50 protein-coding genes, 1 tRNA gene, 1 other RNA gene and 2 pseudogenes (2 of these 54 running past the window's edge) are annotated in these 55636 nt (G+C 71.2%); 34 read left to right on the top strand and 20 right to left on the bottom strand.

Going from position 1 to position 55636, the window contains the following annotated elements; translation table 11 throughout:
* On the bottom strand, positions 1–930 hold the 5' portion of the coding sequence (locus AAHG09_RS04815) for a DNA topoisomerase IB (RefSeq protein ID WP_342105736.1). It extends 300 nt beyond the left edge of the window; 930 of the gene's 1230 nt are visible here — the first part of the coding sequence; its start codon is at positions 928–930; its stop codon lies beyond the left edge, outside the window.
* A 171-nt stretch (positions 931–1101) separates the two neighbouring features.
* Here AAHG09_RS04815 and AAHG09_RS04810 point away from each other — a divergent pair, with 171 nt between their 5' ends.
* The 4 genes and pseudogenes from AAHG09_RS04810 to AAHG09_RS04795 all read left to right on the top strand — a co-directional run bounded on the left by AAHG09_RS04810 (position 1102) and on the right by AAHG09_RS04795 (position 4430).
* Positions 1102–2226, top strand: coding sequence for a glycosyltransferase family 4 protein (locus tag AAHG09_RS04810; protein ID WP_342105735.1), 1125 nt, complete (start codon positions 1102–1104; stop codon positions 2224–2226).
* A gap of 2 nt (positions 2227–2228) precedes the next feature.
* Positions 2229–2889: pseudogene (locus AAHG09_RS04805) on the top strand (class I SAM-dependent methyltransferase).
* A 196-nt stretch (positions 2890–3085) separates the two neighbouring features.
* Positions 3086–3580: pseudogene (locus tag AAHG09_RS04800) on the top strand (NAD(P)H-dependent oxidoreductase); the annotation flags it as partial.
* A gap of 232 nt (positions 3581–3812) precedes the next feature.
* On the top strand, positions 3813–4430 hold the full coding sequence (locus AAHG09_RS04795) for a cytochrome b (RefSeq protein WP_342105732.1): 618 nt from the start codon (positions 3813–3815) through the stop codon (positions 4428–4430).
* Here the strand turns inward: AAHG09_RS04795 and AAHG09_RS04790 are convergent, their stop codons facing one another.
* Both AAHG09_RS04790 and AAHG09_RS04785 read right to left on the bottom strand, forming a co-directional pair.
* Positions 4431–5330 (bottom strand): AprI/Inh family metalloprotease inhibitor, encoded by a 900-nt coding sequence (locus AAHG09_RS04790; RefSeq protein WP_342105731.1) that lies wholly within the window; start codon positions 5328–5330, stop codon positions 4431–4433.
* A complete protein-coding gene (locus AAHG09_RS04785) occupies positions 5327–6292 on the bottom strand; it encodes a 2-hydroxyacid dehydrogenase (protein WP_342105728.1) in 966 nt (321 codons plus the stop codon). Before AAHG09_RS04785 ends, AAHG09_RS04790 begins: the two co-directional genes overlap by 4 nt.
* A gap of 239 nt (positions 6293–6531) precedes the next feature.
* On the opposite strand from AAHG09_RS04785, the gene leuC reads away from it, so the two are divergent.
* The gene (leuC, locus tag AAHG09_RS04780; RefSeq protein WP_342105727.1) at positions 6532–7944 is read left to right on the top strand and encodes a 3-isopropylmalate dehydratase large subunit; all 1413 of its coding nucleotides are present in this window, start codon (positions 6532–6534) and stop codon (positions 7942–7944) included.
* 67 nt (positions 7945–8011) lie between these two features.
* Positions 8012–8096: transfer RNA gene (locus tag AAHG09_RS04775), tRNA-Leu, on the top strand.
* Positions 8097–8222: 126 nt separating this feature from the next.
* Here the strand turns inward: AAHG09_RS04775 and AAHG09_RS04770 are convergent.
* The 3 genes from AAHG09_RS04770 to ssrA form a co-directional block, all read right to left on the bottom strand.
* A complete protein-coding gene (locus AAHG09_RS04770; RefSeq protein WP_342105726.1) occupies positions 8223–8345 on the bottom strand; it encodes a hypothetical protein in 123 nt (40 codons plus the stop codon).
* Between the two features lie 84 nt (positions 8346–8429).
* The gene (locus AAHG09_RS04765) at positions 8430–10739 is read right to left on the bottom strand and encodes a carbohydrate-binding domain-containing protein (protein ID WP_342105725.1); all 2310 of its coding nucleotides are present in this window, start codon (positions 10737–10739) and stop codon (positions 8430–8432) included.
* Positions 10740–11160: 421 nt separating this feature from the next.
* Positions 11161–11534, bottom strand: a transfer-messenger RNA (tmRNA) gene (gene ssrA, locus AAHG09_RS04760).
* A gap of 705 nt (positions 11535–12239) precedes the next feature.
* Here ssrA and AAHG09_RS04755 point away from each other — a divergent pair.
* The 10 genes from AAHG09_RS04755 to AAHG09_RS04710 all read left to right on the top strand — a co-directional run bounded on the left by AAHG09_RS04755 (position 12240) and on the right by AAHG09_RS04710 (position 23867).
* Positions 12240–13394 (top strand): transporter substrate-binding domain-containing protein, encoded by a 1155-nt coding sequence (locus AAHG09_RS04755; RefSeq protein WP_342105724.1) that lies wholly within the window; start codon positions 12240–12242, stop codon positions 13392–13394.
* Positions 13391–14017, top strand: coding sequence for an ANTAR domain-containing response regulator (locus tag AAHG09_RS04750; protein WP_342105723.1), 627 nt, complete (start codon positions 13391–13393; stop codon positions 14015–14017). The genes AAHG09_RS04755 and AAHG09_RS04750 overlap by 4 nt, the downstream gene beginning before the upstream one ends.
* 174 nt (positions 14018–14191) lie before the next feature.
* The gene (locus AAHG09_RS04745) at positions 14192–15037 is read left to right on the top strand and encodes a nitrilase family protein (RefSeq protein ID WP_342105722.1); all 846 of its coding nucleotides are present in this window, start codon (positions 14192–14194) and stop codon (positions 15035–15037) included.
* 140 nt (positions 15038–15177) lie between these two features.
* A complete protein-coding gene (locus AAHG09_RS04740; RefSeq protein WP_342105721.1) occupies positions 15178–16332 on the top strand; it encodes a substrate-binding protein in 1155 nt (384 codons plus the stop codon).
* Between the two features lie 362 nt (positions 16333–16694).
* On the top strand, positions 16695–17528 hold the full coding sequence (locus AAHG09_RS04735; RefSeq protein WP_342105720.1) for a branched-chain amino acid ABC transporter permease: 834 nt from the start codon (positions 16695–16697) through the stop codon (positions 17526–17528).
* A complete protein-coding gene (locus tag AAHG09_RS04730; protein WP_342105718.1) occupies positions 17521–19326 on the top strand; it encodes a branched-chain amino acid ABC transporter ATP-binding protein/permease in 1806 nt (601 codons plus the stop codon). The genes AAHG09_RS04735 and AAHG09_RS04730 overlap by 8 nt, the downstream gene beginning before the upstream one ends.
* Positions 19319–20050, top strand: a complete 732-nt coding sequence (locus AAHG09_RS04725; RefSeq protein ID WP_342105717.1) for an ABC transporter ATP-binding protein — start codon at positions 19319–19321, stop codon at positions 20048–20050. The genes AAHG09_RS04730 and AAHG09_RS04725 overlap by 8 nt, the downstream gene beginning before the upstream one ends.
* A 3-nt stretch (positions 20051–20053) precedes the next feature.
* A complete protein-coding gene (locus AAHG09_RS04720) occupies positions 20054–20977 on the top strand; it encodes a DUF1028 domain-containing protein (RefSeq protein ID WP_342105716.1) in 924 nt (307 codons plus the stop codon).
* Positions 20970–22382, top strand: coding sequence for an amidase (locus AAHG09_RS04715; RefSeq protein WP_342105715.1), 1413 nt, complete (start codon positions 20970–20972; stop codon positions 22380–22382). Before AAHG09_RS04720 ends, AAHG09_RS04715 begins: the two co-directional genes overlap by 8 nt.
* 168 nt (positions 22383–22550) lie before the next feature.
* On the top strand, positions 22551–23867 hold the full coding sequence (locus AAHG09_RS04710) for a carotenoid oxygenase family protein (protein WP_342105714.1): 1317 nt from the start codon (positions 22551–22553) through the stop codon (positions 23865–23867).
* Between the two features lie 13 nt (positions 23868–23880).
* Here AAHG09_RS04710 and AAHG09_RS04705 read toward each other — a convergent pair whose 3' ends face one another.
* The 6 genes from AAHG09_RS04705 to AAHG09_RS04680 form a co-directional block, all read right to left on the bottom strand.
* The gene (locus AAHG09_RS04705; protein WP_342105713.1) at positions 23881–26034 is read right to left on the bottom strand and encodes a hypothetical protein; all 2154 of its coding nucleotides are present in this window, start codon (positions 26032–26034) and stop codon (positions 23881–23883) included.
* On the bottom strand, positions 26031–26771 hold the full coding sequence (locus AAHG09_RS04700) for a class I SAM-dependent methyltransferase (protein ID WP_342105712.1): 741 nt from the start codon (positions 26769–26771) through the stop codon (positions 26031–26033). The genes AAHG09_RS04705 and AAHG09_RS04700 overlap by 4 nt, the downstream gene beginning before the upstream one ends.
* The gene (locus AAHG09_RS04695) at positions 26744–27841 is read right to left on the bottom strand and encodes a glycosyltransferase family 2 protein (RefSeq protein ID WP_342105711.1); all 1098 of its coding nucleotides are present in this window, start codon (positions 27839–27841) and stop codon (positions 26744–26746) included. Before AAHG09_RS04695 ends, AAHG09_RS04700 begins: the two co-directional genes overlap by 28 nt.
* Before the next feature lie 145 nt (positions 27842–27986).
* A complete protein-coding gene (locus tag AAHG09_RS04690; protein ID WP_342105710.1) occupies positions 27987–28301 on the bottom strand; it encodes a hypothetical protein in 315 nt (104 codons plus the stop codon).
* Between the two features lie 109 nt (positions 28302–28410).
* Positions 28411–28602: a DUF1508 domain-containing protein gene (locus AAHG09_RS04685; protein ID WP_342105709.1), complete on the bottom strand. Its 192-nt coding sequence runs from the start codon at positions 28600–28602 to the stop codon at positions 28411–28413.
* A 53-nt stretch (positions 28603–28655) separates the two neighbouring features.
* Positions 28656–29168 carry a DUF892 family protein gene (locus AAHG09_RS04680; RefSeq protein WP_342105708.1) on the bottom strand — a complete coding sequence of 171 codons (513 nt, stop codon included), beginning with the start codon at positions 29166–29168 and terminating at the stop codon, positions 28656–28658.
* Positions 29169–29398: 230 nt separating this feature from the next.
* Between AAHG09_RS04680 and AAHG09_RS04675 the strand changes: the two genes are divergently transcribed.
* From AAHG09_RS04675 to AAHG09_RS04665, 3 genes are read left to right on the top strand one after another with little or no spacing between them, the layout of a single operon-like run.
* Positions 29399–29698, top strand: a complete 300-nt coding sequence (locus tag AAHG09_RS04675) for a hypothetical protein (protein ID WP_342105707.1) — start codon at positions 29399–29401, stop codon at positions 29696–29698.
* A 36-nt stretch (positions 29699–29734) separates the two neighbouring features.
* On the top strand, positions 29735–30829 hold the full coding sequence (locus tag AAHG09_RS04670) for a phosphoesterase (protein WP_342105706.1): 1095 nt from the start codon (positions 29735–29737) through the stop codon (positions 30827–30829).
* Positions 30826–31515, top strand: coding sequence for an SDR family NAD(P)-dependent oxidoreductase (locus tag AAHG09_RS04665; protein WP_342105704.1), 690 nt, complete (start codon positions 30826–30828; stop codon positions 31513–31515). The genes AAHG09_RS04670 and AAHG09_RS04665 overlap by 4 nt, the downstream gene beginning before the upstream one ends.
* 16 nt (positions 31516–31531) lie before the next feature.
* Here the strand turns inward: AAHG09_RS04665 and AAHG09_RS04660 are convergent, their stop codons facing one another.
* Together AAHG09_RS04660 and AAHG09_RS04655 are read right to left on the bottom strand one after the other, a co-directional pair.
* A complete protein-coding gene (locus AAHG09_RS04660; RefSeq protein ID WP_342105703.1) occupies positions 31532–32608 on the bottom strand; it encodes a tartrate dehydrogenase in 1077 nt (358 codons plus the stop codon).
* Between the two features lie 23 nt (positions 32609–32631).
* Complete coding sequence (locus tag AAHG09_RS04655) at positions 32632–33930, bottom strand: MFS transporter (protein ID WP_342105702.1); 1299 nt, start codon at positions 33928–33930, stop codon at positions 32632–32634.
* 153 nt (positions 33931–34083) lie between these two features.
* On the opposite strand from AAHG09_RS04655, the gene AAHG09_RS04650 reads away from it, so the two are divergent.
* Positions 34084–34806 (top strand): GntR family transcriptional regulator, encoded by a 723-nt coding sequence (locus AAHG09_RS04650; protein ID WP_342105701.1) that lies wholly within the window; start codon positions 34084–34086, stop codon positions 34804–34806.
* 88 nt (positions 34807–34894) lie between these two features.
* On the opposite strand, the gene AAHG09_RS04645 is transcribed toward AAHG09_RS04650, so the two are convergent.
* Positions 34895–35104, bottom strand: a complete 210-nt coding sequence (locus tag AAHG09_RS04645) for a hypothetical protein (protein WP_342105700.1) — start codon at positions 35102–35104, stop codon at positions 34895–34897.
* Between the two features lie 432 nt (positions 35105–35536).
* On the opposite strand from AAHG09_RS04645, the gene AAHG09_RS04640 reads away from it, so the two are divergent.
* Both AAHG09_RS04640 and AAHG09_RS04635 read left to right on the top strand, forming a co-directional pair.
* Complete coding sequence (locus AAHG09_RS04640; RefSeq protein WP_342105699.1) at positions 35537–35761, top strand: hypothetical protein; 225 nt, start codon at positions 35537–35539, stop codon at positions 35759–35761.
* 196 nt (positions 35762–35957) lie between these two features.
* On the top strand, positions 35958–36131 hold the full coding sequence (locus tag AAHG09_RS04635; RefSeq protein WP_342105697.1) for a hypothetical protein: 174 nt from the start codon (positions 35958–35960) through the stop codon (positions 36129–36131).
* 31 nt (positions 36132–36162) lie between these two features.
* On the opposite strand, the gene AAHG09_RS04630 is transcribed toward AAHG09_RS04635, so the two are convergent.
* Together AAHG09_RS04630 and murI are read right to left on the bottom strand one after the other, a co-directional pair.
* Entirely contained in the window at positions 36163–36861 is a 699-nt protein-coding gene (locus AAHG09_RS04630) for a cache domain-containing protein (protein WP_342105695.1), read from the bottom strand.
* 125 nt (positions 36862–36986) lie between these two features.
* A complete protein-coding gene (murI, locus tag AAHG09_RS04625; protein WP_342105693.1) occupies positions 36987–37862 on the bottom strand; it encodes a glutamate racemase in 876 nt (291 codons plus the stop codon).
* Positions 37863–38124: 262 nt separating this feature from the next.
* Between murI and egtB the strand changes: the two genes are divergently transcribed.
* The 3 genes from egtB to AAHG09_RS04610 are packed head-to-tail and all read left to right on the top strand — an operon-like array spanning position 38125 to position 41435.
* Positions 38125–39393: an ergothioneine biosynthesis protein EgtB gene (gene egtB, locus AAHG09_RS04620; protein ID WP_342105691.1), complete on the top strand. Its 1269-nt coding sequence runs from the start codon at positions 38125–38127 to the stop codon at positions 39391–39393.
* Between the two features lie 18 nt (positions 39394–39411).
* On the top strand, positions 39412–40371 hold the full coding sequence (gene egtD / locus AAHG09_RS04615) for an L-histidine N(alpha)-methyltransferase (protein ID WP_342105690.1): 960 nt from the start codon (positions 39412–39414) through the stop codon (positions 40369–40371).
* A gap of 23 nt (positions 40372–40394) precedes the next feature.
* Positions 40395–41435, top strand: coding sequence for an adenylate/guanylate cyclase domain-containing protein (locus AAHG09_RS04610; protein WP_342105689.1), 1041 nt, complete (start codon positions 40395–40397; stop codon positions 41433–41435).
* A 287-nt stretch (positions 41436–41722) separates the two neighbouring features.
* On the opposite strand, the gene AAHG09_RS04605 is transcribed toward AAHG09_RS04610, so the two are convergent.
* The gene (locus AAHG09_RS04605; protein WP_342105688.1) at positions 41723–41938 is read right to left on the bottom strand and encodes a hypothetical protein; all 216 of its coding nucleotides are present in this window, start codon (positions 41936–41938) and stop codon (positions 41723–41725) included.
* Between the two features lie 415 nt (positions 41939–42353).
* Between AAHG09_RS04605 and AAHG09_RS04600 the strand changes: the two genes are divergently transcribed.
* From AAHG09_RS04600 to AAHG09_RS04590, 3 genes are read left to right on the top strand one after another with little or no spacing between them, the layout of a single operon-like run.
* Positions 42354–43487, top strand: a complete 1134-nt coding sequence (locus AAHG09_RS04600; protein WP_342105687.1) for a S1C family serine protease — start codon at positions 42354–42356, stop codon at positions 43485–43487.
* A complete protein-coding gene (locus AAHG09_RS04595) occupies positions 43484–43732 on the top strand; it encodes a hypothetical protein (protein ID WP_342105686.1) in 249 nt (82 codons plus the stop codon). Before AAHG09_RS04600 ends, AAHG09_RS04595 begins: the two co-directional genes overlap by 4 nt.
* A gap of 2 nt (positions 43733–43734) precedes the next feature.
* On the top strand, positions 43735–44544 hold the full coding sequence (locus tag AAHG09_RS04590; protein ID WP_342105684.1) for a DnaJ domain-containing protein: 810 nt from the start codon (positions 43735–43737) through the stop codon (positions 44542–44544).
* Positions 44545–44627: 83 nt separating this feature from the next.
* Here AAHG09_RS04590 and AAHG09_RS04585 read toward each other — a convergent pair whose 3' ends face one another.
* Entirely contained in the window at positions 44628–46130 is a 1503-nt protein-coding gene (locus AAHG09_RS04585) for a D-alanyl-D-alanine carboxypeptidase (RefSeq protein ID WP_342105683.1), read from the bottom strand.
* A gap of 282 nt (positions 46131–46412) precedes the next feature.
* Here AAHG09_RS04585 and AAHG09_RS04580 point away from each other — a divergent pair, with 282 nt between their 5' ends.
* From AAHG09_RS04580 to AAHG09_RS04560, 5 genes are all read left to right on the top strand, one after another.
* Entirely contained in the window at positions 46413–46745 is a 333-nt protein-coding gene (locus AAHG09_RS04580; protein ID WP_342105681.1) for a phasin family protein, read from the top strand.
* 226 nt (positions 46746–46971) lie between these two features.
* Complete coding sequence (gene clpS, locus AAHG09_RS04575; protein WP_342105680.1) at positions 46972–47325, top strand: ATP-dependent Clp protease adapter ClpS; 354 nt, start codon at positions 46972–46974, stop codon at positions 47323–47325.
* A 38-nt stretch (positions 47326–47363) separates the two neighbouring features.
* Positions 47364–49847: an ATP-dependent Clp protease ATP-binding subunit ClpA gene (gene clpA, locus AAHG09_RS04570; RefSeq protein ID WP_342105679.1), complete on the top strand. Its 2484-nt coding sequence runs from the start codon at positions 47364–47366 to the stop codon at positions 49845–49847.
* 91 nt (positions 49848–49938) lie between these two features.
* Positions 49939–50223: a hypothetical protein gene (locus tag AAHG09_RS04565; protein WP_342105678.1), complete on the top strand. Its 285-nt coding sequence runs from the start codon at positions 49939–49941 to the stop codon at positions 50221–50223.
* 48 nt (positions 50224–50271) lie between these two features.
* Complete coding sequence (locus tag AAHG09_RS04560) at positions 50272–51570, top strand: flavin monoamine oxidase family protein (protein ID WP_342105677.1); 1299 nt, start codon at positions 50272–50274, stop codon at positions 51568–51570.
* Positions 51571–51764: 194 nt separating this feature from the next.
* Here AAHG09_RS04560 and AAHG09_RS04555 read toward each other — a convergent pair whose 3' ends face one another.
* Entirely contained in the window at positions 51765–55202 is a 3438-nt protein-coding gene (locus AAHG09_RS04555; protein ID WP_342105676.1) for an SbcC/MukB-like Walker B domain-containing protein, read from the bottom strand.
* Positions 55203–55377: 175 nt separating this feature from the next.
* Between AAHG09_RS04555 and AAHG09_RS04550 the strand changes: the two genes are divergently transcribed.
* Positions 55378–55636: the 5' portion of a methyl-accepting chemotaxis protein gene (locus AAHG09_RS04550; RefSeq protein WP_342105675.1), read on the top strand. The gene runs 1418 nt beyond the window's last position; the window shows 259 of its 1677 coding nt (coding positions 1–259); the start codon lies at positions 55378–55380; the stop codon falls past the right edge of the window.

Genomic DNA, 55636 nt, shown 5'->3' with positions numbered 1-55636 from the left:
CGGATGGATGTAGCACTTGCGGCAGATAGTCGGCGTGTTGCCCAGCCGCACCGCCACGCTCTCGATCGCCGACCGGACGTTGCGCTTGGCGGCCGCGTCGCTGTCGAAACTCTCGAATTCGCGCAGGGCCAGCGCGGCCAGCACCGTGCCGGCCCAGGTCCGGAAATCCTTGGCGGTGAAGTCCTCGCCCGTGATCTCGCGCAGGTAGGCGTTCACGTCCGAAGAGGTGACGTCGCGCTGCGTACCGTCCGCGTCGAGATACTGGAACAGCTCCTGCCCGGGCAGGTCCTGGCACGCCTTCACGATCCGGGCGACGCGGCGGTCCTTCAGGGCGACATCCCAGGTCTTGCCGCTCTTGCCCTTGAAGCGGAACGACAGGGCCGAGCCCGCGATCCGGACATGCGGGTCGCGCAGGGTGGTGAGCCCGTAGCTCTTGTTGGTCCGCGCATAATCGTCGTTGCCGACGCGGATCAGGGTCGTCTCCAGCAGGTGGACGACGGTGGCCAGCACCTTGTCGCGGGGGAGGCCCGGCCGCTTCATGTCGGCATCGACCCGCTGGCGGATACGCGGCAGGGCGTCCGCGAAGGCCATGATCCGCGAGAACTTGTTGGCCTCGCGGGCCTGCCGGAAATCCGGATGGTAGCGGTACTGCTTGCGCCCCTTGGCGTCCCGGCCAGTCGCCTGGATGTGGCCGTTGCGGCGGGGACAGATCCACACATCCGTGTAGGCCGGGGGGATGGCGAGCGATTTGATCCGGGCCAGCGCCGCCTTGTCGCGGAGCGGCGCCCCCTTCGCGTCGAGGTAGCGGAAGCCGGTGCCGCTGCGCTTGCGGGTCAGGCCTGGCCGGCTGTCATCGACGTAAGCAAGCCCGGCCTCCTCCGCGGCTTCGCGCAGGGTGCCGCCGCCCGCGTCCGTCTCGCCAGCCGCCATCGTGTGGTCCCCCCGCATACGCTGCCGGCTGCCCGGCCGGCGAGAAGGCTCCCATCAACCGGCCGCGGTCGAGGGCTGTTCCGTGTCTGCGCATCCGCCGCAGGCCGACCGGCCGCGCCGTGCTAGAGGGCTGCGATGACGCGCGCCGCCCCTCACCCTCCGTCCGCCCCGATGCGCAGCCTCGTCTTCGTGGTGACCGAAGACTGGTTCTTCGCCTCGCACTTCCTGCCGATGGCGCGGGCCGCGATCGCCATGGGCCTGTCGGTGACCGTCGTCACGCGGGTCCGGGCGCACCGCGCCGCCATCGAGGCGACCGGTGCCCGGGTCGTCCCCTTGGAGGCGGAGCGGTCGAGCCTGAACCCGATGGCGGCGGGCTATGCGGCCGGGCAGCTCGCCGGAATCCTCAAGGCGCTCCGGGCCGACATCGTGCATTGCATCGCGCTGCGCGGGATCCTGGTCGGCGGCACCGCCGCCGCGATGGCAGGCATCCCGGCGCGGGTCTACGCCCTGACCGGCCTCGGCCTCATGGGGGCCCGCAGCGACCGGCTCGGATACGCGGCGCGGCTCGCCCTCCGGGGTCTGGTCTGCGGCCCGCTCGCCTCGTCGCGCACCCGCTTCCTGTTCGAGAACCCGGATGACGCCCGGGCGCTGGGCCTCGATCCCCTGGACCAGGCAGTCACGGTGATCGGGGGCGCCGGGGTGGACCCGGCCGCATACCGGCCGCAGCCCCTGCCGCCGATGCCGCCCCTGCGGATCGCCCTGGTCGCCCGCATGCTGTGGTCGAAGGGGATCGACGTCGCCGTGGAGGCCGTCCGCCTCGCCCGCACGCAGAGGGCACCGGTCGAGCTCGATCTCTACGGCGCGCCGGACCCGTCGAACCGGCGCGCGATCGCCGAGGCGACCCTGCGGGACTGGAGCCGCGACGGCGTCGCGTGGCACGGGCCCACCACCGATGTGGCCGCCGTCTGGGCCTCCCATCACGTCGCGTGCCTGCCGTCCCGGGGCGGGGAGGGGCTGCCGCGCACCCTGCTGGAGGCCGCGGCCTGCGGCCGGGCGCTGGTCGCCTCGGATGTCCCCGGCTGCCGCAGCCTCGTGCGCGACGGCGTCGAGGGCCTCCTCGTCCCGGCCGACGACGCGCCGGCCCTGGCACAGGCCTTGGTTCGGTTGAGCCGCGACCCCGCCCTCGTGGCCGGCCTCGGCACGGCGGCGCGGGCGCGGATCGAGGCGGGGGGCTTCACCGAGGCTGCCGTCACCGAGGCCGTCTGCGCCCTCTGGCGCGACCTGCTGGAAGGTTGAGGATGCGCCCGCCCGACGATCCCGAAGGCTTCATCCGCGCCAACACTCGCCTGCTGCCGGTCCCCCACGCCCCCGAGATCCGGCTCCATGTGGCCGACGAGGCGACCGCCCTGTGGGAGAAGACCGAGGAGGAGCTGCAGGCGATCGGCCTGCCGCCGCCGTTCTGGGCCTTCGCCTGGGCGGGCGGTCAGGCGCTCGCCCGCTACCTCCTCGACAACCCGGCGCTTGCGGCCGGTGCCCGGGCCATCGACTTCGCGTCGGGCTCCGGCCTCGTGGCGATCGCCGCGGCGCGGGCCGGCGCCCGGCACGTCACCGCCAGCGACCTCGACCCCTTCGCCATGGCGGCGATCCGCCTGAACGCCGTCGCCAACGGCGTTGCGGACGTGATCGAGCCGGTCTCCGACAACCTCCTCGGGACAACACCCGCGGTCGATCTCGTCCTGGCGGCCGACGTGTTCTACGAGCGCGACCTCGCCGAGGCGGTGACGGCGTGGCTCGTCGAATTGCAGGCGCGCGGCACCCAGGTCCTGATCGGCGATCCCGGCCGCACCTAACCTGCCGCGCGACCGCCTCGACTGCCTCGCGACCTACGCAGTTCCGGTCTCGCGCGCGCTGGAAGATGCCGAGATCAAGCGCAGCCACGTCTGGCGGTTGCGGCCATGAGCGTCGGCATGATCATCCGTCCCGAACGATTCACCCAAGTGCGACCCGCCAGCGCGCCGAGGGTTCTTCCGGGACCGAAATGCGCTACCCTCGCCTTGGCCTACGCGGCGTGTCGGGCAGGCGCCAGATCGTTCGACGTTCCGATCCCGGGCGTCCCGCCGCGGAAGGGTATCCGATGAATAAGCCGTTGAGCGCCATGCCGCATCCCGCCCGCGTCGTCGCCTTCTCGGGAAGCGCCAAGCGCCCGTCCCGGACCCGCATCCTGGTCGAGGCGCTCGGGGCCGAACTCGGTCGCCTGCGCCGGATCGACCTGACGGTCTACGACCTGATCGATGCCGGCCCGGGTCTCGGCGCGACACAGCGCGACGACCTGTCGGCGTCGGCCGCGCAGCTCATCGAGGCGATCGAGGGGGCGGATGCCCTGATCGTCGGAACGCCCGTGTATCAAGGGGGTTACGCCGGGCTGTTCAAGCACGTGTTCGACTTCGTGGATCCGGCCCGGATGGCCGGGATGCCGGTGGCGATCACCGCCACGGGGGGCGGGTTGCGCCACGCCCTGGTGGTCGAGCACAGCCTGCGGCCCCTGTTTGGCTTCTTCGCCGCGCATGTGGCGCCGACCTCGGTCTATGCCGGCTCCGACGACATGGCCGATGGCCGGATCCTGGACCGGACAGTGGCGGCCCGCCGCGCCGACGATGTCCACGGAGGCCCCTCTCCCCGCCCGCGGGGAGAGGGGGGCGTCGGGCTCTTGAGACCCGTTGGCGCTTCACAATGCGCGCGCAGGGATCGCACCAGACATCTGATTCGCGCCGCGTCGCGTTCGGGGACTCCGAACCGTCCTTCAGAGCGATGCGGTAGCGCACTCCCCGGCGTCGCAGCCGGCCCTAAGTGCTGAAACGGATCACGCTCACGCGCGAGGGATCATGTCAGGTTCTCCGATCACGGTCGGCAAGGCCGCGCCGACGCCGCTGCCCGCCACCTACGTCACGGCCTCCGGGCTCCCGCGCTACAACCCCGTCGCGCAGGCCCTGCACTGGCTGACGGCCGCCCTCGTCTTCGCCGTTCTGCCGCTCGCCTGGGTGGCGATCAGCCTGCCGCCCGCGCCCGCCAAAAGCAACATGTTCGTCCTGCACAAGTCGGTGGGCCTGACGATCCTGGCGATCGTGGTCCTGCGGATCGTCTGGCGCATGGTCCGCCCGGCGCCGCCGGATCCCCAGGCGCCGCGGCTCCTGACGCTGATCGGTCGCGTCAACCACGTCCTGCTCTACGCGATCTTCCTGATCATGCCGATCAGCGGCTACCTGCTGAGCGCCTTCTCGGGCCGCGACACGCCGTATTTCTGGCTGTTCACGATTCCCGGCCTGACCAAGGACGAGGGTCCGCAGAGAATCGCCGAATCGATCCACGTCGTCGGGCAATGGTTCGTCTACGCCCTGGTGCTCCTGCACATCGCCGGCACCGCGTGGCACCTGATCATCCGCCGCGACGGCCTGCTGGAACGGATGCTGCCGGTCCAGGATGGCCGGAACGGGATCCGGTAGCTACTCCACGCGGCGCAGCATGAAGGTCGTGCCGACCTCCGGGTCGCGCCGCCAGCGCCCGTCGCCACTCGGTACGAGGTCGATGCTGTGGCCGCGCTTGGCCGTGAGGGTCATCCGGCCGTTCGCGTAGCGCCAGCGGACCGGATCGAACACCTCCAGGCCGCCATCGTGGCAGCCGGGGACGATGTGGACAGCGCCGCCGGCCCTGTCCAGCGTCAGCCGGCAGGTGTCGCGCTCCTGGAACCGGTCGAGGGCGTAGATCCCCGGCGCGGGGCCCGGCGCCGCGTTCGTGGCGGGGGCCACGGTCGCCGCGGGCTGCATCTCGGCCGGAACGGCGGGCGCCGTCTCAAGTGCGGGAGGGGCGGGTGCCGTCGCACCGGCGGGCGCCACCTCGGTGCCGGCCGCACTCTCCGGACGCATGCCCGCCGTATCGAGCGGGACGAGGCTGTAGTGCTCGCCGGACTCGAGCTTGGCGACGAGGCTGCGCTGGTCGGGGCGCCGGGCAAAGTCGAGGATCGGACGGACGTTCTTGTCGACCAAGCGCACACCGCCGTCGACGAACAGCCATCCGGCGATCCCGTTCATGATCGGCAGGGCGCGCCGGCAGCCCGCGGGGAAGCGCAGGCGCCGCCCGGCCTCGCCGCTGTCGAGGGCGAGCGTCATGACGCACCGCCGGTTGGTCCCGTCCCGCGACAGGTCCCAGGTGCCCGGAACCTGACCGAATTTTTCGGGCAGGCTCGGCAGGGTCAGGGGCAGGGCAGGAGACCGGGCCGGGGAGGCGGCCGGCGTCTCTGAAACCGCGGGCGCCGGCTCGGACGGCGCCTCCAGGGTTTCTTGAGCCACGGCCGGCCACACAGGAAGGGCGAGGAGCACGAGCAGGGCGGCCGAGACCGGCTTCACGATTTCGGGCTCCAGGGCGTCTCGGCGACGGGCGTCAGCGGACCCCGTCCCTCGAACCAGGACACGACGTTGTCGACGACGAGCTGCGCCATCGCGGCGCGGGTGTGCTCCGAGGCCGAGCCGACATGCGGCAGCAGCACCGTGTTGTCGAGGGCAGCGAGGTCTTCGGGCACGTGCGGCTCGTTCTCGAATACGTCGAGGCCCGCCCCCAGGATCGTGCCGGCCTTCAGCGCCGCGGTGAGCGCCGCCTCGTCGACGAGGGTGCCCCGCGCCACATTGATCAGGATGCCCTCCGGCCCCAGCGCCTCCAGCACGGCGGCGTCGATCAGCCCGCGGGTCTCGGGGCCGCCGGGGGCGACCACGATCAGGATGTGGACCGCCTTGGCCATCCCGATCAGGCTGTCGTGATAGGTGTAGGGCACATCCGCCTGCCGGTGGCGGCCGTGATAGTCGATCGCGACCCCGAAGCTCTCGAGCCGCCGGGCGATCGCCCGCCCGATCCGGCCGAGCCCGAGGATGCCGACGCGCCGCCCGCGCAGGGAGGCGGTGAGCGGGAAGGGGGCCTTCGGCCAGTGGCCGGCGCGCAGGTAGCGGTCGGCCTGCGGGAGCCGCCGCAGGGTGGCGAGGGTGAGGCCGATCGCGAGGTCGGCGACCTCGTCGGTCAGCACGTCCGGCGTGTTGGTGACGACGATGCCACGCGCCCGCGCCGCGCCGGCGTCGACCGCGTCGTAGCCGACCCCGAAATTGGCGATGAGTTCGAGCTTCGGCAGCCGGTCCATCAGGGCCGCGTCGACCCCGCCGCCGACCACCAGACCCCGGATCCGCGGACCGACCTCGGCGAGCAGCGCGTCGGGATCCGCGGCCTCCGCGAGCCTGTGGACGACGTGCCGCCCCTCGAAGGCTGCCTCAACCAGCGGATGCATCTTCTTCAGGAACAGGATCTCGGCCGGCGCATCAGGCATCGTTCACTCCCACCTTCGGCCGTACAGCGTGCGGCCGGCTCCCCCGTCCGGCATAGGGCCTCAGCGGGGTGCAACGCCAGCGGGATAGGGCCTCCGCCGTGACATCCATCCCCCGGCGCCGGGCGGCGATTTGACCGGGGCGAGGCCCGCCCCTTTCGCAAATCGTGCGCGATGCCTACTAAGGACACCGCACCATCGCGAGAGTTCTGCACCGCTCCATCTTTCGAAGACGAAGACCGATGACCAGCCCGCGCACCCTCTACGACAAGATTTGGGACGACCACGTCGTCGATGTCCAGCCGGACGGCTCCAGCCTCCTCTACATCGACCGGCACCTCGTACACGAGGTGACGAGCCCGCAGGCGTTCGAGGGCCTTCGCGTGGCCGGCCGCAAGGTGCGCCACCCGGAGAAGACGCTGGCGGTGGTCGACCACAACGTCCAGACCTCCGACCGCAGCCAGGGCATCGACGACCCCGAGAGCCGGACCCAGCTCGAGGCGCTGGCTGAGAACGTGCGCGACTTCGGCATCGAATTCTACGATGCCCTCGACCGGCGCCAGGGCATCGTCCACATCATCGGGCCGGAGCAGGGCTTCACGCTGCCGGGCCAGACCATCGTGTGCGGCGATTCCCACACCTCGACCCACGGCGCCTTCGGGGCGCTGGCGCACGGGATCGGCACCTCGGAGGTCGAGCACGTGCTCGCCACCCAGACGCTGGTGCAGCGCAAGGCGAAGAACATGCGCGTGACCGTCGACAACACCCTGCCGCCGGGCGTGACCGCCAAGGACATCATCCTGGCGATCATCGGCGAGATCGGCACGGCGGGCGGCACCGGCCACGTGATCGAGTATGCCGGCGAGGCGATCCGCGCCCTCTCGATGGAGGGCCGGATGACGATCTGCAACATGTCGATCGAGGGCGGCGCCCGGGCCGGCATGGTCGCCCCCGACGCCACGACCTTCGCGTATGTCCAGGGCCGGCCGAAGGCCCCGAAGGGCGCGGCCTTCGAGTCGGCACAGCGCTACTGGGAGAGCCTCGTCACGGACGAGGGCGCCTTCTTCGACCGCGAGGTGCGCCTCGACGCCGCCAACCTGCCGCCGATCGTCAGCTGGGGCACCAGCCCCGAGGACGTGATCTCCGTCCAGGGCCGCATCCCGGACCCGTCCGAGATCGCCGACGAGAACAAGCGGCAGTCCAAGGAGAAGGCGCTCGCCTATATGGGCCTGACGCCGGGTACCCGGATCACCGACATCACCCTCGACCGGATCTTCATCGGCTCCTGCACCAACGGGCGCATCGAGGATCTGCGCGAGGTCGCGCGGGTGGTGGGCGACCGCAAGGTACACGCGGGCGTCTCGGCGATGATCGTACCGGGCTCTGGGCTGGTGAAGGCGCAGGCCGAGGCCGAGGGCCTCGATAAGATCCTGAAGGCGGCGGGCTTCGACTGGCGGGAGCCGGGCTGCTCCATGTGCCTGGGCATGAACCCGGACAAGCTGCGGCCGGGCGAGCGCTGCGCCTCGACCTCGAACCGCAATTTCGAGGGCCGCCAGGGTCCGCGCGGGCGCACGCATCTGGTCTCGCCCGCGATGGCGGCGGCTGCGGCCGTGGCCGGACGGTTCGTCGACATCCGGGAATGGCCGCGAGGCTGAAATCGTGATTGACGGCGGCGGCCCGGTTGCCTAAACGGAGCCGTCGCCGGCCAATAGCCGACGACATGCCCAGGTGGCGGAATTGGTAGACGCGCTGGTTTCAGGTACCAGTCTCGCGAGAGGTGAAGGTTCGAGTCCTTTCCTGGGCACCATCCGCAAGTTTTAAGCCCGCCAAGATGTTGGCGGGCTTTATCTTTTCTAAGCTTCCGAATTCCCTTTGCGACCGATGCGAAATTTCTCCGCGCCGCGCGGGCCATCCGGGCCCTAATCGCAGCCCGCTATGGTGGAAGGTCCGGCCCGATCGGGCCCTGGGTCACCAGTTCGAAGCAAGCCGCCGCGATGATCCGGTCGACCTTCGCATCGCTGCGGGTGGTCTCGGGATCGGAGAGTTCGCGCGTCATGCCGGGTGGGGCGCCCCGGATCTCATCCTCCGCCGCCGCCGATCCGCCCCCGGAGGCGAGTCCGGGAGCGCCCCACACCGCGCCTCACGTCAAGTGAAATCCATTGTTGTCGTGATGCGCCTGGAGGGAGAAGACCAGGCTCGCATCGGCCGACGTGTGACCGGCCGCATCGGTCTCGTAAACGGTGACCGTGTGCGAACCGTCGGCCGTGCCGTTGGTGGCCAAGACAGGAGCCGTCGTGGTGAAGGCGCCGTTGTCGAGCTTGTAGTGCAGCGTGTCGCCGCTCGCGGACGGCGCATAGGTGATCTGACCGTCGGTGGAGACGTGGGTCCCGCCCGCCCCGGTGTCGTGCGTCAGCGCGACGGTCGGGGCCGCCGGCACGGCAGCCGCCGTGGTGGCGACCGTGGCGGCTCCGGACACATCCGAGCCCGTGCCGGTTCCCGGGATGGTGAAATGCAGCGATCCGGTGTTGGGAAGGGTCAGGCTGCTGTTGGCGACGGTCTTGCCGTCGTAGCTGGCGCCGTCGACGTACAGGTTGCGATCGGCGCTCGCTGAACCCCCGTAGAAATCGTTGAGGAAAGTGACGTTGACCGTGTGATCGCCCGGACCAAAGTCACCCTTCACCGTCAACGTGTCGGACTGCCCCGCGGCGTGTGAGGCATGCGCTGTCTGGACGCCGCCGACTTGGTTGCCGTCCACCGAGACCATGTACTGCGCGTCACCGAGATAGGCGTCCTGGCTGATCTTCAGCAGCAGCTGGTGCGCCCCCGAGCCGACCGTCGTGGTGCTCGACGGATCGGCAGCCGGTGCCGTGCCGCCCGCTCCAGCCGAAGGGCTCGCGTCGCCGGTGCCGGTGGTGTCCGACGGCGCGGTGGTGGCGATGGTGACGCCGCCGTTCTGCAGGAGGACGGCCGGATTGGCCTCCGAGGCCCCGAAGCTGTGCCCATCCAGGCTGACGGAGCCGACGTAAAGGTTGCGGTCGTGGCCCTCGGTGAACTGCCCGCTGCCGTCATACGCATCGTTGACGAAGCGCACCTCGACCGCATGCGGGCTGCTCGGGCTGAAGTCGCCCTTCAGCGTGACGTCCTGCCACTGATTTTGGCCGTGCACGGCCGAGACGGTCTGCGTGCCGCCCACCTGCTTGCCGTCCACATAGACCTGGAATTGCGGATCGCCCTGGTAATGGTCGCCCGAGACATGAACCACCAGGGTGTTGCTGCCCGAGCCCGTGTCAGCACTTGGCGTGCCCCCGGCGGCGGGTGCGGTGCTCGACGGATCGGCAGCCGGTGCCGTGCCGCCCGCTCCAGCCGAAGGGCTCGCGTCGCCGGTGCCGGTGGTGTCCGACGGAGCGGTGGTGGCGATGGTGACGCCGCCGTTCTGCAGGAGGACGGCCGGGTTGGCTTCCGAGGCCCCGAAGCTGTGCCCATCCAGGCTGACGGAGCCGACGTAAAGGTTGCGGTCGTGGCCCTCGGTGAACTGCCCGCTGCCGTCATACGCATCGTTGACGAAGCGCACCTCGACCGCATGCGGGCTGCTCGGGCTGAAGTCGCCCTTCAGCGTGACGTCCTGCCACTGATTTTGGCCGTGCACGGCCGAGACGGTCTGCGTGCCGCCCACCTGCTTGCCGTCCACATAGACCTGGAATTGCGGATCGCCCTGGTAATGGTCGCCCGAGACATGAACCACCAGGGTGTTGCTGCCCGAGCCCGTGTCAGCACCGGGGGCGTCCCCTGCGGCGGGCGTGGTCTCGGGGGGCGTCGTGATGACGGGTGCGGGCGTGGGGTCTGGCTGAGCGATCGGAGCCGGCGCGGCGCTGGACGAGAACACAGCGGCATAGATCGGCTCAAGATAGGTCTGGACCGCCGACGCTGTCGGGTGCAGCCCGTCCAGGTAAAGAGCCGCGTTGGAGGGCGCAGCAGCGTTGCCCATGATCGGACTCGCCGCGAGGTCGGCGATCGCGTCGGCGCCGGCGGCGTTGGCTCTCACGGTGTCATTGTACGCAAGGCGCGCGCTCTCGTCGGCGCTCGACCAAGCAAACACCGCGTCGCTCCGCGGCAGAATGGTGGCGACGACAACCTTGAAGCCCTGCGCGTGTCCGTCCTGAACCAGTTTCTCGACCCCGGTGTACAATACAGAAGCCGTTGCGCCCTGCGCCAGATCGTTGGTTCCGGCCTGAACGACGAGCCAATTGGTGCCGGAATTGGGATCGAAGCTCTGTAAGATGGCGCCCTCGTTCAGCCCGGCCTGCTGGCCAATATAGGCTCCGGCGAACGAATGATTCTGGACGGTGTACGACCCGCCGAGATCGAGGTTCTTCCATGGGTCAGCGCCGCTGATGCTGCCGGCGCCGATGCTGTCACCGGCTATAACGAGATTCACGTTACTGCCAGACATGCCCATTCCTTCTGTCAATACGTTTCAGCCTATAGATCATCGGAACCAGGCAATTATACGACCAATAATTTTTGCGCCGGCCAGAATTCATCACGCAAAAAACAGGCCCCCGTCAATCGGTGCCCCGGCTTCAGCCTTCCGGCCTCGATCGGCTTGGCCACCGACCCGGGCGCGTCGGCGGCTTGGAGCCAGTCGCACCCGGGGACGAGCCCGAAATCTCCGAACTCCAGTCCATCCCGACGTGGCCTGCGCCGACGTTCGATCGTGCCGTGACCGCACCGACTCGGACCATCTGACGCGCACCGGGCGCGGCTATGGGTTCGCACAGATCCGGCGCAGGCCAGGGCTCAGCCGACGGGCGGCCCGGCAATGATTCATGACGTCTGATGGGGGATTTGGCGGGCCCCGGGGCCGAAGCCCCGGGTTCTGTTGCTAGGCGTGCCCACGCCCCGGAAGATTACGCCGCGAGGCGCATCTCCATGCCGACGTTGTCGTTGGCATTTAGAGTTTTGGTCAGGTGCCCGGAACAGGGGTTGCCTGCGCCGAACCGGTCGAGTCCTTACCGAAAGCCGCATCTTACCCTGCCGAAGCAGGCCAGAACTCGCGATCCCTTTACCGCCCAGTCGAACCTGTTTCACCCCCACGAGAAGCACCCTGGCAGCGCGCTGTCCGCAACGCCGGACGCTCGCTCTGACCCCCGTGCGGTATCCGGGGCAGGATGCTTCTGGTGGAGGCGCCGGGTACCGCCCCCGGGTCCTGAAGCGTTATTATGAACCGGTCATCAACCTCACGGACCTTCTACCCCGAAAACCGGTGCCGGGTCTACTGGGCGAGCCGCAGGCATCGGCCGTTCACCGCGCGCTGTGACGCCGGCCCTTCGAGGCGTCGGTGGGCAAGCCGGGCATCGATCCGCGCGATAAGCGACGGCGGCGACGATTTCGGCGTGCCGGAACAGCGCTTCGCCCCCGCCCGGCCCCCTCGGCCAGTGACCGCGCCGGGTCTATGGAAGCGCGCCAGCGCACACCCAGCGCACATGCGGGGCCGGGCTCGGCGGGGCGGCCACGCAGCGCCCCGGTTCCGCGTGCGAAGCCATACAGACGCAGCCTCAATCCGGGATTTGGCTGGGACGGTGACTTGCTCAGATCAAGCAGCAAGCATCGGAGACGCCCAAATGACTGATTCAAATGATAAATCGCCGACTAAACGACAAGTCTCGCACCTCTGGCGCGATCGCCTGATGCTGGCGACGCTGATCGCCGGCGGCGCGCTGACGCTCTCGTGGATCCTGGTTCTGATCGGCCTGGCTTGGCAGATGGTGAGTGCGGTCGCCCATGCCGGTGGCCACGGATGATCGCGCGGTGATCCCAAGCGACGTCGCGATCGTGCGGGCGGCCTCCGGGCCGCCTGCGCGGCCTGCCTTCAAAGTGGGAGGCCTGTGCGATAGGACGGCCCTTCGCGGGACGGTCCGGCGGGCGGCGGTTCGGCACGGGTAGGGAAGCCATGGCAGGCAAGGGCGAAGCGACCTGGCGCGTCGGCGTCCTGTTCTCGCGCAGCGGGGTCAGCGGCATCACCGAGACCGAGCACTTCCTCGGCACCGCCCTCGCCATCGAGGAGATCAACACGGCTGGCGGCGTGCTCGGTCGCCCGATCGAGCCGATCTGCTACGATCCCGCGGGCGACAACGACGCGTACCGATCCCTGGCCCGGCGCATGCTGGCGGAGGACGGGGCCGAAGTCGTGTTCGGATGCTCCCTGTCGGCCAGCCGGAAGTCCGTGCTCTCCACCGTCGAGCGGCACAACGGCCTGCTCTGGTACCCGTCGATCTACGAGGGCTTCGAGTACTCGGAGAACATCATCTACACCGGCGCGACCCTGAACCAGAACGTCTTCGCCCTGGCCGACTACCTGTTGCAGGAGCACGGGCCCCGGATCTTCCTGATCGGCTCGGACTACATCTACCCGCGCGAGTCGAACCGGGTCATGCGCGACCTGATCGAGGCGAAGGGCGGCACCATCGTGGGCGAGCTCTACGCCCCCCTGGATGCCGACGCGGCCGCCCACGGGGCCATGGTCGCCGAGATCCGGCGCGTGGCCCCCGATGCGGTGTTCTCCACCGTGGTCGGCCGGGGGGCCGAGCGGCTGTACCGCGCCTACGCGGATGCGGGCATCGACCGGGCGCGCTGCCCGATCGCCAGCCTGACGCTGGCGGAGGGGCAGATCCGGGCGATCGGACCCGAGCACTGCACCGGCCACATCCTCGCCGCGCCGTATTTTTCTGCGCTGCCGGGGGCCGAGAACGAACGCTTCGTGGCGGCCTTCGCGGCCCGGTTCGGGCCGGATCGGCCGACCAGCATGTGGTCGGAGACCGCCTACGCGCAGGTGCACCTGTTCGCCCGGGCGCTCGCGGAGGCCGGAACGCTCGATGCCGACCGCCTCGGCGCGGCGGCCCTGCGCCAGCGGCTCGCGGCGCCGGAGGGCGAACTGACCTTCGACGGCGAGACCCGGCACATCTGGCTCACCCCCGGCATCGGGGTCGCCCGGGCGGACGGACAGTTCGACGTCGTCTGGCGCGCCCGCCGGCCGGTGCGGCCCGATCCCTACCTCGCGTGGTCGCGGTTCGAGACGAACTGGCTGGACGAAGGGATCGCCGCGTGAGCGCCCCGGCGCGCAAGATCCTGGACGACCTGAGGCGGGCGCGCGCCCTCGTCGTCCATCCCCGCGACGAGGAGGGCGCCGCCCTGCTGGAGCAGCTCCGCCGCCTCGGCTGCGAGGTCGCCCTCGTCTGGCCGCCGCCCGCCGCCCTGCCGCCGGACATCGACACCCTGTTCATCCAGCTCGACGACGCGCAGGTGATGCACCTTCTGCCCTCGATCGAGGAGGCGGAACCGGCAGTAATCGCCATCGTGGCCTACGAGAGCCCGACATCCCTGAAGGCGATCGCCGACGTGAACGCCCACGGCGTGCTCAACAAGCCGCTCCACCCAAGGGGCGTGCTCACGCAGTTCGCCCTGGCCCGCTACCGGCGCGGCTACGAGGGCCGCCTCACCAGCAAGATCAACCGTCTGGAGGAGACCATGAAGGGCCGCCGCACCGTCGAGAAGGCGGTCCGGCTGCTCGTCGACCTCAATCGGATCGACGAGGACGCCGCCTACAAGATGCTGCGGGACCGGGCCACCGCCGCCCGCGTACCGATGGCGAGCGTGGCCGAGAGCGTGGTGGCGGCCCACGAGGCGATGAGCGGCCTCGGCCTGCGCATCGCGTTGGCGGACAAGACCTGATCGCAGCAGCCTGCCGCATTTATGGTCTTGCGGTCTCTGTCTCGCGGCGTATCGTCGTCGAACCGGGCAAGGTTGCCCCGCAGCATCAGTGCTGCATGACATCACGGCTTTGAAGCCTCTGGTTCGCGGAGCATTTGTCTCCGCGCCAGGGGCTTTTTGCGTTTTGGAGCTTTCATGGTCCAAGCGAACGATCCGTCACGCCCGCCGGTCCGGGTCTCCTGCATCCAGTTCGAGCCGGAATTCGGCGCGGTCGCCGCCAACGTGGCGCGCGCGTCGGATCTCGTCCGCGCAGCCGCCGCCGAGGGCAGCCGGCTGATCGTGCTGCCGGAACTCGCCAGCACCGGCTACGTGTTCGAATCCGAGGCCGAGGCGCGCGCCCTTGCCGAGCCGGTGCCGGACGGCCCGACCAGCCGGGCCTGGGCGGCGCTCGCGGCCGAACTCGGCCTGCACATCGTGGCGGGGATCGCCGAGTCCGCGGGCGACACCCTCTACAACGCCGCCGTGATCGTCGGGCCGGAGGGCTATATCGGCACCTACCGCAAGGCGCATCTCTGGGACCAGGAGAACGTGTTCTTCGCCAGGGGCGATCTCGGCTTCCCGGTCTTCGACACCGCGCTGGGCAAGGTTGGCGTCGCGATCTGCTACGACGGCTGGTTTCCCGAGACCTTCCGGCAACTGGCCCTCGGTGGCGCCGAGATCGTCTGCATCCCGACCAACTGGGTGCCGATGCCCGACCAGCCGGCGGGCGAGGCCGCCATGGCCAACACCCTGCACCGAGCAGCCGCCCACACGAACGGGATCTTCGTCGCCTGCGCCGACCGGGTCGGCGTCGAGCGCGGCCAGCCCTTCGAGGGGCAGAGCCTGATCATCGGCCCGAAGGGCTGGCCGCTCGCCGGTCCGGCGAGCCGGGACCGCACCGAGACCCTCTCGGCGCTGGTCGACCTCGCCGAGGCCGGCCGCAAGGACCTGAACACCTTCAATTCCCTCCTGCGCGACCGCCGCACCGACATCTACGGCTAGAGCGCTCTCCGCCGAAGTGGACACCGGTTCGGCGCAAGAGAGCGTGTCACGACAAACGCTTAGGGCCGTGCGCGATTGCAGCGCGATCGCGCACGGCCCTAAGCCGCCGGCCCGCCCCCTATCCCCCAAGGAGTTCGTTGATGCTGAAATGGTCCCTCGTCGGCGCCACGGCGCTCGCCCTCATGGCCACGGCCGCCCAGGCCGCCGATCCCAAGCCGATCCTCATCGGCGTGCCCGTCGGCCTGTCGGGTGCCAACAGCGTCGTCGCCCCCTCGGTGGTGCAGGCGGCCGAACTCGCCGTGGAGGAGATCAACGCCAAGGGCGGCGTGCTCGGCCGCAAGCTCGCCCTGGAGGTGGCCGACGACGCCTCCGGGGCGGCCGGCGCCCAGAAGGCCTTCGACAGCCTGATCTACCAGAAGAAGGTCGACGTCCTGATCTCCATGGAGACGAGCGCGGCCCGCAACGCCGGCCTGCCGGCCGTCACCAAGGGCCGGGTGCCGTTCATCTACACCTCGTTCTACGAGGGCCATTCCTGCAACAAGAACCTGTTCGTGGACGCCTGGGTGCCGGAGCAGCAGGTGCCGCCGGTGGTGGACGCCTTCAAGGCGAAGGGCGCCAAGACCTACTTCCTCATCGGCAGCGACTACGCCTTCGGCCGCGGTATGCTGGGCTTCGCCAAGAGCTACGTCGAGAAGACCGGCGGCAAGGTGGTCGGCGAGGAGTACCTGCCGATGGACGGCAGCGACTGGACGGCGATCATCTCCAAGCTGAAGGAGGCCAAGCCCGACGCGCTGATTACCTCGACGGCGGGCGGCGCGCCGAACGTCACGCTGACCAAGCAGCTGCGCGGCGCGGGCGTGTCGCTGCCCTTCGCCAACCTCGCGCTGGACGAGGGCACCGCCAAGAGCATGGGTGCGGATGCCGAGGGCGTCTTCCTGTCGGCCTCCTACGTCACCGGGATCGACAGCGCCGAGAACAAGGCGTTCCTGGCGGCGATGCAGAAGAAGTTCGGCGCGGAATTGCGCACGCCGAACGACCTCTCGGTGCCGGAATACGAGGCGATCTACCTCTACAAGGCCGCCGTCGAGAAGGCGGGCGGGACCGAGACCGCCAAGGTGCTGGAGGCGCTGCCGACCGTGAGCTTCACGGGCCCGCGGGGCACGATCCGCATGAGCAAGCAGCACCACGCGCCGCTGACCATGTATCTCGGCCAGATCCAGAAGGACGGCACCGTGAAGGTCGCCGGCACCTTCAAGGACGTCGATCCCGGCGAGCAGTGCCCGAAGCTGCCGTGAGGCGAGGGGGCTGGGGTTCCGATGATCTCCAGCCCCCTCGGAGGCAATCGGTTCGCCGTTCTCGCCGCTACGCGGCTGCGGGATGAAGCGCGGGTCTCCTCTCCCGTGCGGGAGAGGGACAGGGTGAGGGATCAGGTCTTTCAGGATGGGGCGAGCCCGGTCAGCGCGTCGACGGTGTGCTCGGTCTTGAACCTTCTCGACCCTCACCCCAGCCCTCTCCCGCACGGGAGAGGGGGCAGGTCGCGCCCTGCCGCCACCGCCGGTGTCCACCTGAGATCCGTGATCATCGTAGCCTCCGCGGGGCAGGGCGCGCCTCGTCGACCGCCGCGTCCCTCGCTATTCCCGCGCACCCGGAAACCCCGATGCTGCTCACCCTCGACATCCTGACCACGGCGGCGATCCTGTTCATCGTCTCGATCGGCCTTCTGGCGATCTTCGGCGTGCTCAAGATCATCAATTTCGCCCACGGGGCGTGGCTGACGGTCGGTGCCTATTGCGCGGTGGTGACCGCCAAGCTCGGGCTCAACCCCTGGGCGGCGCTGCCGCTCGCCTTCGTCCTCGGCGCGGCGCTCGGAGGCCTCGCCGAGCACTTCATCATCCGCCCGCTCTACCGGCGGCCCCTCGACGCGATCCTCGCCACCTGGGGGCTCGGCATCGTGCTCGGGCAGCTCATCACCCTGGCCTTCGGCCGGGACGTCCAGCTCACCCCGAACCTCTTCGCCGGCACCGTCGAGATCCTCGGCGTCGACTACTCGGCCTATCGCCTCGTGGCGCTCGGCATCGCGCTGGCGATCGGCACGCTGTTCGCGCTGATCATCGAGCGGACCCGGCTCGGCCTCTCGGCCCGGGCGGTGATCATGAACGAGACCCTGGCGCGCAGCCTCGGCATCGACACCGGGCGCGTGCGCCTCGTCGTGTTCATGATCGGCGCCGGCTTCGCGGCGCTGGCCGGCGTGCTGCTGACGCCGCTCACCAGCGTCGACCCCAACATGGGCGTCTCCTGGCTGATCGGCGCCTTCATGCTGGTGATGGTCGCCGATGCCTCGTACCTGGCGCTCGCGGCGGCCTGCCTCGTCTTCGGGGCCGCACAGGTCCTGATCAGCACCTTCGTGAGCCCGATCCTCGGCAGCATCGCGGTCGCGGTGCTCGCCGCCCTCGTGCTGCGGATCAGCCCGAAAGGTTTCTCCCGTGCTTGAGACCGTGCCCGTCGCCGAGCGCGCCGCCGCCGCGCCCCGCGGACGCCGCCTGTCCCGCGCCGCCCCCTTCGTGGTCGCGGTGCTGGCGGCGCTGGCCCTCTGGATCGCGCCGCTTGTCCTCGATACCTTCGCGGTCAACGTCCTGACCCGCTCGATGATCTACGCGGTGCTGGCGGTCACGGTGGATCTGCTCTGGGGCTTCGCCGGGATCCTGACCTTCGGGCAGGCCGCCTTCTTCGGCGTCGGCGCCTACGCGACGGCCATGATCCTGACCGCGCTCGGCGCCACGCCGGCGGGCCTCGCGGCGGCGGCCGCCACCGCGATCGCGGCCCCGGCGCTCCTGGGCCTCGTCGTCGGCTGGCTGTCCTTCTACCACCGCTCGACGCCGCTCTACGCCTCGGTGATCTCCCTGGTCGTCCCGATCGTCGTGGTGCAGCTGATCTACGCGGGGGGCGAGTGGACCGGCTCCAGCAGCGGCCTCGTCGGCTTCGACGTGCTGCCCCTGGAGATCGAGGGCTATTTCCGCCTCGCGGCCCTGGTCCTGATCGTCGTCACGCTGGCGGCCTGGATCCTGGTGCGCTCGGATGCCGGCCGCGCCCTCGTGGCGCTGCGGGACAACGAGGCGCGCTGCGCCTATCTCGGCCTCAACCCCCGGCGCCTGCAGATCCGGCTGACCGCGGCCCTCGCCGCCGTGGCGGGGCTGGCGGGCTTCCTGTTCGCCAACGCCTCGGCGGTGGTCGCCCCGGAGAATGCCGGCTTCCTGTTCGGCACGGAACTCGTGATCTGGGTGGCCCTCGGCGGCCGCGGCACCCTGCTCGGCCCGGTGCTCGGCACCGTCGCGATCGACTACCTCGCGGCGAATCTCTCGGGCGACCTGCCGTTCCTGTGGCAGCTCCTGCTGGGGACCGCCTTCGTGGTCATCATCATCCTGCTGCCCGGCGGCCTCGCCGACCTCGTCGGTCGCCTGTGGCGGGCGCTGCCGATCGGCCGGCGGGAGCCTGCGCCGCCGCGCCTCGTCGCGCGCATGGCCGGGACGGAGCCGGTCGAGACCGGGCTCCCGATCCTCAAGGTCGAGAACCTCGCCAAGGCCTATGGTGCGCTGACGGTGCTGGAGGCCATCGACCTGGAGATCCGCCCGGGCGAGCTCGTCAGCCTCGTCGGGCCCAACGGCGCCGGCAAGACCACGCTGATGCGCTGCCTCAGCGACGGCACCGAGCCGTTCACGGGCGCCATCGCGATCGGCGGCACGCCGATCACCGGGCTGACGCCCAACCGGATCGTCGGCCTCGGCGTCGGGCGCAAGTTCCAGGTGGCGAGCGTGTTCGAGAGCCTGTCGGTGGCCGATTGCCTCCGCCTCGCCCGGGCAACCCATGACGGGCTGAGCCCGACCGGGCAGGCCGAGACGCTGGGCCTGCCGCAGGCCGCCCTCGACGTCCTGCGCATGACCGGCCTCGATCGCCTGCTGACGCGGCCGACGCGCCTCCTGTCCCACGGCCAGAAGCAGGCGCTGGAACTCGCCATGGTGGTGGCGCTGGAGCCGCGTCTGATCCTGCTGGACGAGCCGACCGCCGGCCTGACCAAGGCCGAGCGCACCACCATCGGCGCCGTGCTCAAGGCGCTCACCGCCGAGGGCCGGATCGCCGCCGTGCTGGTCGAGCACGACCTCGACTTCGTGCGCGAGATCTCGTCACGAATCGTGGTGCTGCACCAGGGCCGGCTGGTCCTGGACGGTACGGTCGAGGACGTCGTCGGCTCGGAACTGGTCCGGACCATCTATGCGGGAGGCGCCCATGGCTGAGGCAGCGCGGCGGAGCGAGCCCGCGAAGGCGGCGCTTACCCTGGACGGCGTGTCGAGCGGCTACGGGGCCGTCTCGATCGTGAAGGATGTCTCGCTGTCGGTGGGGCCGGGGGAGATCGTGGCGCTGCTCGGCAAGAACGGGATGGGCAAGACCACCCTGCTCAAGTCCGTCCTCGGCATGGTCGCCCTGCGCGGCGGCGCGATCACGATCGACGGTCGGGCGCTGTCCGGCCTCACCCCCGCCAAGCTCAACGCGCTCGGCGTCGGCTATGCGCCGCAGGAGCAGCCCCTGTTCCAGGACCTGTCGATCCGCGACAACCTGCGCCTCGCCGTGCCCGCCGACCGGATGCTGCCGGAGGCTCTGGAGCGGCTGTTCGGCCACTTCCCGTTCCTGAAGGACCGCCTCGCCCAGCGGGCCGGAACCCTGTCCGGGGGCGAGCAGAAGATGCTGATCCTCGGCCGCGCCCTGATGCTGCGCCCGCGCCTCCTGCTGATCGACGAGATCTCCGAGGGGGTGCAGCCCTCCATGGTCGAGCGCCTGCGCGGGGTGCTCCAGGCCGAGCGGGCGGCGGGCGCCTCCATGCTGGTGGTGGAACAGCACGTCGCCTTCGCGCTGGGGCTGGCCGACCGCTACGCGGTGCTGAAGCTCGGCGAGATCGTCGACAGCGGTTCCGCCCGGGCGCCGGACGCGCAGGCCCGGGTCATCGACCATCTGGCGGTGTGAGTCATGAGCGAACTCAACACCTTCTCGATCGCCGCCCACTGTTCCCGGACCGGGCAGCTCGGTGTCGCGGTGGCGAGCGCGGTTCCGGCGGTGGGCGGGCTCTGCCCGTATCTCCGGGCCGGCATCGGCGCCGTGACCACGCAATCCTGGGTGAACCCCTATCTCGCCGCCCGCATCCTCGACGGGCTGGCCGGCGGGCAGGGACCCGACGCGGCGCTGGCGGCGGCGCTCGCCACCGACGACCGGTCGGACCTCCGCCAGCTCGGCCTGGTCGATGGGCAGGGGCGGGCCGCCGCCTGGACCGGAATCGGCTGCACGGCGGCGGCCGGGCATCGCACCGGACCGGGCTATGCCGTGCAGGGCAACATGCTGGCCGGGCCCGGCGTGCTCGACGCCATGGCGCTGTGCTTCGAAGGCAGTGCCGGCTGCGATCTCGAAGAACGCCTGATGCGCACCCTCGAAGCCGGCGACGCGGCCGGCGGTGACAAGCGCGGCAAGCAGGCGGCGGCCCTCACGGTCATCGCCGGGGAGGATTACCCCTGCCTCGACCTGCGGGTCGACGAGCATGCCGAGCCCGTCGCGGAACTCCGCCGGATCCTCGGCATCGCCCGGCACCAGCTCGCGCCCTTCGTGGCGGGGATGCCGCGCAAGGTCGGCCCCGCGGGTGCGCTGCCGGAGGAGGTGTCCGCGATGCTACTGCGGCCGCCTGGGGAGAGGCCCGGCGCGGCACAGGCCGACGGGCCGGATCCGCGGCTCGACCTCGTCGGCCTGCCCCCGGAGGCGGCCGAACGGATGGCGCATCTGCAAAGGCAGTTCGCGCCGGTCCTGGCCGAGATCCGGGCCCTGCGCGACCTCGACCTGGCGCAGGTCCATCCGCCGATCCTGTTCGATCCGAGCCTGCCCTACCGCCGGGTGCCCCATGCGTGACGCCCTGTGGCAGTTGCCGATCACGGAACTCGCCCGGCGCATCGCGGCGCGCGAGCTGTCGAGCGTCGAACTCGTCGGCGCCACGCTCGACCGGATCGGGCGCCTGGACGGGGATCTCCAGAGCTTCGTCTGCCTCTCCGCCGCCGCCCTCGACGCGGCGCGCGCCGCCGATGCGGAGATCGCCCGGACAGGTCCGCGCAGCCCGCTCCACGGCATCCCGATCGGCATCAAGGACAATTACACGACGGCCGACCTGCCCACCCGGGCCGGGACGGCGGTGGAGGGCCTGACCTTCTCGCAGGCGGACAGCCACGCCGTCGCGCGGCTGCGGGCGGCCGGTGCGGTGATCCTCGGCAAGACGCGCATGCACGAATTCGCCTGGGGGATGGTCACGCCGCCGACGCGCAACCCCTGGGACCGCGACCGGGTGCCGGGCGGATCGAGCGGCGGCTCTGGCGCGGCGGTGGCGGCCCGGCTCTGCCCGGCGGCGCTGGGCTCGGACACGGGCGGCTCGATCCGCATCCCGGCGGCGCTCTGCGGCATCGTCGGCCTCAAGCCGACCTTCGGGCGGATCGGCCGCTCGGGCATCGTCCCGCATTCCTGGTCCCTCGACCATGCCGGGCCGCTGACCCTGACGGTGGCCGATGCGGCGCTCCTACTCCAGATCCTCGCCGGCCCCGATCCGGCCGATCCGGCCTCCGCCGCGGCCCCCGTGCCGGATTACGCGGCCGGGCTCGGCGAGACGCTGCGCGGCCTGCGGGTGGCGGTGATCCGCAATCACTTCTTCGACGCGGTCGACGACGCGGTCGCGGGCGCGGTCGAAGGGGCGATCCGGTTCTTCGCCGGGCAGGGCTGCTCGGTGCGGGACGTGGCGGTGCCGTCCCTGCGCTACGGGCTCGGCGCGATCTACGCGATCGAGCTGGCCTCCTCGACCGCCTACCACGACCGCAACCTCGCGCAGGGCCACGTGGCGGGTTTCGCCGCGGATGTCCGCGACCTCGTGGAGATGGGCCGGTTCGTGACCGGCCCGGATTACCTGCGGGCCGAGCAGGCCCGGGCGCTGATCATGGCCGAGATGGCGGCCGTGCTGGCGGAGGCCGACGTGATCGTCACGCCGACCGCGCCGCTGACCGCGTGGCGCGCCGACGAGTCCACCGTGACGATCGCCGGTCGGCCGGAGAGCGTGCTGGCGGCATCCTGGCGCCTGACCTACCCGTTCAACCTGACCGGGCTCCCGGCGATCGCGCTCCCCTGCGGCTTCGACCGGCGATCCCTGCCGATCAGCCTCCAGATCGCGGCGCGGCCCTTCGCCGAGGCCATGCTGCTCCGGTTCGCACACCAGTACGAGCAGGCGCACGCGTGGTGGCGCCGGGTTCCACCCGGCGCGGCAGCGTCGGAGCCGTAGCAAACGACGCCCGGTCCCGGGCCCTCGACAGTCCGTGGCGCGCGCCCATCTGTCCCGGGTGAGCGGCGGTGACCCGAGCGCCCGGCCCGGTCAGGCCGCGGCCGCGCCAGCACCGTCGCACCCGCGCCCACCCCGCCGGGCGGCGCGCAGCGCATCAGGGAGCGGCCGATGCCCGAAGTCGAGGCGACGCCCTACTGGCTCGACGGCAACTTCGCCCCCGTCCAGGAGGAGATCACCGCCTTCACGCTCCCGGTCGAGGGCGCGGTGCCGGCCGAACTCTCGGGCCTCTATGCGCGCAACGGCGCCAACCCGCGGGATGGCCATTCCGGCCACTGGTTCCTCGGCGACGGCATGATCCACGGCGTCGCCCTGCGCGGCGGCCGGGCCGAGTGGTATCGCAATCGCTGGGTGCGCACGCCGCGGTTCGAGGGCCGCGCCTCCGGCAATCCGCTGGATCTGCGCGGCAGCGTCGCCAACACCAGCGTCGTCGCCCATGCCGGGCGCGTCTTCGCCCTGGTCGAGAACGCCCTGCCGATGACGATCGGGCCCGAACTGGAGACGCTCGGCTACGAGGATTTCGGCGGGCGCCTGACGACGCCGTTCACCGCCCACCCGAAGATCTGCCCCGAGACCGGCGAGCTGCACTTCTTCGGCTACAGCCCGATGCCGCCCTACCTGACCTACCACGTCGCCGACCGCGCGGGCGCACTGGTCCGGAGCGTGGCCCTGCCGCTGCCCGCCCCCGTGATGATGCACGATTTCGCCCTCACGCGGGGGCACGTCGTGTTCATGGACCTGCCGGTCGTGTTCGATCTGGGTCTGGCGATGCGGGGCACGATGCCGTTCACGTGGAGCGACACGCACGCGCCCCGGCTCGGGGTGCTGCCCCGCGGCGCCGGCGCCGAGGCCCTGCGCTGGGTCTCGGTCGAGCCCGGCTACGTCTTCCATGTCGGCAACGCCTACGAGGAGGCGGACGGGACGCTGGTCCTCGACGTGGCGTGGTACCCCGAGCTGTGGCGGGGCGGCCCCTCCGCGTCGCGCTTCGAGAGCGCGCGGCTGCGGCGGTGGCGGATCGCCCCGGGGGCGGACCGTGCGCAGGAGACGGATCTGGACGACCGGGCGATCGAGTTCCCGCGCATCGACGAGCAGCGCACGGGGCTGGCGCACGGCGTGCTCTACGCGGTGCAGACCGGGGCCGGTCCGGACCGGGATGCGCCCGGCGACGGCGCGCTGGTGCGCTACGATCTGGCGCGCGGCCGGAACACCCTGCACGTCTTCGCGGGTGGCATCCCGAGCGAGTTCGCCCACGTCCCCGGCGGCTCGGGGGAGGGCTGGCTGATGGGCTTCGTCTACGACCGGATCCGCGGGGCGAGCGACCTCGTGATCCTGGCGGCATCGGACGTTGAGGCCGCGCCGGTGGCCCGGGTGCATCTGCCGCGGCGGGTGCTGCAGGGATTCCACGGCACTTGGATCCCGGACGCGTGAGGGCGGCGCGACGTCAGGCGCGGGCACGCCTCCGGAACACCATCAGGCCGATCAACGCGAGCGCGGCGAGCGCCGAGAGGGCGAGGCCGGGCAGGAGGCCGGCTGGCACATAGCGCAGGCTCAGCACCCCGTCGCCGGCCGGGATGACGGCCGACACGAGGAAGTCGTTCACGACCTCCACGGCGAGCGGCGCGCCGTTCCATGTTGCCGCGTAGCCGGGATACCAAGCGCGCGCCCAGACGACGCGCCCGCCCCCCGGCGAGGCGACCGCGTATCGCCCCGACGCTGCCCCCTCGGTCGCCGCGTCGACTTGGAAGCCAGCCGGTCCGGCCGACAGCGTTCCGGGCAGGGCGGCGTGGCCCGCTCGCTCGAACAGCTCCGCGGCCACGCCGCTGTGCCGGGTCCAGCCCGGTCCGGCGACGGCGGCGAAGCCGTCCGCCCGCGGCCCCCGTTCCACGGCGACCCGCACCACGCGGGCGAGATCGAGGGTGCTGGCGCCGGTGACGGGATCCGGGTGCGCCAGCCGCTCGGCGGCCTCCGGGCAGGTCGCCCCGCCCCGCCACATGCAGATCGCGCGGAATCCCCGCATCGGCATGGGCGAATAGCCGCCGACCACAGCGGCTCCGGTGAGCAGCGGCGTGTTGGAATGCGGCAGCTCGGTGAACAGCGCCGTCCAGACCTCCGGCGCCAGCGGGGTGCGATGAGCGTCCGGGTCGTGGAGGACCAGCATCGTGTCGCCGGCCGGCAGGGCGGGCGCGCGGTAGGCCGAGCGCGCCATCGGCGCAGGCCATGTGCCGACCTGCTCGTTGACCGGCATGATCGTGGTGAGGATCGCGAACACGAGGGTGTGGCTCGCCATGAGGATCGCGAGCCGCGCCGTCCCCTCCGCCCGGAGCGCCAGCACGGCCGCGACGGCCACGAGCGCGGTGAGCAGGATCTGGAGCGTGAGGAGGTCCGGATCGCGCGCGAGCGCGACCGCGCCGCCGATCACGACGAGCAGCAGCGTCCGGCCGGGCGCCCAGCGGTCGCGGGTCACGAACCACGCCGCCACGATCGTGACGCCGATCTGGACGTAGGGCAGGAAGCGGAACGGCCAGCGCAGCTGCGACACGCCCGGCGAGATCGCGAGCAGCGCGATCACCCCCGTCACCGCCAGCAGCAGGGCGACGCCGCGGCCCTCCGGCGCGTTGAGCCGCGCCCGGGAAGCGTTGATCAGCGCGACCGGGACCCACCAGGACACGTACTGGGCCGGCGGCCCGACATGCATCCTCAGGCCGTCGAAGCCGAGCCAGGTCTCCGGCCAGACCGGCACGCCCATCGCCAGGAGCACGGCGAGCGGCGTCGACAGCATGTCGTGGAACAGCACCTCGGGCTGGCGGGAACTCGTCCCGATCGCGGCGGCGAGGGGCATCCAGGCCGGGGCGGCCAGGAGCAGGCCGAGCCCGGCGGCCAGCGCCGTGCGCGCGCAGGCCCGCCGGTCGCGCCCGGCCCAGACGGCCAGCGGGAGACCGACGCCGAGGCCGGCGACGAGCGCCGCGTCGGAGAACGGCCAGCCGCTCGCGACCGTCAGGTAGACGGCGCCCGCCGCCAGGGGCACGGAGCCCGGGGTCCGGTAGGCGCGGATCAGCGCGGCGGCCGCCCAGGACAGCCAGGCCGTGCTGACGAGGCCGGGGATCCACGTGATCGCGCCCCAGTAGATGATCCATCCGCTCGTCGCGGCCGTCAGCCCGGCCAGGACGGCGGCCGGCCGGCTCACGCCGACCATCCGCGCCAGGACGTGCGTCCCGCCGGCGAGCAGGCCGATATGGACGAGCGCGAAGAAGGCCGCAGCGTGGTCGAGCCGGGCGAACCCGTCGAGCACGAGGTAGAGCAGCAGGCTGACCGGGTTGAACAGCGCGTACTGATACTCGGCGAGGAACGCCCCGCCCTGGAACAGGCGCGGCGACAGGAACGGCAGCGCCCCCGCCTTGATCAGCCGGGCGATCTCCAGGAAGCCCGGCATGAAATAGGCTTGGTAATCGTCCGTGAAGTAGAAGGTCGGCGTGTGGGCGAGGGGGATCGCGGCGGTCGCGACGGCCAGGCACGCCGTCAGCAGGCCCCAGGCGAGGTCGCCGCCGCGGGCGCGCGCGACCGGCGGCACCGCACCGGCGATGAGCCCGGCGCTCATCGCGTCCAGACCCCCAGGACGGACTTGCCCGCCCGGAACCTCAGCCAGGGATCGAGCCGGCGCGAGATCGGCACCAGCAGCCGATCCCAGGCGGCGATCTGCGCGGGCGTCGGCATCGCGCTGCGCAGAACGAGGCGGTTGCCCAGCGAGGCGGCGAAGCCGGCGGCATCGAGATAGGCGAGCCGCGCCAGCCGCAGGCCCTCCGGCGCGGCGGCGCGCAGGCTCGCCCGGGTGTAGCGCCGCTCGTGCCCGATCGCCGCGTCGAAGGGCGAGAACAGGAACGGGTGGGCCGGCGAGAGCACGACGAGGCGCCCGCCCGCCGCGAGACGCCCGGCGGCCCGCGCCAGCTCGCCCCGATCGTCGCGGATGTGCTCCAGCACGTCGATGTAGAGGATACTGTCGAAGCGCTCGGCGGGGTCGAGGTCGCGCAGCGTGCCCCGGCGCGCCCGGGTGCGCGCCGGCAGCCCGCCCGCGGCGATCCGCGTGGCGAGCTGCGCGGCGAAGCGGCTGTCCGGCTCCAGGCACGTCCAGGCGTCGATGCCCGTTCGCGAAGAAAACACCGCGGCGGTCGCGCCGAGCCCGGCGCCGACATCGAGGACGCGGCCGCCGACGAACGGCGCGATCGCGTCCGACCAGTAGCGCTTCCAGTTGCGGGCGGCCGCGAAGATCTCAAGCTCGGTCCCGACATAGTCGGACGGCGCCGGGGTCGTTACGCCGCGCGCTGATCCGCTGGCCACTGCGCGTCTCCGTCTTCGGGTTGCTCTGCGGTTTCGGCAGGCGCGTGCAGGAACCAGTGCGCGTCGCGGGCCGGGACGATTTCGGGCAGGGCGCGCCGGTTGAGATGGGCCGCCGCCGCGGTCGCGGCGAGCAGCGCGGCCTGAAACAGCACGACGAGGAGCAGCCCGCCCGCATTCGTGGCCCAGCCCGGCATGGCGAGGTCGGTGCAGAACCGGACCAGCACCACGCCGATCATCGCGCTGACCACCCCGCACCCGAACACGCCGAGCAGCACGAGGAGGCGCACGAGGCAGACATCCTCGAACACCGCGATGGCGTTGAGTCCGTGCCGGATCAGAGCCGTCGCGTTCATGGTCGAGCGCCCGGCGTAGCGCTGGCCGCGGTCGAGGGGGATGCGGCGCAGCGGCAGGCCGGAGCGGATCAGGCTGGCGGCGAAGTGGCTCCACAGAGCCGGGGCATGGATCAGCCGGGACAGATGCGCCGGCGGGATCGCGCAGTAATGGCCGAAATCGATGCGCCGCCCCGTGCAGAGCCGGAACACGAGCTTGAACAGCCCGTAGCCGACGGCGAAGCGCGCGCCCTCGAAGCGACGCCGTCTCCGGGCGCAGATCACGGCGTCGGGGTGGGCCTCGGCCTCCGCGACGAGGCGCGGGATATGCTCCGGCGGATCCTCACCGTCGCCGTCCATGACGACGATGGCGCGGTAGGCCTTCGCCCGCAGGCTCGCCTGCACAAGGCCGACCGCGATCGCGCGCTGGTGGCCGAGGTTGGTGGCGAGCACGGCGGGCCGCAGACGCAGCCGGCTGGCCGAGGCCGCGACCTCTTCCAGCGCGCGCGCCCCCGACTGCCAGGATCCGTCATCGACCACGATGAGTTCGGCGTGCAGATCGGCCGCCGCCAGGACGGTGTCGATCGCGCCGGCCAGGATGCGGAAGGCGGCCCAGTCGTTGAAGACCGGCACCACGATGGCGATCGGGCGCGGATCGCGCGCCGGTTCACACGAAGGCGGGCAGAGGGCGCTCAGTTCGCTGGCGACCCGGGCGAACCGCTCGACCTCGCTCGGCTCCATGCTGCTCCCCGCCTCGTCGCCGCTGGCACAGGCCCGCGCGGGACGGGTGAAAGCTCGGTGAGCGGGGTAAAGATTGGATTAAAGCCGGTGTTTGCGATTTACGCCGGCGTTCGATCGGCCTCTACGGCGCATCCGGACGCCGGGTTCAGTACCGGACGTTGGCGTTGGCGATACCGCCGCTCCGGCCGAAGACGCCTTGGATGACCTCGCGGCTGGACGGGCTGAGGCCGCCATCACCGCGCAGGCGGCGCCCGTCTGCCCGGTCGAGCCGCGCGACGTCGTCGGAGCAACGGCCGAGCGCGTCGCGCACCCGTGCCGACAGGGGCGCACCCCGCGCCGCCGGGGCGCCGCTCATCTCGAACCGGAGGCAGGAGGCGAGATAGCCCTTCAGGTCGTCGAAGGCGGCGGCCTGCGCGCCGGTCGTGAGGACGAGGAAGAGCAGGGCGGATCGGGCGAGCATCGGGCGCTCCGGGGGGGATCAATCGAAGCGGACAACGCGCGAGCGCCGCTTTGGTGGCCGGGGTTTCCGGGTGTGGACCGCGGAGTTCGCCCAGGGGCGCGACGGGCTGTCAGCCGTGTTGCGCGGCTCCGAAGGCGTGCAGCGCCGCCGTCGCGGCATCCCGGGCATCCTCGGCCGAGGCGTAGGATTCCGGTGACGTCCGTATGGACACGTCGTCCGCGTCCCTGAGGTGCCACCGGTACTGTCCGGCCTGATCCGGACAGGGCTCGATCGCGATGGCGATGGGCGTCGGATCATCCATGGCGGCAGCCCCCGGTCGGTGCGGTCGGCCCGGCGAGGACCGACCGCGGGTTCTCAGCTGTCGGCCTTCTGGCCGGCGAGGGTGAGGTCGAGATAGGTCTTGGTGACGGGCTCGATCAGCGCCGCGATCGCCTCGGCCCCCTTCGTCTCCTCGTCGGCCGCCTGGCGGAACGCCTGCGCCTGATCCGACTTGCCGGCCCGCTCGGCGATGACGGCCAGCGAGCGGTAGGCCGCGACCTGATCGTACTGATAGGCGTAGCCGGCGTAGAGGTTCTTGAGCGTCTCGTCCTGGGCGGCGGCGTGGACCGCGGCGCCGATCGAGCCCGCCACCTTCGTGACCGTCTCCTTCAGCGTCGACGGGCTCTCGCCGAGTGCCGCGAGGGCCTGATCGAGGCGTTCGATCTGCGTCTTCGTGGTCCCGACGTGGCGGCGCAGGACGGCGGCGTAATCCGGATACCGCTCGAGGCCCGCCAGCTGGCGCTCCATCTGTTCCAGACCTTGCTTCTCCAGCGCGCGCGTGTTGCGCAAGGCGGTCGCGTAAATCGAACCGATATCTGTGCTGGCCATACAGTCATTGCTCCGTAATTCGTCGAATACCGCCGGCAAACGCCCCGACGTTACTGCTGTTCCTGGCGCATGATGCGGCGAATGCGTCGCATCATCGTGCCGCAGGCGGGCCAATATCTCTGGGCTCAGCCCGATTTCGGCCCGTGCCTGCGTCAAGTGGCGCAGCAACCGCGGCCCATGCCCCGAAGTTGGCCGACGCGTTTCACCCGACACCAACAGACGAGGCGAGCATGTCCGAGAACGGTCAAAGCCGGTCCGCGAAGGCGCAGATGGCCGATACGGTGCAGGCGGCCGGCAGTGCCAAGGCCGGTGCCGGCCACCCGGCGGTGGAGGAGGGCGGGCCGGCCACGCCCCCCACCGACGGCAAGGGGCATCCGAAGCCGGCGGCTTCGAGCGCGGATGCCGACGGCTCGCCCGAGGCCGGCACCTCCGCCGCCACGGCCGGACGGGCCGAGAAGGAGGCCGCCGAGGAGGCCGGGCACGCCAAGGAGCAGCATGGACGGGGACGGCGCAAGGCCGAAGAGGCGTGAGCCGGACAATCCAGGGGCAACCATCGTGAAGGCACCGTGACCGACCTCGCCACCCATGGTGCCGCGTTCGCCCGGGCCGTCGCCGGCTTCGGCCCGGAGCCGCCCGTCGTTCTGTGCCACGACGATGCCGACGGCCTTTCGGCGGGCGCCATCCTGGGACGCGCCTTCGATCGCGCCGGCGATGGCCCTTGGCGCGGCAGCGCCCTGGTCCGGGTCGTCGGCCGCGGCGAGTCGGCCTGGTCGCAGGCGCTGCGCGACGAGCTCGCCGCCCGCAAGCCCGGCGGGCTCGTGGTGACCGATCTCGGCGTCCAGGCCGGCGCCATCCTCCCGGGCGTGCCGATGGTGCTGGTCGATCACCACATCCCGCGCGCATGGCCCGAGCCCGCCGACGCCACGGTGATCAGCGGCCATGCGGACGCGCCGATCCCGACCTCCAGCCTGCTCGCCTTCGCGTGCGCGGCGGCCTTGCCCCTGACGGGGTCGGGCGGCGTAGAGGATCTCGCGTGGCTCGCCGGGATCGGGCTCGTCGGCGATCTCGGAGATCGCGGCGCGACCGGCGACTTTCCCGACATCATGGGCCCGCTGCGCAAGGCGCACACCGCCAAGGCCCTGCGCGAGGCCGTGAGCCTCGTCAACGCGCCGCGGCGGTCGGCGTCAGGCGACGCACGGCCGGCCCTGCGCCTGCTCCTCAAGGCGACGGGACCGGCGGACATCATCGACGGGACCGATCCCGACGCCGCGAGCCTGCGCGCGGCCCGCGCCGAGGTGAAGGCGGCGCTGGAGGCCGCCCGGAGCGTGCCCCCGCTCTTCGCCGGTCCCGTGGCGCTGATCCACTGCGACTCGCCCTGCCAGATCCATCCGCTCGTCGCGCAATCCTGGACCGGCCGCCTGCGCCGGCAGGTGGTGATCGGCGCGAATGCGGGCTTCCGGCCCGGCTTCGTCCACTTCGCCGCGCGCAGCGCCGCGGTACCCGACCTGATCACGTTCCTCGAGGAGCGCGCGCCGCCGCTCGGGCCGGACGACCAGTTCGCGCAGGGGCACCGGCGCGCGACCGGCGGCCAGATACGGGTCGAGACTTGGAACCGCTTCGTCGCGGATCTCGGCTTCGGGCCGGAGGCTCGGGTCCCGTGAGCCGGCGCCGGGCGCTGATCGTCGGAGCCTCCCGCGGGCTCGGCCTGGGGCTCGTCGCCCGGCTGCTCGACCAGGGCTGGGACGTGACCGCCACCGTGCGGCGGCCCTCGGCGGCTTTGGCCGATCAGGCGCAGCGCGGCCCCCTGACGATCGAGAGCGGTATCGACATCGACGACGATGCGGCCGTTAGGGCGCTCGCGGACCGGCTGTCCGACACGCCGGACTTCGATTGCGTGTTCGTCGTGGCCGGCGTCGCCACGCAGGCCGGCACGCCGGCCGGCCAGATGCCCCGCGCGGTGGCGGGCGCGGTGTTCCAGACCAACGCCCTGAGCCCGATCCGCTTCGCGGAGGTCTTTCGCAAGCGGGTCGCCCGGGACGGCCTGATCGTGCTGATGACCTCGAAGCTCGGATCCGTTTCCCTCAACCGCGGCGGCGGCTGGGGCAGCTACCGGGCCAGCAAGGCGGCGCTGAACACCCTGGCCCGCTCCTTCGCGGGGCAGCATTCCGGGGCGGCGTGGGGGCTCATCCTCATGCATCCGGGATGGGTCCGCACCGACCTCGGCGGCCGCCGCGCGACGCTGGACGTCGAGACCAGCGCGCGCGGGATGGTCGCGGTGATCGAGGCGCGCCTCGGCGAGCGCGGATGCGTGTTCCTCGACTATACGGGCGCGACGGTGCCCTGGTGATCCGGGCCGGAGCCCGTCAGGAATTGTCCCCCCGGATCGCCGCGATCACGGCATCGGTGACCTGCCGGGTCGTCGCCTGACCGCCGAGATCGGGGGTGTGGAGGTTCGGGTCCGCGGTCACGCGCTCGACCGCGCGCATCAGCCGTTCGGCGGCCTGCATCTCGCCGAGGTGCTCCAGCATCTGGCAGGCCGTCCAGAAGGTCGCCACCGGGTTGGCGATGCCCTTGCCGGTGATGTCGAAGGCCGAGCCGTGGATTGGCTCGAACATCGACGGGAAGGTGCGCTCCGGGTTGATGTTGGCGGTCGGCGCGATGCCGAGGGAGCCGGCGAGCGCCGCCGCGAGGTCCGACAGGATGTCGGCGTGGAGGTTCGTCGCCACGATCGTGTCGAGGGTCGCGGGCTTCGTGACCATGCGCATGGTCATGGCGTCGACCAGCATCTTGTCCCAGGTGACGTCGGGGAAGTCCCGGGCGACCTCGGCGGCGATCTCGTCCCACATCACCATGGCGTGGCGCTGGGCGTTCGACTTCGTCACCACGGTCAGCAGCTTGCGCGGCCGGGACTGGGCGAGCTTGAAGGCGTAGCGGATGATCCGGTCCACCCCTGAGCGGGTCATCATCGAGACGTCGGTGGCGACCTCGTTGGCATGGCCCTGGTGGACCCGGCCGCCGACGCCGGCATACTCGCCCTCCGAGTTCTCGCGCACGATCACCCAGTCGAGTTCCGGCCCCGAGACGTGGCGCAGCGGGCTGGTGATGCCGGGCAGGATCCGGGTCGGGCGGACATTGGCGTACTGATCGAAGGGCTGGCAGATCGCGAGCCGCAGGCCCCAGAGGGTGATGTGGTCGGGCACGTCCGGCGCGCCGACCGCGCCGAAGAAGATCGCGTCGTGGTTCCTGATCTGCTCGCGGCCGTCCGCCGGCATCATGACGCCGTGCCGCTTGTAGTAGTCCGAGCCCCAGTCGAAATGGTCGAACTGGAACCGGAAGGTGCCGGTCTTCTCGGCCAGGGCGTCGAGCGCCTCAATGCCGGCGGCGATGACCTCGACGCCGATGCCGTCCGCCGGAATGGCCGCGATGGTGTAGGTCTTCATGGTGGGTCTCCGAGGAAAGGGATTCAACGCAGGGCGACGCGGGCCGGCCCGGTGCGGCGCCCGGCCCGGGCGACCACGAGGGTCAGGATCGCCGAGAGCAGGAGCAGGCCGGCCACGAACATCAGACCGCCCGCGAAGCTGCCGGTCCGGTCCTTGATCCAGCCGATCATCCATGGGCCGACGAAGCCGCCGAGATTGCCGATCGCGTTGATGGTGGCGATGCCGACCGCCGCGGCCGGACCGGACAGGAACAGCGTCGGCATCGCCCAGAGCGGCGGCTTGGCGGCGCTGATCCCGACATTGACGAGGCTCAGCGCGGCGATGACCGCCACCACCGAGGCGGCGGCGCCGGCCAGCATCAGGCCCAGGGAGGCGGCGAGGCAGGCGATCACCACGTGCCACGTGCGCTCGCCGGTGCGGTCGGAATGGCGCGCCCACAGGATCATCGCCACCACCGCGATGGCCGGCGGCACCGCGTTGAGCAGGCCGACCGTCATGGTCGACAGGCCCAGCCCCTTGATGATCTGCGGCGCCCAGATGCCGAGGGTGTAGAGGCCCGCGGAGGTACCGAAATACACGAGGGCGAGCGCCAGCACGCGCAGGTCGGTGAGCCCGCTCAGCAGGTTGTGGCGGGCCTGTTCCCGCCGCCCGGCCCGCTCCGCCTCCATCTCGGCCACGAGCCAGGCGCGCTGGTCGTCGGCGAGCCACGTCGCTGTCTCGGGCCGGTCGGTCAGGTAGACCAGCACGACGAAACCGAGGATCACCGCGGGCACCGCCTCGATCAGGAACATCCACTGCCAGCCGTGCAGGCCCCAAATGCCCTCCATCCCGAGGAGCGCGCTCGACACGGGCGAGCCCAGCAGCACCGAGACCGGCGCCGCCGCCATGAACAGCGACACCACCGCGGCCCGGTAGCGGATGGGGAACCAGTAGCCGAGATAGAGGATGATGCCGGGGAAGAAGCCGGCCTCCGCGGCGCCGAGCAGGAAGCGGAGCCCGTAGAAGCTCATCTCGCCCTGGATGAACGCGAAGGCACCCGAGATGAGCCCCCAGGTGATCATCACGCGGGCGATCCAGAGCCGGGCGCCGACCCGGTCGAGGATGATGTTCGAGGGCACCTCGAACAGGAAGTAGCCGAAGAAGAACACGCCGGCGCCGAAGCCGAAGACGGACGCCGAGAAGCCGAGATCCTTGTTCATCGTCAGGGCCGCGAAGCCGATATTCACGCGGTCGATGAAGGCGATGAAGTAGAGCAGGCAGATGAAGGGGATGAGGCGCCACGCGACCCTGCGCATGGCGGCCTGCTCGAGCGAGCGCTCCATCGTGTCCTCCCATCGCCGGATCGGCGCGTCTGTTGCGCGCCATCTTCCATGCAAGATGGAATACGAGTAGGTCTGGGCTTGCGGCGTGTCAACGGCCATTCCGCGGCTGGAGTGGACGCGGTAAGTCCGGCCGGTGACGGGGAGAGACGGTCGATGGCGCGGGCGCGAGCCGACGGGACTTCGGAAGCGCAGGGCGCCGAGGAGGGCGAGAAGCGCGGCTCCCTGGTCGACGATGCCTACGCGGCGATGCGCGACGCGATCCGCGATGCCAGCTTCGCGCCGGGCTATCAGGCCTCCGAGCAGGAAATCGCCCTGCGGCTCGGCATGAGCCGGACGCCGGTCCACGAGGCGGCGATCCGGCTCCAGGAGGATGGCCTCGTGCGCGTCCTGCCGCGCAAGGGCATCCTGATCCTCGCCCTGGCACCGGACGACATGCGCGAGATCTACGATGTCGTCATCGCCATGGATGGCCGGGCCGCCGAACTGGTGGCGGTGCTCCCCGAGGCGGCGCGTCTGGCCGCCGCGCAGACGCTCGACGCCCACACGGACGCGATGGCGGCGGCGCATGCGGGCGGCGACCTGCCGGGCTGGGGCGTGGCCGACGCGGCCTTCCACGCGGCCCTGATCGCCCAGGCCCGCAACGGACGGATGAGCCGCATCGTGCAGGCGATCAACGATCAGTCGCATCGGGCGCGGATGCTGACGCTGAATCTGCGCCCGACCCTCGCCGCCTCGATCGCCGAGCACCGGCGGATCGCACAGGCCATCCGGACGGGGAGCGCCGGGGCCGCCCTCGACGCCGCGCGCCAGCATCGCATCCGGGCCCGGAACGAGCTCCTGCCGCTGCTGGAGCGCTTCGGGCTCAAACACCTCTGATCGCGTTTCGAAGCCGGAGCGGCCCTCGACAAAGTTTTGCGACCCGCCGGGACCGGAGCGGATCGCGGCGTCCGTGGGGTGTGGCAGCCTATCGCGGCCGCAGGAAGCTGCGCTGTCGCGCCAGCACGGACAACCGGCGCCAGCCGCGCTTGCGCCCGAAGGACCGGCGGGGATCGAGATGCGCCGGCTCCGCGCCCCGCCCGACCATCCGCGGACCATGGGCCGCGCCGATCGCCACCAGAGCCGCGACGCCGATCAGGGCGACCAGGGTGGCGCCCCAGAACAGGTTCTCGAACATCGCGCACGCCCCGGACGGGGCGTTTCGCCCCGTCGACATTAAACCACAGGTTACCGCCGCCGGAACCGGGAATCGCTCCGCGTCGGCACGCCCCCCAGGTCATTTCGACGGGCCGCTGTGGATAGCGGCAACAGAGTCCGGACTGATCGGTCCCATTCAGACCCCGCCACGCGCCGTCCGATGGCGCCGGCCGTCCCGCCGTTCCCGGGCCGCGTGAAGCAGCCGACCCGCGACCGGGCCTGAGGCGCGAAACCCGCCCGCGCCCCGCGCGGGGTCTTGTTTTCACAGTTTCCGCCTGGGCCGATCAGTGCTTTCGCGCGCGGACTCCGTCGAAAACAATCGTTCTCACTCAAAGCGCCCGGGGCTTGAAAAATCGGGGCTGATTTAACTTAGGATAGAGCACATCAGGCCCCCGCATGGGATTCCGAACCCATGACACGCGCTGGCACGCCGACATCCCAGTACGTCATCACAGCCCGCGGGCAGGGGGGCGATGTCCGCCAGACCAGGGTCCGGGCCGCGAGCGCGGTCGTGCTGGCACGGACCTGGATCGCCGCCGGCTACGACGCGGTGCAGATCATCGACCCCCTGGGCCGGGTGCTCAGCCCGGAGCGCTACCGGAGCAGGATCATGAACGGCGGCCGGTTCTTCTGTTGAGGGCCGAATGGCGCCGCCGCGCGCACTTTGCGGCACACGCCTTCGTCGAGGGACGCTCCGGGCCGAACCGGGATCCATGCCGGCTCGGCAAGTTCCGAAACCCGTCCGAAGCTGTGCGGCGGCAGGCGGAGAAATTTACGAAGCGTTCATCCTCCCGGTGTCCCATCCGGGCCTCAGGGGCCGGAACGAGGATGCGATGCCGGGCGATACCAACCAGCCGCAAGGCCCGATCCTGGAACCCTGGCGCATCCTGGCGCTCGCGCTGATCGTCGCCGCCGGCATGCTGTTCGTCCACATGATCGTGCCCGCTGACGCGGCCGCGGATCCGGCCAGGAACACACCGGCCGCTCTCCACGGTCCGCGACCGTAAAGCGTCGGCCGCAGGCCCACGCGCCGGGCGGTCAGGGCCGTCCGGCCTTGTCGAGGGCGGTCGCCGCGGCGGTCAGGTCGCGCCGCGCCTTGGCGATCGCCGCGGCCTTCTCGGCCCCCTGCGCGTTGAGCGCTTCGAGGAAGGCGGTCCAGTCGGCGCGGGCGCTCGTCGGGATCGCGCCGTCGAGCCGCTGGCGGAGCTGGGCGACCCGGCCGTCCGCCGTCGCCGTCTCGGGGGCCGCCACATCGGCATCGTACACGCCAACCGCACAGGTCTGGTCGCCGGCCTTGGTGTAGTAGGTCGTCTTGGGCTCCTCGACGGTGCTGCCGGGCTTCGGGAACAGGTAGCGGATCACCGAGATCTGGCCGGGCTTGGCGGTCTCCATCATGGTCCGGATGAAGTAATTGCCGGTCCGGTCGTGCAGGTCGCGGACGTCGTGCCCCTTCAGGATCGGGTTCGGATGGGCCGACATGACGCCGTCCGGCCCGACGCAGAACACGTAGGTGTCGGCGGTGCGGAAGCCCCGGGCCCCGTCGGTGAAGTCCCGGAGGGCCTGCGCCCGGTCGGCCGCGAGCGCCCGACCGACCCGGCCGAGCATCCAGGACGCAAACCCGTTCGGGCTCGGATCGTCGCAGGCGGTGGGCGCCTCGCCGTCCCCGCACGCCCGGGCGGGGACGGTCGGCGCCAATCCGATCAGCAGCACGGCCGCAAGCGTTGCAGCTTTCAGCATGGCGACGCCTCTCGAATGCAGCATATCCCGTCGAGTCGCCGCAATCAGAGACTGCATTCGCCGGCATTGCAAGCCGCGAAGACAGTTTTCACGCGATCGTCAGTCGGGCCGCGTTCGGAGCCGGCCTATTGCAGGGGCAGCGGGATCGCCTCGACGGTGACCTCGCCGATCCCGTGGGCCACCAGGGCGGTGCGCAGGGGCTCGGTCAGGCAGGTGCCGGCCGTGAAGGCCCCGTGGGCGGCGCCGTGCCGATCCGCATTCCGCGGCGCGGAGCCGATCAGCTGGACGACGCGCCGGGCGATGGCCGGCGCCGGATCGATCCAAGTCACCGGCCAGGGCGCGAGGGCTTCGAGGCGCGGCAGCAGCAGGGGGTAGTGGGTGCAGGCGAGGCAGACCACGTCGGTCCGCCGCCCGTCCGCCTCGGTGACGAAGCAGGGCGCGATCTCGGCCGCGAGGGCGGCATCGTCCACGGGAGCGCCGGCGAGTTCGGCCTCGGCGTAAGCCGCGAGGTTCTGGGCGCCGACCCGGGTGACCGAGCAGGCGCCGGCATAGGTGGCGATCAGGTCCTGGGTGTAGGAGCGGGCGACCGTGCCGGGGGTCGCCAGCAGGGACACGAGGCGCGAGCGCGTGACCGCGGCGGCCGGCTTGATCGGCGGCACCACGCCGACGAACGGGGTCGTGAAGCGCTGGCGCAGGGCCGGCAGCACCACGGTCGAGGCGGTGTTGCAGGCGATCACCACGAGGTCGGGGCGGTGGGCCGCGACCAGCCGCTCCATCACGGTGAGCACCCGGGCGACGACGGCCGCCTCGGTCAGGCGCCCATACGGGAAGGCGGCGTCGTCGCCGACATAGAGATAGCGGGCATCGGGTCGCGCGCGCCGCAGGGCGTCGAGCACCGTGAGGCCGCCGAGCCCGGAATCGAACACCAGGATGGTCGGCTCGGCGGCGCCGTGCAGGGCCGCGGCAGAAAGGCTGGCCCCGGCCATCAGATCGATCCGCATGTGACGTCCGGACTCCTCGCGAGGGTCCCGAGATTCGGCATCGCTGGTTAAGGCAATCTCACTGCGGCGAGAGAAAGACCCGCGATCCCCAACCCGTCCTGTTAACCGCGGCGGCGCGGCGGCGAACCCCTCGCGACCGACATCGGCCGGGCGGACTCTTCCTGTGGAGGTTGTCGGAGCACGGCCAAGACATATCTTCTGCGCGCCGGACGGGGAGCGAGGAAACGCTTTCCGATAGGGCTCGATAAAGGGGACGCTCGTCATGGCAGCGACAGCCGCACTGCGCTCGGACGAAACCCGTAATTCTGGAGCGCCGGCCTTCCCGCCGCCGCCCGTCTCGGCGCGTCCGATCGACCGGGCCGCCTGGATCTCCGCCTACCGGCAGGTCCGGGGCGAGACCGAGCGCCGGGCCGCGCCGCTCTCCGCGGAGGACCAGCAGGTCCAGTCCATGGCGGATGCCAGCCCGACCAAGTGGCACCGGGCGCACGTGACGTGGTTCTTCGAGCAGTTCCTGCTGCGCGAGCACCTGCCGGGCTACGCGATCTACGATCAGCGCCTGCACTACCTGTTCAATTCGTACTACGTGGCGGCCGGGCCGCGGCAGCCGCGCATCCAGCGGGGCATGATCACCCGCCCGACGCTCGCCGAGGTGACGGCCTACCGGGCGCATGTCGACCGGGCCGTGGAGGCCCTGCTCGGCCAGGCCTCGGAGCGCGCCCTGGAGGCGCTGCTGCCGATCCTCGAGATCGGGTTCTACCACGAGCAGCAGCACCAGGAATTGCTGCTCACCGACATCCTGCACGCCTTCGCGCAGAATCCGCTGAACCCGGTCTACGACCCGGACTGGCGCTTCCCGCAGGCTGCGGCCCAGTCCGGCCAGACCCGCCTCGACCGGGGCATCGCCTGGATCGGCCACGAGGGCCCGGGCTTCTCCTTCGACAACGAATCGCCCCGCCACGAGACGCTGATCCAGCCCGGCCGGATCGACCGGGCGCTGGTGACCAACCGCCAGTGGCTCGCCTTCATGGAGGATGGCGGCTACGCCAAGCCCGAGCTGTGGCTGTCGGACGGCTGGTATGCCGGGCCGGGCGAGGGCTGGGAGGCCCCGGGCTACTGGCGCCGGGACGGTGACGGCTGGGCCACCATGACGCTCGGCGGCGAGCGCCCGGTGGATCTCGACGCGCCCGTCACCCACGTCAGCTACTACGAGGCCGACGCCTATGCCCGCTGGGCCGGGCGCTTCCTGCCGACCGAGTTCGAGTGGGAGGTCGCGGCCCGGGACGGCGGCCTGCCGGACGCCTTCGGGCTCGTCTGGCAATGGACCCGCAGCGCCTACGTCGCCTATCCGGGCTACCGCCCGCTGCCGGGGGCCCTGGGCGAATACAACGGCAAGTTCATGAACAACCAGTTCGTGCTGCGCGGCTCCTCGGTGGCGACGCCCGAGGGCCATGCCCGGCTGCCGTACCGCAACTTCTTCTATCCGCACCAGCGCTGGCAGTTCACGGGCCTGCGTCTGGCCGATGCCGCCTGACGCGCCCGGGAGCCAACCTTGACCATCAACCCGACCTTTTCCGACCCGACACCGGTCGCTCCGGCCTTCCTCGACGACGTGCGCGCGGGTCTCTCACAGCGTCAAAAGTCGCTCTCACCGAAGTACTTCTACGACGCCGCCGGCTCGGAGCTGTTCGAGGCGATCACCCAGCTGCCGGAATATTACCCGACCCGCACGGAGATCGGGATCCTGGACGGGCGCGGGCCGGAGATCGCCGCGCTGCTGCCGGCGGGCGCGGCCCTGGTCGAGTTCGGCAGCGGCTCGACGGTGAAGCTGCGCCGCCTGCTGCGGCACCTCGACAAGCTCGCGGCCTACGTGCCGGTGGACGTCTCCGGCGAGTTCTTACGCGCGCAGGCCGAGACGCTGAGTGGGGATTTCCCGCATCTTCGCGTCGAGCCGGTGGTGGCCGACTTCACCCGGGACTTCGACCTGCCCGAGAGCCTCGCGGGCCTGCCCCGGGCCGGCTTCTTCCCAGGCTCGACCATCGGCAATTTCGAGCCGGAGGAGGCCGAGGCGCTGCTCGCGCGCTTCGGGCGGATCTTGGGATCGGGGGCTCACATGATCGTGGGCGTCGACCTCGTGAAGGACGCCAAGACCCTGGAGACCGCCTACGACGACGCGGCCGGCGTCACGGCGGCGTTCAACATGAACCTGCTCACCCGGATCAACCGCGAGCTGGCGGGCCGCTTCGACCTCGACGCCTTCAGCCACCGGGCGGTGTTCAACCGCCAAGCCTCGCGGATCGAGATGCACCTCGTCGCCCGGGACGCCCAGGACGTGGCGGTGGGCTCCGACACGTTCGCATTCGCGGCCGGCGAGACGATCCATACCGAGAGCAGCTACAAGTACACGGTGGAGTCCTTCCGGGCTTTGGCCGAGCGGGCCGGCTGGCGGTGGATCCAGGTCTGGACGGACGCGGGCGGCCTGTTCTCGGTCCACGCCCTGCGGCTGGATTGAGGATCGGGGCGGCGGCCGGGCCGATGGGGTTCCGGCCGCCCTGGTTCGTCCTCGTCGCCCCCGTGCTCGGCGCGCTCGCCGGCTTGCTCTACGGGCTGATCTTCGATGTCGGCACCCTGACCGGCGCGGCGATCCGCGGCGCGATCATCGGCACGCCGATCATGCTGTACGAGCGCCGGCTTCTGGTCCCGACCCTCCGGGAGCGGATCCGGGGCCTCGCCACGCCGCTGTTCCTGCTCGCCACCGTGGCGCTCTACGTGGCGATGATCGTGGCCGGGAACGCGCTCGCCAGCACCGTGCTCAACCGCCTGTTCCGCTTCATGATCAGCGAGCGGAGCGCGATGCTGATGACCGATACCGGCCTGCTCTACGCGCTGGTCATCTCGGCCCTGGTGGTGTTCGTGTTCCGCGTCCGCGACCTGATCGGGCCGGGGGTGTTCGCCAACCTGCTGATCGGGCGCTACCACCGGCCGATCCGCGAGGAGCGGATCTTCCTGTTCCTCGATGTCACCGGCTCGACCCGCTTCGCCGACCAACACGGCGACCGGGCGGCGCAGGCCTATCTGGGGCAGGTGTTCAACGCCCTGGCGCTGCCGGTCTCGCGGGCCCGGGGGGCGATCGACGATTATATCGGCGATCTGGCGCTGGTGACGTGGACAATGGAGCGCGGCATCCGCGATGCCGCCTGCCTGCGGTGCGTGTTCGATTTCGAGAGCCGCCTCGCGGCCGAGGCCGAAGCCTGGCGGAACCGGTTCGGGCAGGTGCCGGAATTCCGGGCGGCGCTGCATTGCGGCCCGGTGGTCACCGCCGAGATCGGGCTGGAGCGGCACAAGATCGCGTATTTCGGCGACACGGTGAACACGACCGCGCGGCTCGAGGGCCTGTCCAAGACGCTGGGGGTCCGGGTGCTGGTCTCGGCCGACCTGCTGGAGCGGATCGGGACCCTGCCCGCCGATCTCGTGGCGGAGGATCTCGGCGCCCATACCCTGCGCGGGCGGGAGGCGCCGCTCACCGTCGCGGCGATCCGACAGCGCAGACGGTCTGAACCGAACCGACTCAAATGATCTGCGCGGATCGGATGGTTTCGCAACGCGCTCGTCGTGCGCCGGCCATCTCCCGGGCGCCTGGAACGCAGTGGAAGGTGAACCGGGATCCAGCAGACGACGTCGCGAAGCGTCGATCTGGATCAACCAGTGCCGCTGGCGCGGCATTTCGTGTGCCGGGTCCCGGATCAGGTTCCGCTGACGCTTACCTGTCCGGGAAAGGGCGCGCTCAGCCGAGTTCCTGGAAGGGACCGGAGCGGGGTCATGCCCCTATCCCCGGTATCCCCGCTCTCAGCGGCGTGGCGCCGTCAGTTCAGGTAGGTGCGGATCCAGTTCGGGGAGAGGATCTCGCCCTCCTCGGTGATGATCCAGGGCTGCTTGGCGGGATCGCTGAGCGCGCCGGCGGCGGCGTTGATCGCCTCGCGCAGGGTGCTGAACCGCTCGGGCTGCGCCAGCGGGGCGCTGGCCGGGGCCGTGCGCCAGATCGTCAGATCGGCGGGCCGTTCCAGAGCTTCGGTTTCCATGGGTTACTCGTCCTTCCGAACCGTGTGCGACCGTTCAGATACCCGTCGCCGGCCTGAGCCAGGTTGGCGCGGGGACCGATGGTCTGAGCGTCAAAGCAAGCATCTCTGCGGCAGCTTTGCGATCAATTCGGGCGGTTTCCGAAACCAGCATCCCTCACGAAAGCATGATGGACGCCGCAGTTGCGTTTTACCAATCCGTATTGAGCGCGTACGCGGTGCCGAGAACTTGCGAGAATTGTGGCCCTCGAATGATGACCATTCCGTTAGCCAGTTCGTCCCGCCCGCCGGCGTGCGCCAGAACACCTCTGAGGCCCACCGGCGGCGGTACGCGTCTGTGTTGACGCTTCGATCCTGAACGCGCACTTAAGGCCCGCGCCCGCCGACTTGGTCCGTCGGCCTTCTGTCGGAGACATCCGTGCCGGATCGTACCGTGCGCTTCGTGCTCGCCGCGGTCCTGGTCCTGCTGGCGCTGTACGTGGCCCAGCCCTACGTGCAGCCGCTGCTCTATTCCGCGACCGCACCCCGGGCCGTGACCGCCCGCGGCGATCTCGCGCAGTCCGAGCAGGCGACGATCCGTCTGTTTGAGCAGGCGAGCCCGTCGGTGGTTCACGTCTTCGCGCAGGGCGCGGCCCAGAACCGCGACCTGCTCGACCTCGATGACGAGGGCGGCGAGCAGGGCGGCGGCACCCAGACCGGCACCGGCTTCGTCTGGGACGGGGCCGGCCACATCGTCACCAACACCCACGTGGTGCAGAACGCCGCACAGAGCGGCGGCAGCGTCTCCGTGCGGCTGAGCGACGGCACCGTGGCCCCCGCGACCCTGGTCGGTCTGGCGCCGTCCTACGACCTCGCGGTCCTGCAGCTCGGGCGCGTCACCCACATGCCGCCGCCGCTGGCGATCGGCAGCTCGGCGGACCTCAAGGTCGGGCAATCGACCTTCGCGATCGGCAACCCGTTCGGCCTCGACCATACCCTGACCACCGGCGTGATCAGCGCGGTCCGGCGGCGGATGCCGACCAGCGAGGGGCGGGAGGTGTCGGGCGTGATCCAGACCGACGCCGCGATCAACCCCGGCAATTCCGGCGGCCCGCTGCTCGATTCCGCCGGCCGGCTGATCGGCGTCAACACCGCGATCGTGTCGCCCTCGGGGGCGAGCGCCGGCATCGGCTTCGCAATTCCGGTCGATGTCGTGAACCGGATCGTGCCGGAACTGATCAAGGTCGGCCGGGTGCGCAACCCCGGCATCGGCATCATCGCCGCCCAGGAGGCGGCCACTGCGCGGCTCGGCATCGACGGGGTGGTGATCGTCCGGGTCCTGCCCGGCTCGCCCGCCGCCCAGGCCGGCCTGCGGGGGGTCGACGCGCAGACCGGCGATCTCGGAGACGTGATCGTGGAGGCCAACGGCCAGCCGGTCCACCGGTTGGCCGATCTCACCGCGGCGATCGAGGAGGCGGGGCTCGGCGCGGCGGTGACGCTGAAGGTCGAGCGCGACGGCCGGGTCCGGCCGGTCCGGATCACCACGACGGATGTGGCGGAGAATCGCCGGTGAGACCCGTGCTTGGACTGGCCCTCTCCGCCCTGATCGCCGGAGCGGCTCACGCGGCCGAGCAGCCCGTGCGCGCCCGCCTCTGCCCGGAGAACCTGCCCGAGGGCGTCCGATTGCCGCCGCAGCCCGGCTGCATGGATACCCCGCGCGACAAGCCGGCGCGCCGGCCGGGGGTCTACGATCTCGGCGACGGCACGACGGTCCGGATCGGCGGCCGGGCCTCGGCCGAGTACGGCGTGCGGCGCTGAGCATGGCGCTGTTCGCCGGCCTGCTCGCGTGCCTGACGCTCTGGTGGCTGTCCAAGAACGGCAACGGTCTCGGCCGCCGCCTGAAGCGTGCCCTCGGCCAGGGCGTCGGCGCCGTGATGGGCGGTACGCGCACGCTCGGCGCGGTGTCGCTGCTGGCCGGCGGCTTCCTGCTGCTGCACGGCAACCTCGTCCTGGCGGCGCTTCTGGGTCTCAGCGGCGTCTGGATGATCGAGGGGCAGGACTCGATGACGGCCCGGCTGCGCCGCATGATCCGGCCCGGGACCGCCAACAAGCCCCGGAATCCCCAAAATCCCCGAAATCCCGGACCACCCCCGGCCCCCCAGGATCCGTACGAGCCCCAGGACCGCCGCTTCCGCACCACGCTGATCGAGGCGCATCTGCGCCCGGACGGCAGCCTGCGCACCGGCCGGGTGACCGGTGGTCCCCAGGCCGGGGCGTGGCTCGACGCGATGTCGATCGACGCGGTGGTCGGGCTGCTGCGGCTCTGCCGCGTGCGCGACCCGATGGGCGCGGCCCTGCTAGAGCCGTATCTCGACCGCCGGGCGCCCGGCTGGCGTGTAGACGCTGAGCGAAATCGCGACCCGGGGCCGCGCGGTGCGTCGCACCCAGGGGCGCTGACGCAGGAGGAGGCGTACCAGATCCTGGGGCTTCAGCGCGGGGCGACCACTGAGCAGATCCGGACGGCCCACCGGACGCTGATGAAGCGCGCCCACCCCGACCAGGGGGGAAGCGCCGAGGGCGCGGCGCGCGTCAACGCCGCCCGGGACAGGCTTCTGAACCGACATCGCTGATACTCCACGCGCGTTGTCAGGGAATGCGAGGGGGGCCGGCCGCGGCGGAACTGCTCCGCGGCACGAAGGTCTGGTCCGGCAGCTCAGCTCCGGGTGGCGAAGCAGCTGAAGCCGCTGCGCTTCAGGGCCGTGCAGGCGTCCTGGGCGGAATCCTGCTCGGCGAAGCCCGAGAAGCGGGCGCGGAACAGCGTCGTGCCGCCGTGCTCGACTTTCACGGTGTAGGGGGCGGCCTTCGAGAGGCTGCCGCCGACCTTGGCGCGGGCCTCCGACAGCATCGAGCGGGCCTTGGTCTCGTCGTCCATGGCGCCGAGCTGGATCACCCAGGCGGTCGGGACGACACGGGCGCCGGTGACCGCCTTCGGCGGATCGTCGCGCTCGACCGAGGCGACGCGCGCCGTCGACTTGCTGGCGCCGGGGAAGGGCGCCTGGGCGCCGCTCGCCCCGGCATAGGCCTGGGCGGATTTCGGGATGCCCTGCGGCCCAACCTTCCAGGCCTCCTGCGGGGACCTGCCGCCAGGCGTCATGGTGCCCGTCGTCGTGGTGCCCCTGGGCGAGAGGTCGAGGGGCTCGCCGGTGGTGCCGGTGGTCTCGACATCCTCGTCATCCGCGGAAGCGACCTGGGTGCGGGTCCGCGACACCGCGTCGGCGACGACCGCGGGCCGCGCGCGCTCGGCGACCTCGGTGACGGGCGCCGAGATCCGGGCGCCGGCATAGGCCTTCGGCAGGCTGCCGCGCACGAGGTCGGCCATGATCCGGTCGCGGCTCGCGCCGGACTTGCCGCCGAGCACGATCGCCACGATCTGGCGGCCCTCCGACTTGGCGGCGGTCATCAGATTGAAGCCGGAATCCCGGGTGTAGCCGGTCTTGATCCCGTCCACGCCCTGGACGTTGCCGAGCAGGTGGTTGTGGTTGCCGATCACCCGGCCGCGGAACGCGAACGAGCGGGTCTGGAAGTAGCGGTAATAGTGGGGGAAGCGGTCCTGGATCGCCCGGGCCAGCACGGTGAGATCGCGGGCCGTGGTGAGCTGGTCGGGATCGGGCAGGCCCGAGGCGTTGGCGTAGTGCGTCCGGCTCATGCCGAGCGCGTGGGCCTTCGCGGTCATCATCTGGGCGAAGCGCTCCTCGGAGCCCGCGATGTTCTCGCCGATGGCGCAGGCCACGTCGTTGGCCGACTTGGTGACGATCGCCTTGATGGCGTCCTCGACCGAGATGGTCTGGCCCGGGCGCAGGCCGAGCTTCGAGGGCGCCTGGGCGGCCGCGTGAGCCGAGATGGTCAGGTCGGAGTCGAGGGCGAACTTGCCGCGCTCCATCTGCTCGAACAGCAGGTAGAGGGTCATCACCTTGGTGATCGACGCCGGGTGGCGCAGGGCATCCTCGTTGACCGCGTGCAGGGTCTTGCCGCTCTTCACGTCGACCACCATGGCGGCGTAGGGCGGGTTGTAGCCGCCGCCGGTCGCGCGGGCGTGGTGGTGATGCCGCCCGCGCCGCGCGTCGGCCGGGGAGGCGAGGGTGGACAGAACCGCCGCGGCCAGGATGGCGGCCGGCAGCGCGGGAATCGTCCGGGAGCGGCCTACTACGCTACGCATCACGCCTGATTGCCTCGCGAGACCGGCCTGCGCCGGTCGTGTCCTTTTGAGCGGAGCGGAACCGGTCGCGTGGCCCCGCTGCATCATCGGAGAGTTAGGCAAGTGCAGTTACAGGCCCGTTAATGCGATCGCCGCGCGTATCGGTTTGTGGCGTTTCTGCTGATGGTTGATTGGGCAGCGGAACCGCGGCTTGACGCTTCCCGATGCGGCGCACACAGTCCGCATCGGATCCGATACCGCCACCCGAGCCACGCCGGCCCGGCGGCGGCCGGGAGTTCGGCCATGCTGACACGCGACGCCCCTTCGCCTTTCCCGTACCCGGCCGGCTTCGGCGCGCCGTGGCGGCGGCTCGGGGTCGCCGGGCGGGCCGCCCAGACCCTCGGGATCGAATGGGCCGACTCCCTCAAGCAGGGCCTCGACGACGTCACGGCCACGGCCGGGACGCTCGCCGCGTGCCGCAACCCGGCCGAGGTCCTGGCGATCCAGTCCGCCTATCTGCAGCGGGCCGGCGCCCGCCTGTCGGCGCGGTCGACGGTGACCGCCGACCTGATCGCGGCGCTCGCCGCCGATCTCCTGCGGCCACCGCCGGCACCACCTGCGGCCCCGGCGCATTAACGGGGCGGCCGCCGTGCGCCCGACGCAAGCTCAGCAGGACGGACAAACGCGCGCAGGCGTCTGGCGAAGTCGGCTCACCGTCTGTAGATTAACGGTAGCGGAGCCGCGCGTTGCTCCGGGCAGGGCCAGGACAGCTTCGCCCGCCAGGATCGGCGACGCCCGCTCCAATCGAGGGATCGGTTCGACGCACATGAGACAGGTCCCCCAACAGGGCACCGCACGTTCGATGAGGACCGAGCAGCCGGTCACGGCCTCCGGCTCGCGCGCGCCGGGTGGCGACGATCGGTCCAACACGGCGATCATCACCCGCACCAAGCCCCGGACCAAGCGGCCGAGCCTCTACCGGGTCCTGCTCCTGAACGACGACTACACGCCGATGGAGTTCGTCGTGCTGGTGGTCGAGCGGTTCTTCAACAAGAGCCACGAGGACGCCTACCAGATCATGATGCACGTGCATCAGAACGGGGTCGGCGAGTGCGGGGTCTTCACCTACGAGGTGGCGGAGACCAAGGTGACGCAGGTCATGGACTTCGCGCGCAAACACCAACATCCTCTCCAGTGCGTTATGGAAAAAAAGTAGGCGCCGTTCGCGGTAGGCACGAAGGACAGAGGCCAGCTTTGCCAAGCTTCTCACGCAGCCTAGAACAAGCTCTCCACCGCGCCCTGGCGCTCGCGGGAGAGCGCCGGCACGAATACGCGACGCTGGAGCACCTCCTGCTCGCCCTCGTGGACGATCAGGATGCGGCCGCGGTCATGCGCGCCTGCAACGTCGAGGTCGACACGCTCAAGCGCAGCCTGATCGACTACGTCGACACCGAACTCTCCAACCTCACCGGCGACGGGCGGCAGGACGCCAAGCCCACGGCGGGCTTCCAGCGCGTGATCCAGCGCGCGGTGATCCACGTCCAGTCCTCCGGCCGGGAGGAGGTGACCGGGGCGAACGTGCTGGTGGCGATCTTCGCCGAGCGCGAGAGCCACGCCGCCTACTTCCTGCAGGAGCAGGACATGACCCGCTACGACGCGGTCAACTACATCAGCCACGGCATCGCCAAGCGCCCCGGCGCCTCCGAGGCGAAGCCCGTCCGCGGCGCCGAGGAGGAGGGCGCCTCCGAGCGTCCGAGCGACGAGGGCGATCCCCGCGGTGCCAAGAAGAAGGGCGACGCGCTGGACGCCTACTGCGTCAACCTCAACAAGAAGGCGCGCGACGGCAAGATCGACCCGTTGATCGGCCGCCATTCCGAAGTCGAGCGCACGATCCAGGTCCTGTGCCGCCGGCAGAAGAACAACCCGCTGCTGGTCGGCGATCCCGGCGTCGGCAAGACCGCGATCGCCGAGGGTCTGGCGCGCAAGATCATCCAGCACGAGGTGCCGGAGGTTCTGGCCGACGCGACCGTCTTCTCCCTCGACATGGGCACGCTGCTCGCCGGCACCCGCTACCGGGGCGACTTCGAGGAGCGCCTCAAGCAGGTGATGAAGGAGATTGAGGCGCACCCGAACGCCATCATGTTCATCGACGAGATCCACACGGTGATCGGCGCCGGTGCGACCTCGGGCGGGGCCATGGACGCGTCGAACCTGCTCAAGCCGGCTCTGGCTTCGGGCACGCTGCGCTGCATCGGCTCGACTACCTACAAGGAGTACCGCCAGTACTTCGAGAAGGACCGGGCCCTGGTGCGCCGGTTCCAGAAGATCGACGTCAACGAGCCGTCGATCCCCGACACGATCGAGATCGTGAAGGGCCTGCGGCCGTACTTCGAGGAGTTTCACAAGCTCAAGTACACGACCGAGGCCGTGAAGGCCGCGGTGGAGCTGTCGGCCCGCTACATCAACGACCGCAAGCTGCCCGACAAGGCGATCGACGTGATCGACGAGACCGGCGCCTCGCAGATGCTGGTGCCGGAGGCGCGCCGCAAGCGCACCATCGGCATCAAGGAGATCGAGGCGACCATCGCCACGATGGCCCGGATCCCGCCGAAGACCGTCTCGAAGGACGACGCGGTGGTGCTCCAGCACCTGACCGAGAACCTGAAGCGGGTTGTCTACGGCCAGCCGAACGCCATCGAGGCCCTGACCTCGGCGATCAAGCTGGCCCGGGCCGGGCTGCGCGACCCGGACAAGCCGATCGGCTCGTACCTGTTCGCGGGCCCGACCGGCGTCGGCAAGACCGAGGCCGCCAAGCAGCTCGCCGCCTCGCTGGGCGTCGAGATGCTGCGGTTCGACATGTCCGAGTACATGGAGCGCCACACGGTGAGCCGCCTGATCGGCGCGCCCCCCGGCTATGTCGGCTTCGACCAGGGCGGCCTGCTGACCGACGGGATCGACCAGCACCCGCACTGCGTGCTCCTGCTCGACGAGATCGAGAAGGCGCATCCGGACCTGTTCAACATCCTGCTGCAGGTGATGGACCACGGGAAGCTGACCGACCACAACGGCAAGCAGGTCGATTTCCGCAACGTCATCATCATCATGACCACCAACGCGGGCGCCTCGGACCTGGCGAAGTCGGCCTACGGCTTCACCCAGTCGAAGCGGACGGGCGACGACGTGGAGGCGATCAACAAGCTGTTCGCGCCGGAATTCCGCAACCGTCTCGACGCGATCATCTCGTTCGGCCACCTGCCGAAGGACGTGGTGGCGAAGGTGGTGGACAAGTTCGTCCTCCAGCTCGAGGCGCAGCTCGCCGACCGCAACGTCACGATCGAGCTCTCCGACGAGGCCCGCGAGTGGCTGGTGGAGCACGGCTACGACGACGCGATGGGCGCGCGTCCGATGGCCCGGCTGATCCAGTCGACCATCAAGACGCCGCTGGCCGACGAGGTGCTGTTCGGCAAGCTGAAGGATGGCGGCGCGGTCAAGGTGGTGGTGCGCAAGCCCGAGGACGCGGAGGCCAAGGCCGGTGCCAAGGACAGCCTCGGCTTCGACTTCCCGGCCGGTCCCGTGACCCCGAAGCCCGAGAAGGACGTCACCAACGCCGCCAAGCGTCACAAGCGGGCGAAGCCCCGCACGGCGGCGCGGAAGAAGACGCCCAAGGACGACAAGGGCGGCGGCGGTTCAGGCGGCGGCGTCCGGACCGTGCCGAAGGTGCCACTCGTGCGTGCCTAATGGTGCACACGCCGTCCGGCGGCCTTCCTGCGGAGGGGCCGCCGGTCTATGACCGCCGCGACGCGACAGCGCCGCGGCGAGGAGGCGCCCAATGACCGACAACCTGCACGAGGGGCCTTTGTCCCCCGTCACGCAGCAGGCGCCTTCGAGAAAGCCGACTTGGCGGGAGGAACGCCGCCTGCGCCGCCGCCGCCGGAAGCGCGGTGAGGAGATCCTTGCCTGGTTTCTGGTGCCGGTGATCTGTGTCGGCATCTATCTGGGCGTCAGCGCGAGCTTCAGCTTCTTCGGCACCTCGCCGGGTCAGGTCTGGGACCAGTTGATGCAGGTCAAGACGATGATGGAGAAGCGCTCGAGCAATCCGGGCGCGCGGGGCTAGCGCGCAGGTCCCCGATCAGCGGCCCCGGGGCCCGACCGAGGAACCGCCATGCGACCGACCCGACGCACGATCCTCGCGGCCCCGCTGCTTGCCGCCCCGGCGCTCCGTGCGGGCGCGCGCGGCGGCACCGTGGCGGTGGTCGGCGCCGGATCCGCGGGTCTTGCGGCGGCGAAGCGTCTGCGGGAGGCGGGGCAGAGCGTCACCGTCCTGGAGGCGCGGGACCGGATCGGCGGCCGTGCGTTCACCGATATGGCCTTGGGTCCGGACTGCCGGTTCGATGCCGGCGCCGAATACATCCACTGGGCCGAGCAAAACCCCTGGGCGCCGATCGCCCGGGCGGCGGGGTCGCGGTTCGCCCGGGAGGACGGCTGGGCGCGCACGCTCACCGTCGACGGTCGCCCCGCCACCGATGCCGAGCGGGCGGCGAGACGGTCGGGTTTCTCCGGCCTCGACGCGCTGCTCCAGCCGAAGGGCGGTGACCCGTCGCTCGCCGAGGCGGCCCGCGCCGGCGGCCCCAATGCCGAGCAGGCCGTGGCGGGCTTGAGCCGCCTGTCGCTCGGCGAGGATCCCGAGCGGGTCTCGGCGGTCGATTACGATCGGCTCTGGTCCGGCACCGACCTCTGGGTCGACGGCTACGGCGACCTCGTGGCGCGCCACTTCGCCGACGTCCCGGTGAAGCTCGGCTGTCCTGTGCAGGCGATCGACTGGTCCGGGTCGGGGGTCCGGGTCGAGACGGCGCAGGGTGCGCTGAATGCGGCGGCCGTCATCGTCACGGTTCCGGTCGGGGTCCTGAAATCCGGCACCCTTCGTTTCGCGCCAGACCTGCCCGAGATCCACCGGGCGGCGCTCGATGGGCTGCATATGGGCGCCTACACGAAGATCGGCCTGCGCCTCGATCCGGCCAGGATCGATCCGGCGGCGTTCGGCGATGCGGTCTCGATCGCCGGCGGCAGTCCGACGCTGTATTTCGAGATGGGACCGTTCGGGCGCCCCCTGGCGGTGGCCAATCTCGGAGGCGACGGCGCCCGCGACCTGTGCCGCGCGGGGGAAGCGGCAGCTTTGGCGCTCGCCACCGAGCGCCTGGGTGCGATCCTGGGCGGCAAGGCCCGGGGCGCGGTACTGGCGGGGCGGCTGGCGGGCTGGTGGACCGATCCCTACGCCCAAGGCTCCTACGCCATCGTGGCGCCGGGCCACGCGGAGGCCCGCGAGCGGTTGCGCGCGGCGGTGGGCGGCCGGGTGTTCCTGGCCGGCGAGGCCCTGGCCGGCGGCGGCGCCATGACGGTCGGCGGGGCGACGCTCGACGGTGAGCGGGCCGCGCGGGACGTGCTGAAGGCGCTGGGTGCGTAGGGCGCAGCTCACTCTCCCACCCCCCTCTGGAGGCTCCAATGTTGACACATCTCCTTCGGGAACCGTTGTGACAGCCCCTCTCCCCGCTTGCGGGGAGAGGGGGCTTCGCGGCCATCGTCAGCCAACTGAACAAAGCTTGAATCCGGCGGCTTTGCGGGTGAGCGAGAGCTTCGAAGCCGCCCGCTCGCTCACCCTCACTCCGCCGCATCCGCCTGTCGAAACCCCTCGATGCCCACCTGATCGGGGTTGATCGCGTGCAGCGCCCGGCGGGCTGCCTCGAGGGGGTGCTCGGCCTCGATCCGGACCGAGGTCAGGTCCGGGCTCTTGTAGACGGTGACGATGGTGTCCATCACCTCGGTCAGCGTCGTGCGCTTGTCCTCGGGCGCCGCGATCAGCAGCTGCAGGCCCCAGGCCCGGTAGAGATCGACCAGCGCCTGGCTGTTGCGCACGTCGAGCTTCGAGAAGGCCTCGTCGAGGAGGCAGAGGCCGAGGCCCGGATTCTCGTCCCCCGGCCGGTCGCCGGGATAGTAGGCGCTCGCGAGCGAAGCCGCGATCGCCACGTAGAACGGCGCCTGCGCCTCGCCGCCCGAGCCCCGCAGGGCCCGCGCCGACATGGTTGTGCGGTTGCCCGCCCGGTCGCGCATGCCGATCTCGTAGACGAAGTAGTTGCGGTAATCGGCCAGCCGCGCCGCATCCTCCTCGCCCGCGATGAGGGCGGTGATCTCGGCGAGCGCCGCCGCCATCGGCCCCTCGGCCGCGCCGTCGAGCAGCGCCTGCGCGGCCTCGGGGGAGCGGGCGGTCTCGGTGGCGAGCGCGTGGACTGCGGCGTAGCGCCGGTCCACCGCCGCCTCGAACGCGTAGGTCTGGCCCGTGAAGCTGCGGGCCGAGAGCCGCTCGTTCAGCGCCTCAAGCCGGGCCTGAACCCGCTCGAACCGGTCGGCGAGGCGCGTCAGAAGATCCTCGGTCATGAGGCGGCGCATCTCGACCTCGGCCCGCTCGGCCTGCGCCCGGTAGCGCCGCAATTCGTGGCCCTCGACGGCCTCGTATTCCCGCCGGACCCAGGCGAAGCCGTCGATCGCGGGCGCGTCGCCCTGGTTCAGGGGATTTTCGACCCGCCACGCGGCGCAGGCCTCCGCCAGCTCCCGCTCGGCGATCCGCCCGTGCGACCGCGCGGCCTCCGCGGTCTCCCGGGCGAGGCCCCGCTCGGCGGTCGCCCGGGAGCCGGCGGCCTTGGCGTCGAGGCCCGCCAGCGCCCGCCGGGCCCCGGCGATCACCCCGACGTCGAACGCCTCGGAGCGGGCGACGCGGACACGGGCGGCATCGCCGCCCATGAGCTGGCGCAGGGCCGCGCGCCGGGCCGAGAGCGCCGCGCGGGCGGCCTCGCGCATGGTCACCAGCCGGGCGCGGAGCGCCGCCTCGTCGGCGAGCAGGCGGTCGAGCTTCGGCTCCAACTCCTCCGACAGCTCGCGCAGATAGGCGACCCGTTCCGTCGTCAGCGCGGCGATCTCGGCGGCGAGCCCGGCGGTGTCGCGCTTCTCGATCCCCTCCCGCTCGGTCTGGAGGGTGCGCCGCCGACCGTCGAGCCCGTCGAGCTCGGCGCGCAGCGTGTCGATGTCGTCGAGACCCCGGGCGATGCGGGCCCGGATCGCGGCCGCCGTGCGGGCGGCCTCGCGCAGCACCGCCGCCTCGCCGCGCAGGCGCCGCGCTTCCGCCACCGCGGCCTCGTGCAGCCGCCGGCTGTCGACGGTCGGGCCACGATGGCCGCGGGTCATCAGCAGATCGACGCTGCGGGTCACCGAATACGCCATGCCGGCGGTGGTCCGCCCGCTCGGCGCCACCGCCCGGGCGAGGCGGGCCAGTTCGGCGTCGTCCCTGGCGAGGTCGTAGCCGCCGAGCCGCACCCCCAGGAACGCCTCCGCGTGCGGGTCACTCGTCTCGATCACCGTGAGCGGCCCGTCGTCGTAGCGGCGGGCGCGCTGCTTGGCGGTGTCGGTGGTCTTGACCAGGATGCAGCGGTGGAAGCGGTCGCGACCCCCCTGGAGTACGCCGAGCGCCTCGTTGAGCCGGTCCGGTTCGACCACCAGCGCCTCCCGGGCGCGGCCGAGCAGGCCTTCGAGGGCCGGACCCCAAGTGGGATCGACGATCTCGGCGAGTTCGCAGATCGGCACGCCTGCGATGCCCCGGCGCTCCAATTCGCCGCGGAACGCCAGAGTGTCGGAGGACAGGCGCGCCGCCGGGCCGGCACCGGTGCGGGGCGCGGTGCGCTCGGCCTCGCTCTCCTGGGCGCGCGCCTTCAGGGCCGCGTCCTCGGCGGCCCGCTCCAGGGCCTCGTCGAACTCGGGCAGCCGCGCCAGCCCGTCGATCAGCTCGGCGAGCGGCCCCTCGGGACGTAAAATCTCTTCGGGCGGCGATTCCCGGCGCAGCCCGGCCCGGGCGCAGGATTCGGCGAGCCGCGCCGCCTGGGGGCAGCTCTGCCGCAGAATGGGAGCGACCGGCTGGAGCTTGCCCATCTGGCCCACGAGCCCGACCAGATCGGCGATCCGCCCGATCAGCTCCTTCCGGTCGCGCTCCAGCATGGAGAGACCGAGGGTCGAGGCGGCGAGCCGCCCCTCGGCGGCGCTGGCGACGGCGAGCGCCTTCTTCTCGGCGATCTCCCCGTCGATGTCGCGCACGAAGCCGCGGCTCGCCGCGACGCGCTCCCGGGCGATGCGCAGGGCGTCGGACCCTTCGCGCAGGCGCGTGCGCACCGCCACGAGGTCGAGGCTGCGGCGGCGCAATTCGGCGCAGGCCGCGTTCAGCTCGTGGGCGGCGGCGTCGAGGATCGATTCGCTCCAGGCCTCGTAGCGATCCTTCAGGCGGCGCAGGCGGGCGAGACGGCTTTCCAGCTCGGCGATCGTCTCCAACAGGCGGCGCCAGTTGGCGATCGATTGGCGGACGCGGTCGACGTCGAGGGGCTCCGGCTCCAGCACGAAGGCCCGCACGAAGGCGCTCGTGTCGAAGATCGGCTTGAACGCCACCGCGTTGGCGAAGCTGCGCAGGAAATGGCGCGGTTCCGGCGCCGGCGCGCCCTCGCGCAGGGTGGCCAGCACGTCGGCCGTGAAGCGCTCGCCGGACGTCCGGTACTCGGTGAAGCTCGAAGCCTTGGCGCGCAGGTCCCCGGCGATCTCGCTCCAGGGCGCCGTGTAGGTGCCGCCGGGGGCGGTGCGGGCGTAATCGGCGATCTCGAACCGGTGCCCGACCGCGATGAAGCGCGACAGCACGGTCTCCTTCGGCTCGACAGCCCGGGCCGCGAGCGCCAGCCCGACCGTGACGACGCGGCCCGACGCCGGGTTCTCGAAGACCAGGGCCAGCACGGTCTCGCAGGATTCCCGGGTCGGGCGGCCGCCCTCCGCCGGGTCGCTGATCCAGCCGAGGCAGTAATCGCGCACCGTGCGGGCGCTGCGCCCGGAGGCCGAGGCGTTCAGCGCGAGGCGGCTGGCATTGTTGCCGGCCAGCACCGTGCCGACCGCGTCGAAGATGGTCGACTTGCCGGCCCCGGTCGGCCCGACGAGCGCCGCCGCACCGCGCAGCCGGATCTGCTCGCGGCGGATCAAATACCAGTTCGAGATGGCGATATCGGTGAGGACGTACACGATGTCGGTGAGCCGGCCCGGATTCGGAAATCAACGGGCTCAGTTGGCCGGGTTCGCCGGCGTATGCAAGCCGGTGACAGAGGCCAAGACGACTCAAGTTCTGCGCGAGCCGTCAGTTTGCTCGCGAAGGCATCAGGGGTATCGTCCCCCCCAATTCCGGCGATCCGACAAGAACATGACCGCGAGCATAAAAACAAAACTCAGCATCCTGTTCCTGTTCTTGCTCGTTTTTGCTGCGATACAGGGCGGAACGACGATCACGCGGATGAAATCCGTCGATGATCAACTGTCGGAACTGCTCGACAGGGCGTTGCCATCCCTGGATGCGGCGGAAACCATCAGCGCGCTGACCGTGAAAGCGCGCCTGCTGCAGGTGCGCGTCGCCACGGCGGACACCGAGGCCGAGCGCGATGCCAGCCGCGCGGGGGTGGAGG

It is taken from the genome of Methylobacterium guangdongense, assembly GCF_038442355.1.
Lineage (GTDB): Bacteria > Pseudomonadota > Alphaproteobacteria > Rhizobiales > Beijerinckiaceae > Methylobacterium > Methylobacterium guangdongense.
This window is presented reverse-complemented; position numbering and strand designations above follow the sequence as displayed.

What these genes read in the sequence shown, in the direction of transcription:
- AAHG09_RS04810 (WP_342105735.1), top strand. Translation starts at nt 1,102, where the DNA reads ATGCGCAGCCTCGTCTTCGTGGTGACCGAAGACTGGTTCTTCGCCTCG.
- AAHG09_RS04795 (WP_342105732.1), top strand. Translation starts at nt 3,813, where the DNA reads ATGTCAGGTTCTCCGATCACGGTCGGCAAGGCCGCGCCGACGCCGCTG.
- AAHG09_RS04785 (WP_342105728.1), bottom strand. Translation starts at nt 6,292, where the DNA reads ATGCCTGATGCGCCGGCCGAGATCCTGTTCCTGAAGAAGATGCATCCG.
- leuC (WP_342105727.1), top strand. Translation starts at nt 6,532, where the DNA reads ATGACCAGCCCGCGCACCCTCTACGACAAGATTTGGGACGACCACGTC.
- AAHG09_RS04770 (WP_342105726.1), bottom strand. Translation starts at nt 8,345, where the DNA reads ATGACGCGCGAACTCTCCGATCCCGAGACCACCCGCAGCGATGCGAAG.
- AAHG09_RS04765 (WP_342105725.1), bottom strand. Translation starts at nt 10,739, where the DNA reads ATGTCTGGCAGTAACGTGAATCTCGTTATAGCCGGTGACAGCATCGGC.
- AAHG09_RS04755 (WP_342105724.1), top strand. Translation starts at nt 12,240, where the DNA reads ATGGCAGGCAAGGGCGAAGCGACCTGGCGCGTCGGCGTCCTGTTCTCG.
- AAHG09_RS04745 (WP_342105722.1), top strand. Translation starts at nt 14,192, where the DNA reads ATGGTCCAAGCGAACGATCCGTCACGCCCGCCGGTCCGGGTCTCCTGC.
- AAHG09_RS04740 (WP_342105721.1), top strand. Translation starts at nt 15,178, where the DNA reads ATGCTGAAATGGTCCCTCGTCGGCGCCACGGCGCTCGCCCTCATGGCC.
- AAHG09_RS04735 (WP_342105720.1), top strand. Translation starts at nt 16,695, where the DNA reads ATGCTGCTCACCCTCGACATCCTGACCACGGCGGCGATCCTGTTCATC.
- AAHG09_RS04725 (WP_342105717.1), top strand. Translation starts at nt 19,319, where the DNA reads ATGGCTGAGGCAGCGCGGCGGAGCGAGCCCGCGAAGGCGGCGCTTACC.
- AAHG09_RS04720 (WP_342105716.1), top strand. Translation starts at nt 20,054, where the DNA reads ATGAGCGAACTCAACACCTTCTCGATCGCCGCCCACTGTTCCCGGACC.
- AAHG09_RS04715 (WP_342105715.1), top strand. Translation starts at nt 20,970, where the DNA reads ATGCGTGACGCCCTGTGGCAGTTGCCGATCACGGAACTCGCCCGGCGC.
- AAHG09_RS04710 (WP_342105714.1), top strand. Translation starts at nt 22,551, where the DNA reads ATGCCCGAAGTCGAGGCGACGCCCTACTGGCTCGACGGCAACTTCGCC.
- AAHG09_RS04705 (WP_342105713.1), bottom strand. Translation starts at nt 26,034, where the DNA reads ATGAGCGCCGGGCTCATCGCCGGTGCGGTGCCGCCGGTCGCGCGCGCC.
- AAHG09_RS04695 (WP_342105711.1), bottom strand. Translation starts at nt 27,841, where the DNA reads ATGGAGCCGAGCGAGGTCGAGCGGTTCGCCCGGGTCGCCAGCGAACTG.
- AAHG09_RS04690 (WP_342105710.1), bottom strand. Translation starts at nt 28,301, where the DNA reads ATGCTCGCCCGATCCGCCCTGCTCTTCCTCGTCCTCACGACCGGCGCG.
- AAHG09_RS04685 (WP_342105709.1), bottom strand. Translation starts at nt 28,602, where the DNA reads ATGGATGATCCGACGCCCATCGCCATCGCGATCGAGCCCTGTCCGGAT.
- AAHG09_RS04680 (WP_342105708.1), bottom strand. Translation starts at nt 29,168, where the DNA reads ATGGCCAGCACAGATATCGGTTCGATTTACGCGACCGCCTTGCGCAAC.
- AAHG09_RS04675 (WP_342105707.1), top strand. Translation starts at nt 29,399, where the DNA reads ATGTCCGAGAACGGTCAAAGCCGGTCCGCGAAGGCGCAGATGGCCGAT.
- AAHG09_RS04660 (WP_342105703.1), bottom strand. Translation starts at nt 32,608, where the DNA reads ATGAAGACCTACACCATCGCGGCCATTCCGGCGGACGGCATCGGCGTC.
- AAHG09_RS04655 (WP_342105702.1), bottom strand. Translation starts at nt 33,930, where the DNA reads ATGGAGCGCTCGCTCGAGCAGGCCGCCATGCGCAGGGTCGCGTGGCGC.
- AAHG09_RS04650 (WP_342105701.1), top strand. Translation starts at nt 34,084, where the DNA reads ATGGCGCGGGCGCGAGCCGACGGGACTTCGGAAGCGCAGGGCGCCGAG.
- AAHG09_RS04645 (WP_342105700.1), bottom strand. Translation starts at nt 35,104, where the DNA reads ATGTTCGAGAACCTGTTCTGGGGCGCCACCCTGGTCGCCCTGATCGGC.
- AAHG09_RS04640 (WP_342105699.1), top strand. Translation starts at nt 35,537, where the DNA reads ATGACACGCGCTGGCACGCCGACATCCCAGTACGTCATCACAGCCCGC.
- AAHG09_RS04635 (WP_342105697.1), top strand. Translation starts at nt 35,958, where the DNA reads ATGCCGGGCGATACCAACCAGCCGCAAGGCCCGATCCTGGAACCCTGG.
- AAHG09_RS04630 (WP_342105695.1), bottom strand. Translation starts at nt 36,861, where the DNA reads ATGCTGAAAGCTGCAACGCTTGCGGCCGTGCTGCTGATCGGATTGGCG.
- murI (WP_342105693.1), bottom strand. Translation starts at nt 37,862, where the DNA reads ATGCGGATCGATCTGATGGCCGGGGCCAGCCTTTCTGCCGCGGCCCTG.
- egtB (WP_342105691.1), top strand. Translation starts at nt 38,125, where the DNA reads ATGGCAGCGACAGCCGCACTGCGCTCGGACGAAACCCGTAATTCTGGA.
- AAHG09_RS04610 (WP_342105689.1), top strand. Translation starts at nt 40,395, where the DNA reads ATGGGGTTCCGGCCGCCCTGGTTCGTCCTCGTCGCCCCCGTGCTCGGC.
- AAHG09_RS04605 (WP_342105688.1), bottom strand. Translation starts at nt 41,938, where the DNA reads ATGGAAACCGAAGCTCTGGAACGGCCCGCCGATCTGACGATCTGGCGC.
- AAHG09_RS04590 (WP_342105684.1), top strand. Translation starts at nt 43,735, where the DNA reads ATGGCGCTGTTCGCCGGCCTGCTCGCGTGCCTGACGCTCTGGTGGCTG.
- AAHG09_RS04585 (WP_342105683.1), bottom strand. Translation starts at nt 46,130, where the DNA reads ATGCGTAGCGTAGTAGGCCGCTCCCGGACGATTCCCGCGCTGCCGGCC.
- AAHG09_RS04580 (WP_342105681.1), top strand. Translation starts at nt 46,413, where the DNA reads ATGCTGACACGCGACGCCCCTTCGCCTTTCCCGTACCCGGCCGGCTTC.
- clpS (WP_342105680.1), top strand. Translation starts at nt 46,972, where the DNA reads ATGAGGACCGAGCAGCCGGTCACGGCCTCCGGCTCGCGCGCGCCGGGT.
- AAHG09_RS04565 (WP_342105678.1), top strand. Translation starts at nt 49,939, where the DNA reads ATGACCGACAACCTGCACGAGGGGCCTTTGTCCCCCGTCACGCAGCAG.
- AAHG09_RS04560 (WP_342105677.1), top strand. Translation starts at nt 50,272, where the DNA reads ATGCGACCGACCCGACGCACGATCCTCGCGGCCCCGCTGCTTGCCGCC.